Annotated in this window: 56 protein-coding genes and 2 tRNA genes (2 of these 58 only partly in view); 32 read left to right on the forward strand and 26 right to left on the reverse strand. The window is 66.9% G+C overall.

What is annotated here, in order from left to right:
- Positions 1-1,089 carry the 3' portion of a neutral zinc metallopeptidase gene (locus ACLJRL_RS30885; protein ID WP_410659910.1) on the forward strand. The gene continues 384 nt to the left of window position 1, outside the view, so 1,089 of the gene's 1,473 nt are visible here — the last part of the coding sequence; its start codon lies beyond the left edge, outside the window; the stop codon is at positions 1,087-1,089.
- Positions 1,090-1,380: 291 nt separating this feature from the next.
- Here the strand turns inward: ACLJRL_RS30885 and ACLJRL_RS30890 are convergent, their stop codons facing one another.
- Positions 1,381-2,358: a tetratricopeptide repeat protein gene (locus tag ACLJRL_RS30890; RefSeq protein WP_410659849.1), complete on the reverse strand. Its 978-nt coding sequence runs from the start codon at positions 2,356-2,358 to the stop codon at positions 1,381-1,383.
- 99 nt (positions 2,359-2,457) lie between these two features.
- Here ACLJRL_RS30890 and ACLJRL_RS30895 point away from each other — a divergent pair, with 99 nt between their 5' ends.
- Positions 2,458-2,874, forward strand: a complete 417-nt coding sequence (locus ACLJRL_RS30895; RefSeq protein ID WP_410659850.1) for a hypothetical protein — start codon at positions 2,458-2,460, stop codon at positions 2,872-2,874.
- A 12-nt stretch (positions 2,875-2,886) separates the two neighbouring features.
- Here the strand turns inward: ACLJRL_RS30895 and ACLJRL_RS30900 are convergent, their stop codons facing one another.
- Positions 2,887-3,189, reverse strand: coding sequence for an MTH1187 family thiamine-binding protein (locus ACLJRL_RS30900; protein ID WP_410659851.1), 303 nt, complete (start codon positions 3,187-3,189; stop codon positions 2,887-2,889).
- Positions 3,190-3,275: 86 nt separating this feature from the next.
- Here ACLJRL_RS30900 and ACLJRL_RS30905 point away from each other — a divergent pair, with 86 nt between their 5' ends.
- Positions 3,276-3,776 (forward strand): MarR family winged helix-turn-helix transcriptional regulator, encoded by a 501-nt coding sequence (locus ACLJRL_RS30905; RefSeq protein WP_410659852.1) that lies wholly within the window; start codon positions 3,276-3,278, stop codon positions 3,774-3,776.
- A 64-nt stretch (positions 3,777-3,840) separates the two neighbouring features.
- Here the strand turns inward: ACLJRL_RS30905 and ACLJRL_RS30910 are convergent, their stop codons facing one another.
- Both ACLJRL_RS30910 and ACLJRL_RS30915 read right to left on the reverse strand, forming a co-directional pair.
- A complete protein-coding gene (locus ACLJRL_RS30910; RefSeq protein WP_410659853.1) occupies positions 3,841-4,206 on the reverse strand; it encodes a DUF3817 domain-containing protein in 366 nt (121 codons plus the stop codon).
- Between the two features lie 202 nt (positions 4,207-4,408).
- Positions 4,409-6,796: a GH92 family glycosyl hydrolase gene (locus tag ACLJRL_RS30915; RefSeq protein WP_410659854.1), complete on the reverse strand. Its 2,388-nt coding sequence runs from the start codon at positions 6,794-6,796 to the stop codon at positions 4,409-4,411.
- 281 nt (positions 6,797-7,077) lie between these two features.
- Between ACLJRL_RS30915 and ACLJRL_RS30920 the strand changes: the two genes are divergently transcribed.
- From ACLJRL_RS30920 to ACLJRL_RS30940, 5 genes are read left to right on the forward strand one after another with little or no spacing between them, the layout of a single operon-like run.
- Positions 7,078-8,064 carry a LacI family DNA-binding transcriptional regulator gene (locus ACLJRL_RS30920; RefSeq protein WP_410659855.1) on the forward strand — a complete coding sequence of 329 codons (987 nt, stop codon included), beginning with the start codon at positions 7,078-7,080 and terminating at the stop codon, positions 8,062-8,064.
- Entirely contained in the window at positions 8,061-9,119 is a 1,059-nt protein-coding gene (locus ACLJRL_RS30925) for a class I mannose-6-phosphate isomerase (protein WP_410659856.1), read from the forward strand. Before ACLJRL_RS30920 ends, ACLJRL_RS30925 begins: the two co-directional genes overlap by 4 nt.
- Positions 9,116-9,880, forward strand: coding sequence for an ATP-binding cassette domain-containing protein (locus ACLJRL_RS30930; RefSeq protein WP_410659857.1), 765 nt, complete (start codon positions 9,116-9,118; stop codon positions 9,878-9,880). The genes ACLJRL_RS30925 and ACLJRL_RS30930 overlap by 4 nt, the downstream gene beginning before the upstream one ends.
- Positions 9,877-10,938 (forward strand): ABC transporter permease, encoded by a 1,062-nt coding sequence (locus tag ACLJRL_RS30935; RefSeq protein ID WP_410659858.1) that lies wholly within the window; start codon positions 9,877-9,879, stop codon positions 10,936-10,938. Before ACLJRL_RS30930 ends, ACLJRL_RS30935 begins: the two co-directional genes overlap by 4 nt.
- A gap of 31 nt (positions 10,939-10,969) precedes the next feature.
- A complete protein-coding gene (locus tag ACLJRL_RS30940; RefSeq protein ID WP_410659859.1) occupies positions 10,970-11,959 on the forward strand; it encodes a substrate-binding domain-containing protein in 990 nt (329 codons plus the stop codon).
- Positions 11,960-12,028: 69 nt separating this feature from the next.
- Here ACLJRL_RS30940 and ACLJRL_RS30945 read toward each other — a convergent pair whose 3' ends face one another.
- Complete coding sequence (locus ACLJRL_RS30945; RefSeq protein WP_410659860.1) at positions 12,029-12,523, reverse strand: hypothetical protein; 495 nt, start codon at positions 12,521-12,523, stop codon at positions 12,029-12,031.
- Positions 12,524-12,585: 62 nt separating this feature from the next.
- Here ACLJRL_RS30945 and ACLJRL_RS30950 point away from each other — a divergent pair, with 62 nt between their 5' ends.
- From ACLJRL_RS30950 to ACLJRL_RS30975, 6 genes are all read left to right on the forward strand, one after another.
- Positions 12,586-13,632: a sensor histidine kinase gene (locus ACLJRL_RS30950; RefSeq protein ID WP_410659861.1), complete on the forward strand. Its 1,047-nt coding sequence runs from the start codon at positions 12,586-12,588 to the stop codon at positions 13,630-13,632.
- The gene (locus ACLJRL_RS30955; RefSeq protein ID WP_410659862.1) at positions 13,629-14,402 is read left to right on the forward strand and encodes a LytR/AlgR family response regulator transcription factor; all 774 of its coding nucleotides are present in this window, start codon (positions 13,629-13,631) and stop codon (positions 14,400-14,402) included. Before ACLJRL_RS30950 ends, ACLJRL_RS30955 begins: the two co-directional genes overlap by 4 nt.
- On the forward strand, positions 14,399-14,749 hold the full coding sequence (locus ACLJRL_RS30960) for a hypothetical protein (RefSeq protein ID WP_410659863.1): 351 nt from the start codon (positions 14,399-14,401) through the stop codon (positions 14,747-14,749). The genes ACLJRL_RS30955 and ACLJRL_RS30960 overlap by 4 nt, the downstream gene beginning before the upstream one ends.
- Complete coding sequence (locus tag ACLJRL_RS30965; RefSeq protein ID WP_410659864.1) at positions 14,746-16,485, forward strand: cation acetate symporter; 1,740 nt, start codon at positions 14,746-14,748, stop codon at positions 16,483-16,485. Before ACLJRL_RS30960 ends, ACLJRL_RS30965 begins: the two co-directional genes overlap by 4 nt.
- A 145-nt stretch (positions 16,486-16,630) precedes the next feature.
- Positions 16,631-16,972 carry a DUF485 domain-containing protein gene (locus ACLJRL_RS30970; RefSeq protein WP_181777764.1) on the forward strand — a complete coding sequence of 114 codons (342 nt, stop codon included), beginning with the start codon at positions 16,631-16,633 and terminating at the stop codon, positions 16,970-16,972.
- Positions 16,969-18,597, forward strand: a complete 1,629-nt coding sequence (locus ACLJRL_RS30975; RefSeq protein WP_410659865.1) for a cation acetate symporter — start codon at positions 16,969-16,971, stop codon at positions 18,595-18,597. Before ACLJRL_RS30970 ends, ACLJRL_RS30975 begins: the two co-directional genes overlap by 4 nt.
- Before the next feature lie 66 nt (positions 18,598-18,663).
- Here ACLJRL_RS30975 and ACLJRL_RS30980 read toward each other — a convergent pair whose 3' ends face one another.
- Together ACLJRL_RS30980 and ACLJRL_RS30985 are read right to left on the reverse strand one after the other, a co-directional pair.
- Complete coding sequence (locus ACLJRL_RS30980; protein WP_410659866.1) at positions 18,664-19,407, reverse strand: isocitrate lyase/phosphoenolpyruvate mutase family protein; 744 nt, start codon at positions 19,405-19,407, stop codon at positions 18,664-18,666.
- Positions 19,404-19,868 carry a carboxymuconolactone decarboxylase family protein gene (locus tag ACLJRL_RS30985; RefSeq protein WP_410659867.1) on the reverse strand — a complete coding sequence of 155 codons (465 nt, stop codon included), beginning with the start codon at positions 19,866-19,868 and terminating at the stop codon, positions 19,404-19,406. Before ACLJRL_RS30985 ends, ACLJRL_RS30980 begins: the two co-directional genes overlap by 4 nt.
- 46 nt (positions 19,869-19,914) lie before the next feature.
- Here ACLJRL_RS30985 and ACLJRL_RS30990 point away from each other — a divergent pair, with 46 nt between their 5' ends.
- Entirely contained in the window at positions 19,915-21,294 is a 1,380-nt protein-coding gene (locus tag ACLJRL_RS30990) for a PLP-dependent aminotransferase family protein (protein ID WP_410659868.1), read from the forward strand.
- 84 nt (positions 21,295-21,378) lie between these two features.
- On the opposite strand, the gene ACLJRL_RS30995 is transcribed toward ACLJRL_RS30990, so the two are convergent.
- On the reverse strand, positions 21,379-22,059 hold the full coding sequence (locus tag ACLJRL_RS30995; RefSeq protein WP_410659911.1) for a peptidylprolyl isomerase: 681 nt from the start codon (positions 22,057-22,059) through the stop codon (positions 21,379-21,381).
- A gap of 146 nt (positions 22,060-22,205) precedes the next feature.
- Between ACLJRL_RS30995 and ACLJRL_RS31000 the strand changes: the two genes are divergently transcribed.
- Together ACLJRL_RS31000 and ACLJRL_RS31005 are read left to right on the forward strand one after the other, a co-directional pair.
- On the forward strand, positions 22,206-22,793 hold the full coding sequence (locus ACLJRL_RS31000; RefSeq protein WP_410659869.1) for a hypothetical protein: 588 nt from the start codon (positions 22,206-22,208) through the stop codon (positions 22,791-22,793).
- Positions 22,794-22,924: 131 nt separating this feature from the next.
- On the forward strand, positions 22,925-23,278 hold the full coding sequence (locus ACLJRL_RS31005; RefSeq protein WP_410659870.1) for a beta/gamma crystallin domain-containing protein: 354 nt from the start codon (positions 22,925-22,927) through the stop codon (positions 23,276-23,278).
- Between the two features lie 46 nt (positions 23,279-23,324).
- Here the strand turns inward: ACLJRL_RS31005 and meaB are convergent, their stop codons facing one another.
- Complete coding sequence (meaB, locus tag ACLJRL_RS31010) at positions 23,325-24,293, reverse strand: methylmalonyl Co-A mutase-associated GTPase MeaB (RefSeq protein ID WP_410659871.1); 969 nt, start codon at positions 24,291-24,293, stop codon at positions 23,325-23,327.
- A 4-nt stretch (positions 24,294-24,297) separates the two neighbouring features.
- A complete protein-coding gene (locus ACLJRL_RS31015) occupies positions 24,298-25,479 on the reverse strand; it encodes an acetyl-CoA C-acetyltransferase (RefSeq protein ID WP_410659872.1) in 1,182 nt (393 codons plus the stop codon).
- A gap of 132 nt (positions 25,480-25,611) precedes the next feature.
- Here ACLJRL_RS31015 and mce point away from each other — a divergent pair, with 132 nt between their 5' ends.
- Entirely contained in the window at positions 25,612-26,061 is a 450-nt protein-coding gene (gene mce, locus ACLJRL_RS31020; RefSeq protein ID WP_410659873.1) for a methylmalonyl-CoA epimerase, read from the forward strand.
- On the opposite strand, the gene ACLJRL_RS31025 is transcribed toward mce, so the two are convergent.
- Together ACLJRL_RS31025 and ACLJRL_RS31030 are read right to left on the reverse strand one after the other, a co-directional pair.
- Entirely contained in the window at positions 26,055-26,618 is a 564-nt protein-coding gene (locus ACLJRL_RS31025) for a TetR/AcrR family transcriptional regulator (RefSeq protein WP_410659874.1), read from the reverse strand. The two genes, mce and ACLJRL_RS31025, sit on opposite strands and share 7 nt — an antisense overlap.
- A gap of 16 nt (positions 26,619-26,634) precedes the next feature.
- Positions 26,635-27,003, reverse strand: coding sequence for an SPW repeat protein (locus tag ACLJRL_RS31030; RefSeq protein WP_410659875.1), 369 nt, complete (start codon positions 27,001-27,003; stop codon positions 26,635-26,637).
- 204 nt (positions 27,004-27,207) lie between these two features.
- On the opposite strand from ACLJRL_RS31030, the gene ccrA reads away from it, so the two are divergent.
- The 4 genes from ccrA to ACLJRL_RS31050 all read left to right on the forward strand — a co-directional run bounded on the left by ccrA (position 27,208) and on the right by ACLJRL_RS31050 (position 31,493).
- Positions 27,208-28,548, forward strand: coding sequence for a crotonyl-CoA carboxylase/reductase (gene ccrA / locus ACLJRL_RS31035; RefSeq protein ID WP_410659876.1), 1,341 nt, complete (start codon positions 27,208-27,210; stop codon positions 28,546-28,548).
- A gap of 104 nt (positions 28,549-28,652) precedes the next feature.
- On the forward strand, positions 28,653-29,762 hold the full coding sequence (locus ACLJRL_RS31040; RefSeq protein WP_410659912.1) for a chromosome segregation protein: 1,110 nt from the start codon (positions 28,653-28,655) through the stop codon (positions 29,760-29,762).
- A 106-nt stretch (positions 29,763-29,868) separates the two neighbouring features.
- Complete coding sequence (locus ACLJRL_RS31045; protein WP_410659877.1) at positions 29,869-30,318, forward strand: universal stress protein; 450 nt, start codon at positions 29,869-29,871, stop codon at positions 30,316-30,318.
- The gene (locus ACLJRL_RS31050) at positions 30,318-31,493 is read left to right on the forward strand and encodes an adenylate cyclase regulatory domain-containing protein (protein WP_410659878.1); all 1,176 of its coding nucleotides are present in this window, start codon (positions 30,318-30,320) and stop codon (positions 31,491-31,493) included. Before ACLJRL_RS31045 ends, ACLJRL_RS31050 begins: the two co-directional genes overlap by 1 nt.
- A 47-nt stretch (positions 31,494-31,540) precedes the next feature.
- Here the strand turns inward: ACLJRL_RS31050 and ACLJRL_RS31055 are convergent, their stop codons facing one another.
- The 3 genes from ACLJRL_RS31055 to ACLJRL_RS31065 are packed head-to-tail and all read right to left on the reverse strand — an operon-like array spanning position 31,541 to position 34,516.
- Positions 31,541-32,773 (reverse strand): aldehyde dehydrogenase family protein, encoded by a 1,233-nt coding sequence (locus tag ACLJRL_RS31055; protein ID WP_410659879.1) that lies wholly within the window; start codon positions 32,771-32,773, stop codon positions 31,541-31,543.
- A gap of 52 nt (positions 32,774-32,825) precedes the next feature.
- Positions 32,826-33,539, reverse strand: a complete 714-nt coding sequence (locus tag ACLJRL_RS31060) for a M50 family metallopeptidase (protein ID WP_410659880.1) — start codon at positions 33,537-33,539, stop codon at positions 32,826-32,828.
- 35 nt (positions 33,540-33,574) lie between these two features.
- Complete coding sequence (locus tag ACLJRL_RS31065; protein WP_410659881.1) at positions 33,575-34,516, reverse strand: DNA-3-methyladenine glycosylase family protein; 942 nt, start codon at positions 34,514-34,516, stop codon at positions 33,575-33,577.
- Between the two features lie 138 nt (positions 34,517-34,654).
- Here ACLJRL_RS31065 and ACLJRL_RS31070 point away from each other — a divergent pair, with 138 nt between their 5' ends.
- The 3 genes from ACLJRL_RS31070 to ACLJRL_RS31080 all read left to right on the forward strand — a co-directional run bounded on the left by ACLJRL_RS31070 (position 34,655) and on the right by ACLJRL_RS31080 (position 37,777).
- Complete coding sequence (locus tag ACLJRL_RS31070) at positions 34,655-35,425, forward strand: class I SAM-dependent methyltransferase (protein ID WP_410659882.1); 771 nt, start codon at positions 34,655-34,657, stop codon at positions 35,423-35,425.
- Positions 35,422-36,750 (forward strand): M20 family metallopeptidase, encoded by a 1,329-nt coding sequence (locus ACLJRL_RS31075; protein WP_410659883.1) that lies wholly within the window; start codon positions 35,422-35,424, stop codon positions 36,748-36,750. The genes ACLJRL_RS31070 and ACLJRL_RS31075 overlap by 4 nt, the downstream gene beginning before the upstream one ends.
- A 79-nt stretch (positions 36,751-36,829) precedes the next feature.
- Entirely contained in the window at positions 36,830-37,777 is a 948-nt protein-coding gene (locus ACLJRL_RS31080; protein WP_410659884.1) for a S1C family serine protease, read from the forward strand.
- Positions 37,778-37,835: 58 nt separating this feature from the next.
- Here ACLJRL_RS31080 and ACLJRL_RS31085 read toward each other — a convergent pair whose 3' ends face one another.
- Positions 37,836-38,213 carry a DUF3224 domain-containing protein gene (locus ACLJRL_RS31085; protein WP_410659885.1) on the reverse strand — a complete coding sequence of 126 codons (378 nt, stop codon included), beginning with the start codon at positions 38,211-38,213 and terminating at the stop codon, positions 37,836-37,838.
- 47 nt (positions 38,214-38,260) lie between these two features.
- Positions 38,261-39,799, reverse strand: a complete 1,539-nt coding sequence (locus ACLJRL_RS31090; RefSeq protein WP_410659886.1) for a helicase HerA-like domain-containing protein — start codon at positions 39,797-39,799, stop codon at positions 38,261-38,263.
- 114 nt (positions 39,800-39,913) lie between these two features.
- On the opposite strand from ACLJRL_RS31090, the gene orn reads away from it, so the two are divergent.
- Together orn and ACLJRL_RS31100 are read left to right on the forward strand one after the other, a co-directional pair.
- Positions 39,914-40,522 (forward strand): oligoribonuclease, encoded by a 609-nt coding sequence (orn, locus tag ACLJRL_RS31095; RefSeq protein WP_410659887.1) that lies wholly within the window; start codon positions 39,914-39,916, stop codon positions 40,520-40,522.
- A 78-nt stretch (positions 40,523-40,600) separates the two neighbouring features.
- Positions 40,601-40,676 (forward strand) — tRNA-His (locus ACLJRL_RS31100).
- 260 nt (positions 40,677-40,936) lie between these two features.
- On the opposite strand, the gene ACLJRL_RS31105 is transcribed toward ACLJRL_RS31100, so the two are convergent.
- Positions 40,937-42,157: a L,D-transpeptidase gene (locus ACLJRL_RS31105; RefSeq protein ID WP_410659888.1), complete on the reverse strand. Its 1,221-nt coding sequence runs from the start codon at positions 42,155-42,157 to the stop codon at positions 40,937-40,939.
- A gap of 205 nt (positions 42,158-42,362) precedes the next feature.
- Here ACLJRL_RS31105 and ACLJRL_RS31110 point away from each other — a divergent pair.
- Positions 42,363-42,435: transfer RNA gene (locus ACLJRL_RS31110), tRNA-Lys, on the forward strand.
- Positions 42,436-42,475: 40 nt separating this feature from the next.
- Here ACLJRL_RS31110 and ACLJRL_RS31115 read toward each other — a convergent pair.
- Positions 42,476-43,636, reverse strand: a complete 1,161-nt coding sequence (locus tag ACLJRL_RS31115) for a tyrosine-type recombinase/integrase (protein ID WP_410659889.1) — start codon at positions 43,634-43,636, stop codon at positions 42,476-42,478.
- A gap of 464 nt (positions 43,637-44,100) precedes the next feature.
- On the opposite strand from ACLJRL_RS31115, the gene ACLJRL_RS31120 reads away from it, so the two are divergent.
- The 3 genes from ACLJRL_RS31120 (at position 44,101) to ACLJRL_RS31130 (ending at position 47,699) form a co-directional block, all read left to right on the forward strand.
- The gene (locus ACLJRL_RS31120; RefSeq protein ID WP_410659890.1) at positions 44,101-44,763 is read left to right on the forward strand and encodes a hypothetical protein; all 663 of its coding nucleotides are present in this window, start codon (positions 44,101-44,103) and stop codon (positions 44,761-44,763) included.
- Between the two features lie 562 nt (positions 44,764-45,325).
- On the forward strand, positions 45,326-46,597 hold the full coding sequence (locus tag ACLJRL_RS31125; RefSeq protein WP_410659891.1) for a DUF4041 domain-containing protein: 1,272 nt from the start codon (positions 45,326-45,328) through the stop codon (positions 46,595-46,597).
- A gap of 49 nt (positions 46,598-46,646) precedes the next feature.
- Positions 46,647-47,699 carry a DUF4917 family protein gene (locus tag ACLJRL_RS31130; RefSeq protein ID WP_410659913.1) on the forward strand — a complete coding sequence of 351 codons (1,053 nt, stop codon included), beginning with the start codon at positions 46,647-46,649 and terminating at the stop codon, positions 47,697-47,699.
- 550 nt (positions 47,700-48,249) lie between these two features.
- On the opposite strand, the gene ACLJRL_RS31135 is transcribed toward ACLJRL_RS31130, so the two are convergent.
- The 7 genes from ACLJRL_RS31135 to ACLJRL_RS31165 all read right to left on the reverse strand — a co-directional run bounded on the left by ACLJRL_RS31135 (position 48,250) and on the right by ACLJRL_RS31165 (position 55,350).
- Positions 48,250-48,816, reverse strand: coding sequence for a hypothetical protein (locus ACLJRL_RS31135; protein WP_410659892.1), 567 nt, complete (start codon positions 48,814-48,816; stop codon positions 48,250-48,252).
- Positions 48,817-48,902: 86 nt separating this feature from the next.
- A complete protein-coding gene (locus ACLJRL_RS31140) occupies positions 48,903-50,891 on the reverse strand; it encodes a hypothetical protein (protein ID WP_410659893.1) in 1,989 nt (662 codons plus the stop codon).
- Positions 50,888-51,754, reverse strand: a complete 867-nt coding sequence (locus tag ACLJRL_RS31145) for a hypothetical protein (protein ID WP_410659894.1) — start codon at positions 51,752-51,754, stop codon at positions 50,888-50,890. Before ACLJRL_RS31145 ends, ACLJRL_RS31140 begins: the two co-directional genes overlap by 4 nt.
- Positions 51,755-51,954: 200 nt before the next feature.
- Positions 51,955-52,653: an NUDIX hydrolase gene (locus ACLJRL_RS31150; protein ID WP_410659895.1), complete on the reverse strand. Its 699-nt coding sequence runs from the start codon at positions 52,651-52,653 to the stop codon at positions 51,955-51,957.
- 245 nt (positions 52,654-52,898) lie between these two features.
- A complete protein-coding gene (locus ACLJRL_RS31155) occupies positions 52,899-53,453 on the reverse strand; it encodes a hypothetical protein (protein ID WP_410659896.1) in 555 nt (184 codons plus the stop codon).
- Between the two features lie 356 nt (positions 53,454-53,809).
- Positions 53,810-54,973 (reverse strand): HigA family addiction module antitoxin, encoded by a 1,164-nt coding sequence (locus ACLJRL_RS31160; protein WP_410659897.1) that lies wholly within the window; start codon positions 54,971-54,973, stop codon positions 53,810-53,812.
- Entirely contained in the window at positions 54,970-55,350 is a 381-nt protein-coding gene (locus ACLJRL_RS31165; protein WP_410659898.1) for a hypothetical protein, read from the reverse strand. Before ACLJRL_RS31165 ends, ACLJRL_RS31160 begins: the two co-directional genes overlap by 4 nt.
- Before the next feature lie 171 nt (positions 55,351-55,521).
- Between ACLJRL_RS31165 and ACLJRL_RS31170 the strand changes: the two genes are divergently transcribed.
- On the forward strand, positions 55,522-55,966 hold the start of the coding sequence (locus ACLJRL_RS31170; RefSeq protein ID WP_410659899.1) for a CBASS oligonucleotide cyclase. 554 nt of this gene lie beyond the right edge of the window; 445 of the gene's 999 nt are visible here — the first part of the coding sequence; it begins with the start codon at positions 55,522-55,524; its stop codon lies beyond the right edge, outside the window.

Below are 55,966 nucleotides of genomic sequence, written 5' to 3' on the forward strand. Positions count from 1 at the left end.
GGCAGCGTCAAGAAGCTCGTCAACGCGTTCTACTGCCCGCCGGGTGACCTGGTGGCGTGGGACCGCGGCGTGCTGCTGCCGATGCTGCGCGAGCGGTTCGGGAAGATGGCCGGCGCCGTCGTGCTGGCGCACGAACTCGGCCACGCCGTCCAGTACCGGCTCGGCGACAAGGCCAACATCAAGAAGAACACCCCGTCGATCGTCAAGGAGCAGCAGGCCGACTGCTTCGCCGGCGGCTACTTCCGCTGGGTCGCCGAGGACAAGAGCAAGTTCTACCGGGTGTCCACCTCGGAGGGCCTGAACCAGGTCATGGCGTCGCTGTTCCTGATCCGCGACCAGGCCGGCACCAGCGCGACGAAGCAGGGCGCGCACGGCACCGCGTTCGACCGCACGTACGCGTTCCAGGTCGGGTTCGAAAAGGGCCCCAAGGAATGCTCGACGATGAACGAAGAAAACATCAAGGCGCGGATCACCGAGCGCCCGTTCGACAAGGGTGACAAGGGCAAGGGCGACGAGAAGCTCGACGCCGAGATCATCGGGATCCTGAAGAAGAGCCTCGACGAGGCCTTCAAGGGCGCCGGCGTCCCCGGCCCCGAGATCACCGAGGACGGCAACGGCAGCTGCTCCGGCGGCCCCAGCACCCCGCCCGCGTCGTACTGCCCGTCGAACAACACGGTCAGCATCGACATGACCAAGCTGCGCGAACTGGCCCAGCCGGTCGACCAGCAGGCGGAATGGGAAAGCGGGCACAGCGAGGGCAAGGGCGACTTCGCCGCGTTCTCGGAAATCGCGTCCCGCTACGCGATGGGCATCCAGAAGGGTGTCGGCGCGTCGATCGACAACGCCAACGCGGGTCTGCGCACCGCCTGCCTGGTGGGCGCGTGGGCGAAGGCCAGCTCGGTGCCCGGCGCGACGCTGCGGCTCTCGGCCGGTGACCTCGACGAGGCCATCTCCGACCTGCTGAGCCCGGAAAGCCTCGTCTCGGCCGACGTCAACGGCAAGCGCGTCGACAACGGTTTCGAGCGGATCGAGGCACTGCGGAAGGGCTACCTGGAGAGCTCCGCGGTCTGCTCGACGCAGTACGGCTGATCGGTCCGGTCACGGCTCCCTGAAGTGCTATGAACGGCCCGTTACTTGCAAATTTTGCAAGTAACGGGCCGTTCATAGCGTCCAGGGGTTGCGGTGACGTGGCTGCACTCGGGACCGAGCGCTCGCGGCCTGGCCCAAGTGTCATGAAAGGGTCTTTCAGGACGAAAAGTGTCTTGAAAGACCCTTTCATGACACTTGGCCGACTCGGCAGACGTGGGGCTGCGGCGCCGTGAAGGCCCCCTTCATTGCGTCTAGCGCAGTGAAGGGGGCCTTCACGTACTTCGCCGAACCTCAGTACAGGGCGCTCGCCAGGTTCCGGCGAGCCTTCATGACGCGCTCGTCCGCCGGGTCGAAAAGCGCGAAGAGCGCCACCAGGTGCTCGCGGACCTTGTTGCGGTCGTCGCCCGCGGTGCGGCGTACGGCGTCGATCAACCGCGCGAAGCCCGCTTCGGCCTCTTGCCCGGCGACCTCGAGGTCGGCCGCAGCTAGCTGGGCGTCGAGGTCGGCCGGGTCGGCGTCGGCCTTCGCGATCGCGTCCGGGCCGGCGGCCTCGGCGCGCGCGGTGAACTTGACCTGCGCGAGCGCGGTCTTGGCGTCCTCGTTCGCCGGCTCGACGTCGAGAATGCGCTCGTAGGCCGCCTGCGCCGCGTCGAAGTCACCGCGTTCGAAGGCTTCCTCGGCCTCGACGAACCGCAGGTCCTCGGGTACCTCGACCCCGCCGCCGTTCTGCTCGGCGGCTTGGATACCGGGCAGCTTGTCCCGCAGCGCGTCCAGCAGGGAGCCGAGCCACTTGCGGATCTCCGGTTCGGGCAGCGCGCCCGAGAACGCGTCGACCGGCTGGCCGCCGCCGATGGCGATGACCGTCGGGATCGACTGCGCGCCGAAGAGCTGCGCGATCCGCGGGTTGGCGTCGACGTCGACCTTCGCGAGCACCCAGGCGCCACCGGACTCGGCGGCGAGGCGCTCCAGCACCGGGCTGAGCTGCTTACAGGGGCCGCACCATTCGGCCCACAGGTCGACGACCACCAGCTGCTGCATGGATCGCTCGACGACCTCGGTCTGGAAGGTGGCTTCGGTGACCTCGATCACCGCGCCGCCCGCGACCGGTGCCGGGCCGGGCTCGGCACCGTCCACCGGGGGCCGAGGAGGCGCCGGGGGCTGCTTCTGGGTCGCTTCGGCACGTGCCTTGAGCGCGGAAAGGTCGACCGCGCCGGAAAGCGCGGCGGACAGGGCCGCCGACTTCGCTGCTGATCCGCCTGGGTGTGTCACGGTTCCATCCTGGCACGCATCCTCACGCGATTCACCGCAGGTGCCCCCGGCTGCCCGCTTGGCAGGACGGACCGGTTCCGGCAGGCTCACTTCAAGGAGGTGATCGACATTCCGACACGCAGGACGGCCACCGTGGCCGTCGCGATCGCCATCGCCGTCGTTTGGGTGAGTGTCATCACCGTCCTGATCGCCCATCAGCCCGATCCCGGTGTCGGCAGCCCCGGCCAGCTCCGGGAGGACCTCGCCACCGCGCTCAACCGGCACGACGTCGACGCCCTCTCCGAACTGATCGACTACCCGCCCGCGTCGGCGGACGAGTTCGCGAGGTCCTACATCGAGACGCTGACGGGCCGCGGCGCCCACGACGTCACGGTGAGATTCGCCCCCGACGACGTCGCCCCGACCTCGGCGACCGTCAGCGGGAAGCTGGCCGACGGCAACGCTTTCAGCTACCAGGTGGCCGTCTCGGTCAAGGACCGGCTGTGGATGGTCTCGTTCACGCCGCCGCTGCCCTGACCGAGCGCCGGGCTACTCGCGGTCCAAATGCTTCTCGACGCGCTCCACCTTCGCGGTCAGCTGCCCTTCGTAACCAGGCCGGATGTCGGCCTTGAGCACCAGGCCGACCCGTGACGAACCCTCCCCGGCGGCCTCGACGGCGCGCTTGACGACGTCCATGACGTCGTCCCAGGAGCCCTCGATGTTGGTGAACATGGCGTTGGTCGAATTCGGCAGGCCCGAATCCCGCACCACCTTCACCGCGCGGGCGACGGCCTCGCTGACCCCACCGTCCTCTTCGGCCGCGGACGGGCTGACACTGAAGGCCACGATCATCTTTTCTCCTCGTTCAGACACTTTTCCCACGCATAACACCCGGTCCTGCGGGACGACACGGGTACCCGCTGGTAACTTCGAACGCCATGAGCCGTCCGTTGCCGTTCGACCCGATCGCCCGCGCGGCGCAGCTGTGGGAGACCCGTATCGGGCCTTCCTCCACCATGGCCGCGGTGACCGGGATCATGCGCGTGCAACAGATCATCCAGTCCGCCGTGGACGGAGCGCTGAAGCCGCACGGGCTGACCTTCGCCCGGTACGAGGCGCTGGTCCTGCTGACCTTCGCGCGCGCGTCCCACCTGCCGATGCGCGTGATGGGCGAGCGGTTGCAGCTGCACCCGACGAGCGTCACCAACATCGTCGACAGGCTGGAGAAGGACGGCCTGGTCAAGCGCGTCCCGCATCCGACCGACCGCCGGACCACCTTGGTCGAGATCACCGACGAGGGCCGCGCACGGCGCGAGCAGGCCACCAAGGCGGTCACCGACATCAACTTCGGGATGACCGGGCTCACCGGGAAGCAGACCGAGCAGCTGACCGACCTGCTGACCAAGGTCCGCAAGGCCACCGGCGACTTCACCGAATAGCGCGTGAAGGCCCCCTTCCCTCGGCTCAGCCGAGGGAAGGGGGCCTTCACGCGCTAACGAAAGATCAGGCGGCGGCGGGTTCCGGGGTCCTGGCGAACAGGCCGACCCCGCCGTGCGACAGCCGCTGCGGGCCGTCGAGCTTGCCGTTGCGCAGCGCCCAGGACTCGAACCACCAGGTGAACAGCGGCGGGAGGCTGGAGAGCAGCGCGAGGATCAGGGTCTTCGGGCGCCAGCCCAGAGACTTCGCCACGGACAGAGAGACCAGCACGTAGAGGACGAACACGACACCGTGCACCATGCCGAGGACGGGAACACCGCCATCGCCGACACCGGCGACGCGCTTCAGGAACATCCCGACCAGGAGCCCGGCCCAAGAGAGGGCTTCGGCTACTGCGGCCACGCGGAATACTAGAGCGGCCTTGCTGGACACTTCTCCTCCTGTGGGGTCTCACCACTACTTGTGTCTACATGACTACGTCCGACGAGCACTGTCCAAGGCGGACTCGCCAGGGACGTCAACAGCGCTGTCGGACGTGATAAGACCAGTGTGATGCGTGACGGCGCTCACCGGAACACCGGGGGCCGTGATGCTCCTCACGACCCCCGGCACGAATCGGTCTAAACCACTCGGATCACCCGGCGCACGGGGACTTCGGCGCTCCTTCGGGCCCGGTCGCCCACGTGGCCTCGGCCGCGTTCTCGGTGAGCCGGAAGTCCAAAGTGGTCCCCCGCGTCAACTGTTCCAACCCGACGTAAGCCCGCTGCGAACCGGATCCCAGTCCTTGGACGTACTGGAGTTTCGACGCGTCGGCGCCGTCGGCCTTGATCGTGATGTCGCGGCCGTTCTCCAGGTGCACCACCGATTTCTCGAACCGCGGCGCGTTGAGCACGAACTGCCCGGTGCCCGGCACCGCCGGATACAGGCCCAGCGCGCTGAAGACGTACCAGGCCGACATCGTTCCGAGGTCGTCGTTCCCGGTGACACCGTTGGGCGCGTTGGTGAACAGCGTATGCGCGGCGCGCACCACGGCCGACGTCTTCCACGGCTGCCCGGTCAGCGTGTACATCCAGGGCGAGTGCAGATCCGGCTCGTTGTTCGGGTTATAGCGGAACTGGTTGTAGTAGTTGTACGGGCCGACGACCCATTCCTCACGGACGGTCTTCGCCGGATCCTTCACCAGATCCCCGTAGGCGAAGAAGTCGTCGAGCCGCTTGCCCACGTTCTCCTTGCCGCCCATCCGGTCGGTCAGACCGGGGACGTCCTGCTGGGTCAGCCACTGGTACTGCCACGACGTGCCCTCGTGGAACCCGTCCTGGCTCTGCGGGTTGAACGGCTTGCCCACCGGGCTGAACCACTCGCCGCCGTCGACCTTGGGCCGGTAGAAACCGGTGAAGCCGCGGTCGGACACCGTCGGATCCCATAGGGTGCGATAGCTGCGCCCCTTGTCGGACAACGCCTTCGCGTCCGCGGTCTTACCCAGGCCGGCGGCCATGATGGACAGTGAGCAGTCGGCGAGCGCGTACTCCAGCGTGGCCGACGCGCCGTGATTCGGGTCGGTGTCCTGCCCCTTCTTCGGGAAGTCCGTGTCGTACTGGACGAAGCCATCCTTCTGGTAGCTCGCGTTGCCTGAACGCCCTTGGAACGGTGACGACGCGGGCGGGATCTCGCGCGAGTTCTGCAGAAGTGCCTGGTAGGCCTTGTACTCCTGACCGGATAACGCACCGAAGCGCCACAGGTCGACCAGGAACGGCGTGACCGGGTCGCCGGTCATCGTGTTCGTCTCCTGGTTCGCGTACGCCCAGCGCGGCAGCCAGCCACCTTGATCGTGGATGGCGAGCACGGATTTCGCGACGTCCTTCGCCCGCGCCGGCCGCAACAGGGCGAGCAACTGGTTCTGCGTGCGATAGGTGTCCCACAACGAGAAGAACTCGTAGTAGGTCCAGCCCAGCGCGCGATGGATCTTGTCGTCGAACCCGCGATAGCGGCCGTCGGCGTCGTTACCGGTCAGCGGCTGCAGCAGTGCATGGTAGAGCGAGGTGTAGAACACCGTGCGGTCGTCCTTGGCCCCGCCCTTGATGTCCACTGAGGACAGTTCCTTGCGCCAGGCGCGCTGTGCGCCGTCGCGGACCGCGTCGAAGGAACGGCTCTTTTCGGACGCCAGGTTGAGCCGGGCGCCGAAAGCGTCCACATGGGAGATCGCCGTGGTCGCGGTGACCTGACCCTCGCCGAAGGTCAACCAAGCGCCGCGCAGACCCACGCCACCGGCGGACTCCTTCGAGCCCGGGGTGCCGCCGGTCGGCGACCAGGTGCCGAAGGATTTGAACGGCTTGTCGAATGTCGTGGTGAACCAGGTCTTGTACGGCTTCCCGCCGCAGAACGCCTGCGACTCCACCATTCCTTCGACCGTCCGGTCCCCGACGACGCGAACCTGGCTCGCCGTCACGGGCTCCTTGTCGTTGGCCTGCCCGACGTTGACGAAAACGTTCGCGTCGCCGGATTTGGCGAAGGTGTACCGCTCGACGCCGGTGCGCGTGGTCGCGGTGGTCTCCGCGTCGACGCCGCCGTAGCCGGTGAGCCGCACCTTGTAGTAGCCGGGTTTCCCGACCTCGCCCTCGTGCGTGTACGGCGAGGCGTACCGCTTGTGGTCGAACGTTTCGGGCTTGGTCGTGTCGAACGCCGCGCCGGGACCGACCGCGCCGGTGGTGGGCAGCGAGGACACGAGTCCGCCCTGCTCCCAGCAGCCCGCGCCGGACAGGAAGAAATGCCCGAAGCCGCGAATCGAGGTGTCGTCGTAGCGATATCCGGCGTAGTGCGACGAAATCGGGCTGACCTGAGTCATCCCGAACGGAGCCGAAGCGCCGGGGAAGGTGTTCCCGTCGTCCTTGGTGCCGATGAAGGTGTTGACCGCGTCCACCGGATCGCCGCCGGACGCGGCCTCCGCGACGGGCATGACCAGCCCGGCCGGAACGATGAGCGCGGTGAGCAACCCGGCGACGCGGGTCGAAGTTCGTGCAGGCATGAGAAAGGCCGCCTCCTGACAACGTTGTCGCTGCCTGCTCACCTTCGACAAGAACCGACCGGTTGGTCAAGAGGTCCGCCAAACCCTGTCCGATTCCGGACAGGGTGCTCGCGAAGATCGACTTCGAGTCCGCTCGTAACGGTTCGACCTCGGAAGACAAGGCTGGATCGAATCGGGCATTGACATCACCGCGCCGCTCGCGTTCAATTCCCGCCACTATGACAACGTTGTCTTCCAGCGGTCCGGACAGCGGCCACCGAACCACCAGCCGGCGGGCCACGATGAGTGACGTGGCCCGGCTCGCGGGCGTGAGCATCAAGACCGTCTCGCGGGTAGTGAACGACGAGCCCGCCGTCCATCCGGACACGGCGGAGCGCGTCATGGCGGCCATCGAGCAGCTCGGTTTCCGGCGCAATCTCGGCGCGAGGAATCTCCGGCGCGGCTCGACGACCGGGACGATCGGCCTGATCGTCGAAGATGTCGGGAACCCCTTCTATTCGGAGCTCAACCGGGCCGTCGAACGCATCGCGACCTCGTTCGGCCGCCAGGTGCTGACCGGCTCGTCCGAGGAGAACTCCGACCGCGAACGCGAACTGGTCCTCGAATTCTGTTCCCGCCGCGTCGACGGCATCCTCGTCGTCCCGGCCGGGATGCAGCACGGCTACCTGGTGCCGGAGATGCGCGCCGGCACGCCCGTGGTGTTCCTCGACCGGCCGGCCGGCGACATCGTGGCCGACACGGTGCTGGTCGACAACATCGGCGGCACCATCGAAGCGGTCACCCAGCTCGCGAAACACGGCCACCGCCGGATCGCGTTCCTCGCCGACAGCCCGGACATCTTCACCGCGGGCGAGCGCCTGCGCGGATTCCGGGAAGGCTGTGTCCGCAACGGGATCCCCTACGACGAGAGCCTCGTCGTGATGCGGACGCCGACGGCCGAAAGCGTCGGTGACGCCGTGCGACGGCTGCTCGCCGGGCCGAACCCGGCCACCGCCGTCATCGCCGGGAACAACCGGGTCGCGGTGCACCTGCTGCGCGCGCTGGCGCACGCCGAACGGCGGCCCGCGATGATCAGCTTCGACGACTTCGAACTGGCGGATCTGCTGGATCCGCCGGTCTCCGTGATCGCCCACGACGTGAGCGCCCTCGGCCGGGCGGCGGCGGAACTGCTGTTCGCCCGTGTCCAAGGAGACCAATCCGCACCCAGAAAGGTAGTTCTGCCCGTGCATCTCGTAGCCCGCGGTTCCGGGGAGGTCGCCCCTTCATGAGCGGCCACCTCGAACCGATCCGCCTGCCGGCGAACCAGCCGCCGCAGTTCTACCGCGGCGGCGACGCCATCGCCGCGTTGCGGGGCGCAACTTCCTCCGAGTCCAAGTTCGGTCCGGAGGACTGGGTCGGCTCGGCCACCACGATGTTCGGCCAGGAGACCAACGGCCTGACCAAGCTCCCCGACGGGGGCTGGCTGCGCGACGCCGTCCGCGAGAACCCGGGCGGCTGGCTCGGCGCCAAGCACGTCGAGGCGCTCGGCGATTCGACCGGCCTCCTGGTGAAACTGCTCGACGCGGGCCAGCGCCTGCCGGTGCACTTCCACCCGTCGGATTCCTTCGCACGGCGGCACTTCGACTCGCATTTCGGCAAGACCGAGGCGTGGATCGTGGTCGGCACCTACGGCGACGACCCCCGTGTCTACCCGGGCTTCAAGGAGACCGTCGACAAAACGACGGTCAACGAATGGGCTCGCAGCCAGGACGCGCCCGCCATGCTCGAAGCGCTGAACAGTGTCGCGGTCACCCCCGGCGACACGGTCTACATCCCGGCGGGCCTGCCCCACGCGATCGGCGAGGGCGTGTTCGTCGTCGAACTCCAGCAGCCGACCGACTTCTCCCTGACCCTGGAATGGCGTGACTTCCTGGGAGACCCGGAGAAGGCGCATCTCGGGATCGGCTTCGAAACCGCCATCGAAACACTGGACACGTCGGGCTGGGACGAAGAACGGCTCGGCTCGATCGTCAAGCGCACCGCGGGCGACAGCGCGTCCACTGTGGACCTGCTCGCCGACGGCAGTGACGCGTTCTTCCGCGCCGACCAGCTGCGTCCCGCGGTTTCCGGTGGGACGACAACGTTGTCACTCGATCCGTCGTTCGCGGTGCTGGTCGTCATGGACGGTTCGGGCACGCTCCGCACCGAACACGGCGGCGAGTACGCCCTGAGCAAGGGCGAGACCTTCGTGATCCCGCACGACGCCGGTCAGTCCACTGTGGAGGGCGACGTCACGGTCATCCGCTGCCGTCCGCCGGCACCGGACAAGAGGGAGCGGTCATGAGCGAACTCCTGCTCGACGCACAGAACCTGGTCAAACGCTACGGTTCGGTGGAGGCGCTGCGAGGCGCGTCGTTCCAGGCGCGCGCCGGCGAGGTCACCTCGCTGATCGGCGATAACGGCGCCGGCAAGTCCACTTTGGTCAAATGCCTCTCCGGCGCGGAGCAGCCCACCTCGGGCAAGATCCTGCTCGACGGCGAAGAGACCCACCTCGATTCCCCCACCACCGCCCGGCGGATGGGGATCGAGACGGTGTACCAGGATCTCGCGGTCGCGCCGGAACTCGACCCGGCCGCGAACCTGTTCCTGGGCCGGGAAATCCACCGCAAGGGGATCCTCGGCAAGCTCGGCATGCTCGACAAGGCGGAGATGCGCCGCCAGGCCGTGGAGGAGTTCCAGCGGCTCGGCGTGACCCTGCAGAGCACCGACGTCCCGATCGGCTCGCTTTCGGGCGGGCAGCGGCAGAGCGTCGCCGTCGCGCGGTCGGTCGTCTGGGCCTCGAAGGTCGTGTTCATGGACGAGCCGACCGCCGCGCTCGGTGTCGTCCAGCGCGAACGCGTGCTCGACGTGATCAAGAAGGTGCGGGACAAGGGCATCGCGGTCGTGCTGATCAGCCACAACATGCCCGAGGTGCTGTCGGTCTCCGACCGCATCGAGGTGCTGCGGCTCGGTAAGCGCGTCGCCCGGTTCGACGGCGCCGGAACGAAACTGGAAGACCTGGTCGCGGCGATGACCGGGGCATTAGTACAAGAGGAGGCGGTGTGACCGTGTCCACACCGACGAAGAACGACCCCGAGATCCAGACCTCTGTGGACGGTGGCTTCGGCAAACGATCGCTGGGCCAGCGCCTGATCGGGGCCAACACCTTCTGGATCGCGCTGGTGCTGCTGGCGCTGATCATCGTCTTCACCGCGATCGCCCCCGCCGAATTCGCGACGGTGTTCACCTTCCAGACCCTGCTCATCGAGACCTCGGTGCTGCTGGTGCTCTCGGTCGGTATGACGTTCGTGATCATCACCTCCGGCATCGACCTCTCGGTCGGCTCCGTGCTGATCTTCGCGGGCATGGTGGCCGGTAAGACGATGGAGGCGCTGAGCCCGGACGGCGACGCGACCAAGGCCGGCTGGAGCGTTATTCTTGTCGGCCTGCTCGCTGCCGTCGTCGCGGGCACGATCTGGGGCCTCATCAACGGTTTCCTGATCGCGGTGGCCAACATCCCGCCGCTGATCGTCACGCTCGGCACGATGGGTGCCGCGCTCGGCGCCGCGTACCTGCTGAACAACGGGTCCGACGTGCGCAGCGTGCCGATCGAGCTCAACAAGACGCTCGGCTACGGCACCTCCTTCGGCGGTGTGCCGAACCTGGTGCTGGTGGCCGTGGTGATCACGCTGATCGGCGCCTGGCTGTTGCACACCACCAAGTTCGGCCGCTATACCTTCGCCGTCGGTTCCAACGCCGAGGGCGCGCGCCGCGCCGGTATCGGGGTGACCGCGCACCTGCTCAAGGTCTATACGCTCACCGGTTTCCTCGCCGGTGTCGCCGGGTTCCTCTCGCTGGCGTACTACGCGTCGACGACGATTTCGGCGCACACCACCGACAACCTGAACGCCATCGCCGCCACGGTGATGGGCGGCACGAGCCTCTTCGGCGGTGTCGGTTCGGTACTGGGCACGGTGATCGGCGTGTTCATCCCGGCCGTGCTGAAGAAGGGCTTCAACATCACGCAGGTCCAGGACTTCTGGCAGATGATCGCCGTCGGCGCGGTGCTGATCGCCGCGGTCTGGTTCGACCAGCGGCGCCGTCGTCGCCGCAACTCTCGCTGATTCTCCCTACGCACAAAGAGGTGCTACTCCCATGAAGAAGACCCTTCTCGTCACCGGCGCCGTCCTGTCCGCCGCCGCCCTGCTGACCGCCTGCGGCGGCGGCACGGTCGGGGAAGCGCCGTCGGGCGACTCCGGTAACAAGGCCAACAGCAAGAAGCTGTCGCTGATCCCAGGTGTGCAGGCCGAGCCGTTCTACATCTCGATGCAGTGCGGTGCCGAGGCCGAGGCCAAGAAGGCCGGCTACGAGATCACCACGCAGGCGCCGCAGAAGTTCGACGCGGCCCTGCAGACCCAGCTGGTCAACGCGCTGGGCTCCAACCCGCCGGCGGCGCTGCTGATCGCGCCGACCGACGCGCAGGCGATGCTCGCGCCGATCCAGCAGGTCAAGAACCGCGGCGCGAAGATCGTCGAGGTCGACACCGCGCTGAAGGACACCGGCGTGGCGGAGTCGTCGATCTCCTCGGACAACGCCGAGGGCGGCAAGCTGGCCGCGAAGACGTTGGCGGAACTGGCCGCCGGCAAGACCGGTTCGGTGCTGGTGCTCGACACCATCGCGGGTACCTCGACCACGAATGCCCGCGCGAAGGGCTTCGAGGAAGAGCTGAAGAACTACCCGAACCTGAAGTCGGCGGGTGTGCAGTTCACCCAGAACGAGCCGGACCAGGCCGCGTCCAAGGTGACCGCCGCGCTGTCGTCGACCCCGGACCTCGTCGGCATCTTCGCGACGAACCTCAACACCGGTGAAGGCGCCGCGACCGGCCTCCGGAACGCGGGCAAGGTCGGCGCGGTCAACCTGGTCGGCTTCGACGCTTCGCCGTCGGAGATCGAGGGCCTGAAGAAGGGCGAGTACCAGGGTCTCATCGCGCAGGACCCGGCCGCCATCGGGCAGCAGGGTGTGCAGCAGGCCATCGCGGCGCTGGAGGGCAAGCCGGTCACCCGCAACCTGACCGCGTCGCTGCACTCCATCACCAAGGCGAACATGGACGCGAACGCCCAGTACTTCTACAAGCAGAGCTGCTGACCCGCTCCCCCTAGCTCGCCGAGCGAGTGAGGGCCACCCTCAGAGACTCTGAGTCTCTGAGGGTGGCCCTCACGCACCACGGTCGAAGCGTTCCAGAGCCGCGTAGAGGTCGGTGGCACTGCCGAGGTGCCCCAGCGCGTACGCATACCCGTCACCCTCTCGCAGGAATTCCGGCCCGGAAGCGGCAGTCCACTCGAGCCGGTAGAACCACCAGTGCATCCACCGGCCCACCCGCCGCTTCTCCCGCGCCACCCGCAGCCGCGTCACCTCGGCCCACCGGACCTCGAACGCGACGTCCCGGGCGGTCACCGCGAACCCCGTGGAAGACACGGTCAGCGACGCGGCCGAACGCCGCAGCCCGAGCAGGACCAGCCCCGCGAAAGCCAGGCTGAGCAGGCCGAACAGCACTCCGTACATCGCCTGCGACCCGGTCTGCCTCGCCAGTCCGGCGAGCGACACGGCGATCATCGCGACGCCACCCCCGCCGACGACCACGAACCCCACGACGGCGAGCCGTCGCATCACGACGTCCAGGCGCAGCACCATAGCGTCCCCAGTGACCATGCCCGGAGCGTAACGCCGACGTTAGGATCCAGTCCTCAACGTCGGAGGGAGGTCGGAGGCAGATGACCACCCGCCTGCCCTGGCGCCCGGCGACGGACGCGGATCCGGTGCCGGTGCTCGCCGCCGCCCAGCGCGTCTCCGACGATCTGATGGACGGCCTCGCCGGCCCGCGCACCCGCCACGCCACCCACGGCCTCCGCCGGCTGTTCGGGGTCCCGGGGCTCGGGTTGAGCGATCTCTCCAGCTCCCTGACCTGGTCCGGCCGTCGCGCGGCCGACGCCGTCGTCGCGTCCGCGCTCGACGAGGTCCTCCACTCCGAGACGCCGGTGTCCGAACCTGGGCTGCTGGCGCTGCCGCTGCACGTCCACGATGAACTGTCCGGCGTGCTGCTCGTCGCGGGCGGCACCGGCGCCATCGCCCGCCAGGCCGTCGACCTCGTGGTGCACGCGCTCGAACGCGGACGCCTGGAGGCGTCGGCCGAGCAGGCCGCGGAGGCGGAACTGCGCGCGCTGCGGGCCGAGATCTCTCCGCACTTCGTCTACAACGCGCTCACCGTGATCTCGTCGCTGGTCCGCTCCGACCCCGACCGAGCCCGCGACCTGATGCTCGATTTCGCCGACTACACGCGCTACAGCCTCGCCCGGCACGGCGAGTACACGATGGTCGCCGAGGAGTTCCGCGCCATCGAGACCTACTTGGCGCTGCAGCGTGCGGTGCTCGGCGACCGGCTGCGGGTACAGGTGCGGGTGGCGCCGGAGGTACTGGCCGTCGCGGTGCCCTATCTCGTGCTGGAACCGTTGGTGGAGAACGCGATCCGCCACGGGATCGAACCACGCACGGAGGCGGGCTTCATCCAGGTGCAGGGAATGGCGGAAGGGAACGACTGCGTGATCAGCGTCGAGGACGACGGGCTCGGCATGGACCCCGCACGGGCGGCGGCGATCCTGGCCGGGCGCGGCGACGACGGCGGCGTCGGGCTGGCCAATGTGGACAAAAGGCTGCGCAGCGTCTACGGGCCTTGGTACGGCCTCACGGTGGAGACCGAAATCGGCGCGGGCACCCGGGTCGTGGTGCGCGTGCCCCGCTTCCAGCCGGGGGTCCTGCCGTGACGAACGGGCTACGCGTGCTGGCGGTCGACGACGTCCCGCCCGCCCTCGACGAACTGTGCAGCCTGCTGCGCGAGGCACCGGAAGTCGCCGAGGCCGTCGCGGCGGGTGACGCGCTCAACGCGCTGAAGATGTTGCAGGGCAGTCATTTCGACGCCGTCTTCCTCGACATCTCGATGCCCGGGCTCGACGGGCTCGAACTCGCCACGCTGCTGGCGCGGCTCAACGAACCGCCGGTGATCGTGTTCGTGACCGCGCACGACGGGCACGCCGTGACCGCCTACGGTATCGGCGCGGTCGACTACCTGCTCAAACCCGTCCGTGCGGAACGGCTCTCCGCCGCACTGTCCAAAGTGGTCCGGATGGTCGGGAACCAGGCCGACGAGGCGAAGCCCGCACCGGACGCGATGTCCGCGCTGCCGGTGGAATCGGGCGGGCGCACCCGCTACGTCCGGCGCGACGACGTCCAGTTCGTCGAAGCCCACGGCGACTATGTCCGGCTGCACACGAAAGCCGGGGTCCACGTCACGCGGATGCCCCTGTCCCGGCTCGAAGAATATTGGGAGGGAACGGGCTTCACCCGCGTGCACCGAGGGTTCCTGGTCGCCGTCGACGCGGTGCTGGAACTGCGCAGCGACACCACGGGCGGCCTGCTCGCGCATACCGAGGCGGGCGACGTCCCGGTGAGCCGCCGTCACGCGCGCGACCTGCGCGACAGGCTGCTGGCCGCCGCCCAACGCGGCGAACTGGGCCGGCCGGGGAGCCGCGCGTGAGCCGCGTCAAACGGGTCGCCGTCACCAGCCCGCAGACCCGGCTCGCGCATTCGCGGCGCCGGTCGCGCGGGCGCTGGCGCGTGCCCCGGCTGGCGGCGAACGACGCCGAACGCGCGGACATGCTCTATCGCTCCCAACGCCGTCGCGGGATTCCCGCACTGGCCGGGATGTTCGGGCTGGTCTTCGGTCTCCCGGTGGTGTTCGCGCTCTTCCCCGGGCTGGATTCGGTGCGGCTGCTGGGAATCCCGGTGTCCTGGCTGATGATCGCGATCCTGCCGTACCCGGCGATGGCGCTGCTGTCGTGGTGGCAGTTGCGGCGAGCGGAAAGGATCGAGGACGACCGATGAACGCTGTCACCGCGTTCGCGGTGGCCCCCGTCGTGCTGGTCACCTTGCTGATCGGGTTGCGCGGCGTCGCGGCCATGCGCACGACGTCCGACTTCCTCGTGGCCTCGCGGCGGATCTCCCCGCTGGTCAACTCCGCCGCGGTCTCCGGTGAGTACCTGTCCGCGGCGTCGTTCCTGGGTGTCGCCGGGCTGGTGGTGAAGGACGGGATCGGCGCGCTCTGGTACCCGGTCGGCTTCACCGCGGGCTATATCGCGATGCTGGTGCTCGTCGCGGCGCCGATGCGGCGCTCCGGCGCGCTCACCGTCCCGGACTTCGCCGAAGCCCGGCTCGCCTCCCCCGGCCTGCGACGCCTCGCCGCCGTGGTCGTCCTGGTGATCGGAACCCTTTACCTGGTACCGCAATTCCGTACCGCGGGGCTCGTCCTCACCGCGGTGGGCGGGACTCCGTACTGGGTCGGCGTCGTCATCGCGGGCACCGCGGTCAGCGCGACACTGGCCCTCGGCGGGATGCGCGCGGCCACGTACGTCCAGGCATTCCAGTTCGTGCTGAAACTCCTGTTGTTCCTCATTCCCGCGATCTGGCTGGTCTCCCAGGTGACCCCCGAGGAACGGTCGGATTCGGTGCATCCGGTGGAGTTCACCCACTTCGCGCGCGACACCCGACTGTCCTTCGAGATCGATGTGACACTGACCCTGCGCGAGCCGACCACTTTGCTCACCCCGGAAAAGCACGTCGTACCGCCGGGAGAACTGATCGCCCGCAGCGGTCAGGTGCTGGAATTCGCCGAGGGCACACCGGTTCCCGCCGTCCGGGGCGGCGCCCCGCTGGGCGGCCCGGACTGGCAGCGACCCCTGCTCGATCTCGGCGATCACGGCTATCCACTGCTCGGCACCTGGGCGATCCTGATCGCGACCATGCTCGGCACCATGGGGCTGCCGCACGTCCTGATGCGCTTCCACACCAGCCCGGACGGCCGCGCCGCGCGCCGGACGGCGGCGATCACGGTCGCCCTGCTCGGCGTTTTCTATTTGTTCCCAGGGGTTTACGGAGTACTCGGGCGGGTGCTGGTGCCTGAGCTGTACGTCTCCGGCGCGACGGACACCGTCGTCGTCGCGTTGCCGGCGCAGGTCGACGACGGCTGGGCCGGCTCGCTGTTCACGGGACTGCTCACGGCGGGCGCGTTCGCCGCCTTCCTGGCGACGTCGCTCGGCCTGCTGCTGGTGATCTCCGGCGCGATCGCGCACGACCTGATGCCCGGCGGCCTCCGACGGCTGCGCTGGTCGGTGCTCGGCGCCGCGGCGGTGATGGTCCTGCTGGCGCTGCCTTCGGCGAGATTGGACGCCGGGGTGCTCGTCACCTGGGGCTTCACCGTGGCCGCGTCGACGTTCTGCCCGTTGCTGGTTCTCGGGATCTGGTGGAACCGGCTCACCGCGGCGGGGGCGATCAGCGGTGTCCTCACCGGACTCGTCGCGTCATCGGGCTCGATCCTCGTCGCCCTGTTCGGCCCGGCACTGACCGGGCTGCCCGCCATCCTGGTGTCCCAGCCCGCCCCGTGGTCGGTTCCACTGGCATTCGGCGTAATGTTCGTGGTTTCCTTACGGGGCAGGCCTCCTTCTTGGTCAACGGCCGCCATGTTGCGGCTGCATCTGGACGATCACACGGCTCAGACCCCTTCGTCGTGGTCCGAGCACCGTTCGTCGACCGTTCGTCGTCTCGGCAGGCGTTTGAACCGCTGAAGGTTCCGGTCTCCCACCCCTCTCCCTAACGTGGCGCGGAACACATTCGCGGCGTGGCGAAGGGAGAACGATGTGCGTTCGAGTACATCTGAACTTTCCCGGGGCCCCGGCCGCTGTCGTACTCGTGGACAGCAAGGAGACCACCATGAGCACTGAAACGGACGTGTCCGGGCCGTCTGAAACGGACTGGGACAAAGCCCATGACAGCCCCGAGTTCAAGGAGCTGCGCTCTCGGCTGCGCCGTTTCGTGTTCCCCGTCTCGGCTCTCTTCCTCGTCTGGTACCTGCTTTACGTGCTGCTCGCCGACTACGCGCACGGCTTCATGAGCACGAAGCTGGTCGGCAACATCAACGTCGGGCTCGTCTTCGGGCTGCTGCAGTTCGTTTCGACCTTCGTGATCACCGGGCTGTATGTCCGCTACGCGAACAAGAAACTCGACCCCATCGCGGAGAAGATCCGCACGGACATCGAGAGTGAGACCAAATGACGCTCGCCGCCGGAGTCGAGGGAAGCAACCCCGCGCTCAACATCACCATCTTCGGCCTCTTCGTGGTGGTCACGCTGTTCGTCGTGTTCCGGGCCAGCCGGAACACGAAGACGGCGTCGGACTACTACGCCGCGGGCCGCGCTTTCACCGGTCCGCAGAACGGCGTCGCCATCGCGGGTGACTACCTCTCCGCCGCGTCGTTCCTCGGGATCGCGGGCGCCATCGCCATCTACGGCTACGACGGTTTCCTTTACTCCATCGGATTCCTGGTGGCGTGGCTCGTCGCCCTGCTGCTGGTCGCGGAACTGCTGCGCAACACCGGCAAGTTCACCATGGGCGACGTGCTGGCCTTCCGGATGAAGCAGCGGCCGGTGCGGGCCGCGGCGGCGACGTCCACCCTGGCCGTTTCGTTCTTCTACCTGCTGGCGCAGATGGCGGGTGCCGGTGGTCTCGTCGCGCTGCTGCTCGGGATCGAAAGCAAGACCGGGCAGGCCTTCATCATCGTGATCGTCGGCATCATCATGATCGCCTACGTGCTCATCGGTGGCATGAAGGGCACCACGTGGGTGCAGATCATCAAGGCGGCACTGCTGATCGTCGGTGCGCTGGCGATGACGGTGTGGGTACTCGCGATGTACGGCTTCAACCTTTCCGCGCTGCTGCAGGGTGCCGTGGACAAGGCGGGTGCGGCCGGGCAAGCCCTGCTCGGGCCGGGCAACCAGTACGGCAAGACCGGCACCACCAAGCTCGACTTCCTCTCCCTCGGCATCGCGCTGGTGCTGGGCACCGCGGGCCTGCCGCACGTGCTGATGCGGTTCTACACGGTGCCGACGGCGAAGGAAGCGCGTCGTTCGGTGGTGTGGGCGATCGCCCTGATCGGTGTCTTCTATCTGTTCACGCTGGTGCTCGGCTACGGCGCGGGCGCGCTCGTCGGCGCGGACAAGATCAAGGCCGCCCCGGGCGGCGTGAACTCGGCGGCGCCGCTGCTGGCACTGGAACTCGGCGGGCCGATCCTCCTCGGCCTGATCGCGGCGATCGCCTTCGCGACGATCCTCGCGGTGGTCGCGGGGCTCACCATCACCGCGTCGGCGTCGTTCGCGCACGACGTCTACGCCAACGTGATCAAGAAGGGCAAGGCGTCACCGGATTCGGAGGTGAAGGTCGCCCGGATCACCGCGCTGGTGATCGGCGCGGTCGCGATCCTCGGCGGCATCCTGGCCAACGGGCAGAACATCGCGTTCCTGGTGGCACTCGCGTTCGCGGTGGCGGCGTCGGCGAACCTGCCGACCCTCCTCTACTCGCTGTTCTGGAAGCGGTTCAACACCCAGGGCGCGCTGTGGAGCATCTACGGCGGTCTCGCGGTCTGTGTGCTGCTGATCGTCTTCTCGCCGGCCGTCTCGGGTAAGCCCGTCGACGCGAAGACCGGCAAGAGCGCTTCGATGATCCAAGGCGTCGACTTCCACTGGTTCCCGCTCGACAACCCCGGCCTGGTCTCGATCCCGGTCGCGTTCTTCCTCGGCTGGCTCGGCACCGTGCTGTCGAAGGAGCACAACCAGAAGAAGTACGCCGAGATGGAGGTCCGCTCCCTCACCGGTGCGGGCGCCGAGAAGGCGACCTCCCACTAGTCGCCGAGACGGTGCGGCCGGGCATCCGAACGCCCCCCGGCCGCACCGTCCCGGTTTCCATTTTCCTCAGTACGGCAGCTTCCCCGCTGCCAGCCCGGCCAGTTTCGCCTCGATATCGTCGCGCACCGACTTCCACAGCCCGGTGCCCAGCGAGATCCGCGCCACCCCCAGTGCGGCGAGCGCGGAGAGATCGTGGCCGCCGGGCAGCGGAGCGACGTTGACCGCGCCGGGAGCGACGGCCTTCACATAGTCGCCCAGCACGTCCTGCGACTTCACCATGATCGGGTAGACGCAGTCCGCCCCCGCCTCGAGATACGCCTTGCCCCGCGCGACGGCGTCTTCGAGTACGGCCCACTGATCGGTGGCGCCGAGGAAAACGTCGACACGGGCGTTGATCACCAGCGCGTCCCCGGCGGCCTTCCGCAACTCCGCGACCCGTTCCGCCTGCGCTTCCAGCGGCCGGAGCCCGCCGGCGACGTGGTCGGTGTCCTCGTAGTTGCAGCCGACGGCTCCCGCCTCGGCCAGCCTCTCGGCGAGTTCCCCCGCTTCGAGCCCGTAGCCGGCCTCGACGTCGACGGTCACCGGCACCGAAACGGCCCGCGCGATCCTCGCGGCCGCCGCGAACATCTCGTCGGCGGGCGCGTTTTCCCCGTCGTCGTAACCGAGCACCTTGGCGATGGCGAAGGAACTCGTTGCCACGACGGGGAATCCGGCCGCCTCCACGAGACGCGCACTGTCGGCGTCCCACGCGTTCGGCAGGAGGAGCGGCGTTCCCGCGACGTGCAGTTCCCGCAATCGGGCGGCGGTCATTCGGCGCGCTCGGGCAGCGGCGCGTGGCTGGTCACGCACATCCGGTTCCAGCTGTTGATCGCGATGGCCTCCCACACGACGGCGCGGTACTGCTCCTCGGTGAAGACGCGGGTGGCCTCTTCGTAGACGTCGTCCGGGAGGTCCTGCACGGTGGCCAGGTTCGTGATCGCCTCGGTGAGCGCGAGCGCGGCGCGCTCCTGCTCGGTGAAGAGCTCGGTCTCGCGCCAGCCCTGCAGCACGAACAGCCGTCGCGGCGACTCGCCCATCTGCAGCGCGTCGTGAGAGTGCATGTCGAGGCAGAACGCGCAGTGGTTGATCTGCGAAGAACGCATCTTCACCAGTTCGAGGATCTTCTGGTCGACGCCGGCGTTGGCGGCGGCCTTCTCGACTTCGGCCTGCAGCTTCGCCATGGCCTGGTAGATCTCGGGCACTCGCTTGCCCACGTGGATTCGCTCGGTCATGCCACTGAATTTAGCGGCAACTGGCCCACGAGTATGGTCCAGTCACATGGCAGAATCATGGTCCAGTTCGGGGATGGACGTCCACCTGGACTGGCGTCCCGAAAGCGGCCGGACCGGCCTCGCCGCGGCGATCCGCGCGGCCATCCGGGAAGGACGCTGGCAGGCGGGCGCCGCGGTGCCCTCGACCAGGGCGTTGGCGCAGGATCTCGGCGTCGCGCGCGGCACGGTCACCCGCGTCTACGCCGACCTCGCCGCCGAGGGCTACCTGCGGACAGCGCAGGGAGCGCCGACCCGGGTCGCGACCGCGGGCGCGCTGCCCGCGTCACCGCCCCGGCCCGTCCCCCGTGATCCGGCGCCGCGCTGGGACCTGCGCCCCGGCAGGCCGAACCTTGCGGCGTTCCCCCGGTCCGCCTGGCTCGCGGCGATCCGGCGGGCACTGCACAAGGCGCCGATGACGGCGTTCGACTACACCGCCGAGTCGGGCGCGGCGGAACTGCGCGAGACGCTCGCCGCGTACCTGTCCAGGAGCCGGGGCGTCGTCGCCGACCCCGAACGCATCCTGGTGTGCTCCGGGTTCTCGCACGCGATGGCGATCCTGGCGCGGGTCCTGCACGCGCGCGGCGCCGAAGAGATCGCGTTCGAGAACCCGTCGCTGCACATCTACCGGGACATCGCCGCGGCGAACGGGTCCCGCGTGGTCGGCGTGCCGGTCGACGGCCACGGCATCGAAGTGTCCGCTTTGGACAGTCCGGCGGTGGTGGTCACGCCGGCGCACCAGTACCCGCTGGGCGTCACCCTCGTGCCGCACCGACGCGCGGAACTGACCCGCTGGGCGGCGGAAACCGGCGCCGTCGTCATCGAGGACGACTACGACGGCGAGTTCCGGTTCGACCACCAGCAGGTCGGCGCGCTGCAGGCACTCGCACCCGAGCGGGTCGTGTACGTGGGGACGACGAGCAAGACACTCGCGCCGTCACTGCGTCTGGGCTGGATGGTGCTGCCGCGGTTCCTGGTCGAACCGGTGCGCGCGGAGATGTACGCGAGCGGCGCCCGGCCCGCGTTGCTGGACCAGCTCGCGCTGGCCGAACTGATCGACTCGGGCGCCTACGACCAGCACATTCGCCGTTGCCGCGCCGAATACCGGTCCCGGCGTGACAGGCTGCTGGCCGCGTTGCCGGATTTCGTGCGGCACCAAGGGATCTCGGCCGGGCTGCATCTGGTGCTCCAGTTCCCGGGCGAGGTCCCCGGCGAGATGGAGGTGATGGCCGCCTGCCGCCGTCGCGCTATCGGGCTCGAAGGGCTCAGCCGCTACTGGATCGGTGAGCCGCAGAGCGAAGGCGTCATCATCGGGTACGGCGCCGCCGCGAAGCACGCCTTCAGCGGCACGGTGCAGGCGCTGCGCGAAGCCATCTTCGAGGTCACCTGACCCCCGCGTTTCGTCCTCTAGTCGCGGTAGTTCGTTGTGCGAACCACCGCGACTAGAGGACGAAACGCCGGAGGGAGGAGGGGGTCAGCAGTACCAGGGGCGTGCGCGGAGGATGTCGGTGCGCAAGACCGGGGCGCCGTCGACCGGGGCGGGGTCATCGGGGGTGGGCTTGATGCCGCCGGCGGCGACGTCGTCGAGCGTCTCGAGGCCGTCAGCGCCCACGGTGCCGAAGATCGTGTAGTTCGGCCGCAGCGCGGAATTGCCGTACACCAGGAAGAACTGGCTGCCGTTCGTCGCCGGGCCCGCGTTGGCCATCGCGAGGACGCCGCGTTCGTACACCTTCCGCTCACCGGTCGGGTCGGTCGGCGCGGGCGGCAGGTTCGTGGGCAGTTCGTCCTTGTACTTGTAGCCGGGCCCGCCCTCGCCGGTGCCGCTCGGGTCGCCGCACTGCAGCACCTTGAGCGTCGGGTACGAGGTCAGGCGGTGGCAGGTCGTGCGGTCGTAGAACCGGTGCACAGCCAGATGCAGGAAACTCTGCACCGTGCACGGCGCTTTCGCCCGGTCGAGGGTCAGATCGATCGCGCCCTGACCGGTCTTCAGCTTCACCGGCACCTTGCCGTGACTCGGCGTGCGGCGGGGGTCCGGCGGCAGCGGGACCGGCCGCGCGGCCGGCTCGTCCGGTGTCTCCGTGTACTGGCACGGCCCCTTCGTGACCTTGGGCGGAGCGGCTTCCGCCGACGCCGTCCCGGTCCCGGCCGCGAGCATCAGCCCGGCGCCTAACACAGCCACAAAGACTTTCGCGATCCTCTGCACGGTTCCTGCCTCCCAGCCGTGGACAAGAAAGAGAGCATAGGGTGAATCCCCACGATTTCCACAGGTCCGTAAGTAGGTCCGCGACTAGGGTCGGATCCGTGGAGATCGCCGAACGACACCAGTGGCAGCTGAACGCGCTGACCTTCCTCTACGCGTACACCCAGTACATCCTGGTGCACGAGAGGGTCATGGCGGGCCTTCCGCCGGACAGGCCTGCCGAGCTCGACCAGCCGCGCATCCTCAAGCTCGCCAAGGTCGTCGACGACATGATCCTGGACTTCCGCAAGGAGGACGGCCTGAACGACACCGAACGGCGCCGGGTCGTCCGCATCTCCCGGGAGCTCAAACCGCACGTCCAAGAGAAGTGGCCCCGCGGGGACGCGGACCTGACCTCCTGGATCGCCTCGGCCGCGGCGCATTTCTACTGCGAGGAGCACGTCAACAACGGCTACGTGCGGATGGGCCGCGTCTTCGACCAGGACATGGCCGACAGGTTCCTGGAGCGCGTCGAGTTCTGCCGGGGGCAGACCGTCACCATCACGAAGTACGCCAACAAGGTCGCCGCCGGCGATGTGCTGACCGTGGGCGAGAGCAACCAGCTGGAAGTCTGGAAAGAGGACGCCATCGCCCATCTGGACAATCTGGACAGCGACTTCGGCGACATCAAGATGTACGTGGACTTCTAGGTACGAACGGTCAATCCGGCTGCCCCGATGTACCCGCGAACTGTTCGGGAAATTGACAGCGCGCGACTTTCGGCGAGATCCTCGTCTGACAAGACGCACACTCCTTTCGAAATTCCACTAAAGGAGAATCTGTGATCTCGAGCAAGAAGAAGGCCCGTCGGATCGTGGCGGCGGCGGCCGCCGCTGCCGCCGTGTTCACCCTGGCGGTGCCGACCGGGACGTCGTTCGCCATCGACCGCATTCCCTGCAAAGACGGGGAGAACTTCTTGAAGATCTGGTCACATCTCGGCGGAGGGACCAGCGTCGACTGCTACGCCAACCGTGGGAGGATCAGCTTCGGGGGCTGGTGGATCGACAGGATCTCCACCGGCAACAATGACCTGGTCTACTACGACAGCAATGGTTCCGACGTGAGAATCAACCGGTGGACCGATATCAGCTTCCCGAATCGGCCGCCGAAGGTCAGAGTCATCGAGATTCTCTGACTAAAGACTCGTGAGTGGTAATGACGGTTAGAACCGTCATTACCACTCACGAGTCCCGCAGGTCCGAAATCAGTTCTTCGGCCGCGGCGAACGGGTCGAGTTTCCGCGCGACCACGCGTTCGGCCAATTCGGTGAGCCGGTCTCCGTGCCGGAGATCGACGATCTCCGCACGCAGCTTCTGGACGGCGATCGCCTCGACCTCGTCCCGCGCCCGCGCGGCTCGACGTCGGGGCAGTTCGTCGCGCTTGACCAGCCAGTCGTGGTGTTCGGCCAGGGCGCGGACGACGTCGTCGACGCCCTCACCGCGCGAGGCCACCGTTCGCACGATCGGCTGACGCCAGCTCGGGCCGCGGATCTCTCGGCGCACCAACGAAATCATCTGCTTAAGATCGTGGATGGTCGCGTCCGCGCCTTCGCGGTCGGCCTTGTTCACCACGAACACGTCCGCGATCTCCAGCACCCCGGCCTTCGCCGCCTGGATCCCGTCGCCCATACCGGGCGCGAGCAGGACCACCGTGGTGTCGGCCAGTTTCACGACATCCACTTCGGACTGCCCGACCCCGACGGTCTCGATCAGCACGACGTCGAACCCGGCGGCGTCGAGGACGCGGACCGCCTGCGGGGTCGCCCACGACAGGCCGCCGAGATGCCCGCGGGTGGCCATCGACCGGATGAACACCCCGGGATCGGTGGCGTGCTCGGTCATCCGGATCCGGTCCCCGAGCAGCGCGCCGCCGGAGAACGGCGACGACGGGTCGATCGCCAGCACGCCGACCCTCGATCCCTCCGCCCGCAGCGCGGTGAGCAGCGAAGACGTGGATGTCGACTTGCCGACACCGGGCGGTCCGGTCAGCCCGATGACACGCGCGTTGCCGGTATGCGGCGTCAGCTTCGCCGCGACCTCGGGCAACTGTGGATGGGCGTCCTCGACCAGCGACAGCAACCGGGCGATCGCGCGGGGGACGCCGTCCCGCGCGCGACCGACCAGTTCGTCGATATCCAGCTGTACCGGCAAGGGCTTACGGGACGCGGAGGAGCAGCGCGTCGCCCTGACCGCCGCCACCGCAGAGCGCGGCGGCACCGAGGCCACCACCTCGACGGCGGAGCTCGTGGATCAGGTGCACGGCCAGCCGCGCCCCGGAAGCGCCGATCGGGTGACCGAGCGCGATGGCTCCGCCGTCGACGTTGACCTTGTCGATGTCCACGCCGAGCTTGTCGCTGGAGACCAGGCCGACGGCGGCGAATGCTTCGTTGATCTCGATGAGGTCGAGCGCGTCCGCGGTCAGCTTCTCCTTGGCCAGCGCGGCCAGGATCGCGTTCGACGGCTGCTCGTGCAGGCTCGCGTCCGGGCCGGAGACCACGCCGTGCGCGCCGATCTCGGCGAGCGCGGTGAGCCCGAGTTCCTCGGCCTTCGCCTTGCTGGCCACGATGACCGCGGCCGCGCCGTCGGAGATCTGCGACGCCGAACCGGCGGTGATGGTGCCGTCGGAGGCGAAGGCGGGACGCAGCTTCGCGAGGCTCGCGGCGGTGGTGTCCGCGCGAACGCCCTCGTCCTGGGAGAAGACGACCGGGTCGCCCTTGCGCTGCGGGACCGACACCGGCGCGATCTCGGCGTCGAAGCGGCCCTCCGCGATGGCGGCGGCGGCACGTTGGTGCGAGCGTGCGGAGAACTCGTCCTGCTGCTCGCGCGTGAGGCCGTAGCGGCTGTTGTACTTCTCCGTCGACGAACCCATCGCGACCTGGTCGAAGGCGCAGAACAGGCCGTCGTAGGCCATGTGGTCGACCAGCGTGGTGTCGCCGTATTTGAAGCCCGCGCGGGATTTCGGCAGCAGGTGCGGCGCCTGGGTCATCGACTCCTGGCCACCCGCGACGATCAGGTCGAACTCACCCGCGCGGATGAGCTGGTCGGCGAGCGCGATGGCGTCGAGACCGGAGAGGCAGACCTTGTTGATGGTCAACGCCGGGACGGTCATCGGGATGCCACCGGCCACCGCGGCCTGGCGGGCCGGGATCTGGCCGGCGCCGGCGGTGAGCACCTGGCCCATGATCGTGTACTGGACCGCGTCCGGCGAGACACCGGCCTGTTCCAGTGCCGCCTTGATCGCGAATCCACCGAGTTGCGCACCCGAGAAATCCTTCAAGGAACCGAGCAATCGCCCGATCGGTGTACGGGCGGCACCCAGGATCACGGAACCGGACACGGCGTCCTCCAAGCATCGGCGCATGGGCATAAGGCGGTCTTCGCGACCATACCCGGGGCACGACCTTCTTGATGGAGCCAGTGTGAGGCGGCGCACGCCGGTTCGCCCGCCCGCGCACTTATCCTGCTCTGCATGAACCAGGCGCTGAAACCGTTCGTGACGGCCATCGACCACGTCGGCATCGCGGTCCCCGACCTCGACGCCGCGATCGCCTTCCACGCCGAGCATTTCGGTTTGGAGGTGGCGCACGAGGAGGTCAACGAGGAGCAGGGCGTCCGCGAGGCGATGCTGCGCGCGCCGGGCACCGCGGGCACCGAGACCGCGATCCAGCTTCTCGCGCCGCTGCGCGACGATTCCGCGATCGGCAAGTTCCTCGCGAAGAGCGGCCCCGGGCTGCAGCAGCTGGCGTACCGAGTGTCCGATGTGGACGCGGCCGCGGCGGCGCTGCGGGCGCAGGGACTCCGGATGCTGTACGACGAGGCGAAGCGCGGCACGTCCGACAGCCGGGTGAACTTCGTGCACCCCAAGGACGCCGGTGGCGTACTCGTCGAATTGGTCGAGCCTGCGAAAAACGGTCACTGACGCCGAGTCAGGGCCTCCGCGATGAAAGCTACTTCGCGATCGATCTCGGCGGGGTCCCCGTCCTCGCTGTGCCGTGCTGTCGCGTGCCGGTGGCTGACCGCCCGCGCGAGCAGCCCGGACGCCGAATCGACGTCGGCGATCGCGAGTTTGCCGCCGGTCGCGGCGACGATCACCGCCTTCACCTGACGGACCAGTTGCTGGAACCGTTCTGCCAGCGCGTCGCGGACAGCGCGGTGCGTGTCGGCCTCGCGCCACAACAGGTGCGACAACGCCAAGGACCGGTTGAACCGCCTGTCGAGTTCTCCGACGAGCCCGCGCAAGCTGCCCGCGAGGTCACCGGGGACCACCACGACGGCCGGTTCGATCCGGGCGTCCGGTAGTTCGGCGACCAGCGCGGTCAGCAGGTCCGACTTACGCCGGAAGTAGTAGTGCACCAGGCCTTTGGGCACGCCGGCCCGCGTGGCGATCCGGGACGTGGGGGTGGCGTCGAATCCGGACTCGGCGAAGAGCGCCTCCGCTGCTCGCAGGATGCGCTGCTTCGCCGAATCCTCTTTCACGCCGTCTCCCGTCGGCTCAGTGCTGCCCTGCCATCTTGTGCGTCGCCTGGGCGATCGGCATCGCGGCCGCCCCGGCCACCACGGTCAGGACGCCACCGATCCAGGCCGTCCAGGACGCGCCCATGAAGTCGGCGTATCCCATCACCCAGGGCGAAACGAACAGCAGCGCGCCCAGCACGATCTGGACGCCCTCGCCGTAGACCATGCCAGGCATCGCAAGCGACGCGAGGCCGTCGAGGGCGATCAGTGCGCCGAGGATGACGAGCGTCCACATGGCGGTGCTGTCGGTGGTCATCCAGAGGGGTGAAACCGCGACGACGACACCGATGGCCACCTCCGCCCAGTCATGGGGACGGGTCCAAGGGCGCGTCGTGGGTTCATTCATGCGTGCTCACCTCCGAATATCGGCGAAACCTGCAGGTCGGAGAGATCTCCACGGTCGATCGTCCGCTTGATTGGCCGGCCGGTCAAGACCGGGCGATAACACTTCGGGATGTGTACGTGCTCCACGTCTCGTAGAGTTGTGGTCTTGGGTTACCCGTGAGTAATTTGAGTCGCCAACGCCGTCCCCCCATTCGCGGAGGTTTCGATGACGCAGCTCGGCGAGATCAAGCAGGCCATTCTGAACGATGACCTCGGTGCCATCGCGTCGCTCGACGTGCCGGAGAGCTATCGCGGAGTGACCGTGCACGCCGACGAGGCCGGCATGTTCGAAGGCCTCGAAAGCCGCGACAAGGATCCCCGCAAGTCGCTGCACGTGGACGAGGTCCCGACACCGGAACTGGGCCCCGGCGAGGCGCTGGTCGCGGTCATGGCGAGCGCGATCAACTACAACACCGTCTGGACCTCGATCTTCGAGCCGGTCTCGACCTTCAAGTTCCTGGAGCGCTACGGGCGGATCTCACCGCTGTCGAAGCGCCATGACCTGCCCTACCACGTCGTCGGCTCGGATCTGTCCGGCGTCGTCCTGCGCACCGGCGCCGGCGTCCACAACTGGAAGCCGGGCGACGAGGTCGTCGCGCACTGCCTCAACGTGGAACTCGAAGGCCCGGACGGGCACAACGACACGATGCTCGACACCGAGCAGCGCATCTGGGGCTTCGAAACGAACTTCGGCGGGCTCGCCGAGGTCGCGCTGGTCAAGGCGAACCAGCTGATGCCGAAACCGGCCCACCTCACCTGGGAGGAGTCCGCCTCCCCCGGTCTGGTGAACTCGACGGCCTACCGGCAGCTGGTCTCGCGCAACGGCGCCGACATGAAGCAGGGCGACGTCGTGCTGATCTGGGGCGCCTCGGGCGGTCTCGGCTCCTACGCGACGCAGTACGCGCTCAACGGCGGCGCGATCCCCGTGTGCGTGGTCTCCAGCCCCGAAAAAGCGGAGATCTGCCGGAAGCTGGGCGCCGAGCTGATCATCGACCGCAACGCCGAGGGCTACAAGTTCTGGAAGGACGAGAACAACCAGGACCCGAAGGAATGGCAGCGGTTCGGCAAGAAGATCCGCGAGCTGACCGGCGGCGAGGACCCGGACATCGTCTTCGAGCACCCGGGCCGGGAGACCTTCGGCGCCTCGGTCTACGCGGCGCGCAAGGGCGGCACGATCGTCACGTGCGCCTCGACGTCCGGGTTCATGCACCAGTACGACAACCGGTATCTCTGGATGAACCTGAAGCGGATCATCGGCAGCCACTTCGCGAACTACCGCGAATCGTGGGAGGCGAACCGGCTGATCTCGAAAGGTCTGATCCACCCGACGCTCTCCAAGGTGTACTCGCTCGAGGACACCGGACAGGCCGCGCTGGACGTCCACCGCAACGCCCACCAGGGCAAGGTCGGCGTGCTCACCCTTGCGCCGGAAGAAGGTCTGGGTGTCCGGAACCACGAACTGCGCGCGAAACACCTCGACGCGATCAACGCGTTCAGGAACGTTTAGCGCGCCAGAACGCGCTTTCGCCGCGCGTTCCGTGGGTGCTCACCCTTCCGTGACTCCAGCTCGACTACGGTAGAAGGATGAGCCTTGGCGAGGAACGGGAGCTAGTGCCGCTGGGAGCCGGCTTCGACGTGGCGAAGCGCGGTTACAGCCGTGCGCAGGTCGACGAACATCTCGAACGGCTGGATGCCGATCTCAAGATGCTCACCGCCGATCGCGATGCCGCCATCGGGCAGTCGGGCGACCTGGCACGGCAGCTGGAGATCGCGCGCGGCGAGATCGCGGACCTGCGCGGCCAGGTGGACAGGCTGGCCCAGCCGCCGACGAGCGTCGAAGGCCTTTCCGAGCGCCTGCAGCGGATGTTGCGGCTCGCGCAGGACGAAGCCGCGGACACCAAAGCGCGCGCCGAGGCCGAAGCCGGCCACATCCGCGCGAAGGCGGAGACCGACGCGAGCGCCATGCGCGCCCGCTACGAGCAGCTGCTCAACGAGCTCGACCTCCGGCGCAAGGAGATGGAGGCCGAGCACCGCGGTGTGCTCGAAACCGCCCGCGCCGAGGCCAAGGACATCACCGACAAGGCGAAGGCCGAACGCGACAAGCTCGACGCCGAATCGCAGCAGCGCCGCACCCAGGTCGAAGAGGACTTCGAGATCGCGATGGCCTCGCGGCGCACCGAGGCCATGCACGCGCTGGCCGAGCAGGAGGCCGCGAGCAAGACCGAAGCCGCCCGCCGGGTCCGCGAGGCCACCGAGGACGCGGCCACCATCCGCGCCAAGGTGCTCGAAGAGGAGACGGCGGCCAAGTCCGACATCGATCGCCGTCAGCGGGAATCGGTCGCCGACGCCAACAAGCGCAAACAGGACTCGATCACCGAGGCCAACGCCCGGCTCGCCGAGGCCGCCGACGAGGCACGCCGCCGCGTCCGGCAGGCCACCGAGGAGTCGAACCGGCGGATCACCCAGGCCACCGAACGGGTCGAATCGCTGCGCAAGGTGCGCTCCAGCCTCGCCGAGCAGGTCCGCACCGCGCGGACCGCGCTCGCCGAAGCGACGCACGTGCTCGGCGACGAACCGCACGTCCCGGCGGATCTGAAGGCCAAGCCGTCCCCGGACTCGGAGGCCACGGTGCAGCTCCGGACGGCCGATGTGCCGAAGGCCACATCAGGAGCGAAGCCTTCACCTCGACCTGCGGCAGCGCAGAAACCGACTGGCGAGTAACCTTCTCCTCCGACCCCGCTCACGACGGCCTGCGGGCCGGTCGTCGAGCGGTTATCGTCGCTGCTCGCGCGCGTGTGCGGGCTGAGGAGATCGGTGGAGGTTGCGGATGGCTGCATATCGGACCGTGGTCGTGGGCACGGACGGATCGGATTCCTCGTTCGCGGCGGTAGACCGCGCCGCGAGCGTCGCCGGGGACTCCGGAGCGACCCTGGTCATCGTGTGCGCCTACTACCCCGCCAACAAGGGCGATGTGGAGAAGGCACAGGACGCCCTCGGTGACGAGGCGTACCAGGTCGTGGGCTCGGCCCCGGCCGAGGACACCCTGCTGTCCGCCCGTGACCGGGCCGCCAAGGCCGGCGCGAAGGACATCGAGACCTCGGCACTGGTCGGCGACCCCGTCGACGCGCTGCGCAAGGTCGTCGCCGACCGCTCCGCGGACCTGCTGGTGGTCGGCAACCGCGGGCTGAACACGCTCGCCGGCCGCATCCTGGGCTCCGTGCCGTCCGAGGTCGCGCGGAAGTCCGGGGTCGACGTACTCATCGTCCACACCACCTAATGGCCGATCCCGGCGAGGTCTCGCCCGATGCGCTGCAGCAGCGTCTCGAACGGATCCTGCTCGGCGGCCGACGCAAGTACACCCGGCTCGAAGTCGCGGAGAAGGCCGGCGTTCCCGAAGACCGCTCCCGGCGGCTTTGGCGGGCGCTGGGCTTCGCGACGGTCGAGGACGACGAGGTCGTCTTCACCGACGCCGACATCGAGGCCATCCGCACGGCCGACCAGCTGATGAACTCGGGCCTGATCGACCCGAGCATCGAGCTGGCGGTGACGCGCGCGCTGGGCCAGCACCTTTCGCGGCTCGCGGAATGGCAGGTCCACATGCTGTGGGCGATGATCACCGAGAACAAGGACATCGGCACCAGCGAACGCCAGATCGCGCGGCTCGTCGACAGGCTGCTGCCCGAACTCGAGAAGGTGCAGAACTTCGTCTGGCGGCGGCATCTCGCGGCCTACGCCGGACGGGCGTTCGCGGCCCCGGACGAAGACCTCGAAGCCAGGACCGAGGTCGTCGGGTTCGTCGACATGGTCGGCTACACCCGGCTGACCAGGCAGGTCGGCGAGGACGAGCTGAGCGCCATCCTCGACCGGTTCGAATCGGTCGCCACCGAAGTGGTCGCCGAGCACCGCGGGCGGATCGTGAAAATGATCGGCGACGAGGTGCTGTTCGTCGCCGACTCCGCCGTCGACGGCGCCGAGATCGCCCTGGCGTTGTCCGAGCGCGCCGACACCGACGACACCCTGCCCGCCGTGCGCGCCGGTCTGGCCTCGGGCCGCATCCTCAGCCGTTTCGGCGACGTCTACGGCTCTGTCGTGAACGTCGCCGCCCGCCTCACCTCGGTCGCCCGGCCCGGCACGATCCTGGTCGACAAGGAACTCGCCCTCGAACTCGCCGACGAGGCCGCGTACGAGGTGCGGACCCGGCGGCCGGTGTCGGTGCGGGGTTACAACCGGCTTCGTCCCTCTTCGCTGCGGCGAGCACGGGACCGGCCTTCCGGCATGTTCGCGTCTTCGCAGCAGCTGGCCGCCGAGATGCTGGGGCTGGCTCCTGGGGTCGCGTCGACGCCTGCCGCCGTGTCTGTGTCGGCTGAGGTGGAGGACGCCGTCGAAGAGGTCATCGAGGACGCTACGGCCGATTCGCTGCCTCCACGGCCCAAGCGGCGCCGACGTCGCTGACCCCAGCACGCCCGCGATTAGTCCTCTAAGTGCGGGCGTGCTCGGGGTCAGGCGGGCAGGACGGCGTACTGGCGCACGTACAGGTCGGTGTAGGTCACCGGACCGCGCGGGCCGGGGACCTTGTCCAGGTTGATGCCGGTCTCGGGGACGGCGAGGAGCTTGAAGCCGTCCAGCAGGCGCGTCGGGGCGTTCCAGAAGACTCCGGTGCCGGTGTAGGCGTCGAAGAACGCGTCGGCGGCGTCGCTGGATTCGGTGGCGATGCCGGCGGCCAGTCCCGAGGTCTGCTCGTTGGCGATCTCCGCCGCTTCGGCCAGGCTGGTGACCTTCGCGACCGTGACGGTGGCTTCGCGATCGGAGTCGAGCGCCCATTCGTAGCCGATGGCGTGCTCGTGCGGCGCGAGCGACGCGGTGACACCGCGTTCGGCCAGTGCGCCGGCGATTCCGGGCCAGACCCGGTCGTGGGCGTCCTCGTGGATCAGCAGCAGGTTCAGCCGGTTGCAGACGCCGAGCCGATCAAGGCTGTTGAAGACCAGGTCGCGCACCTTGTCGGTGTCGGACGCATCGTCGATGTAGAGCACTCCGCCGCCGTCGGCGTGGGCCAGCGTGCGGACGCCGTGGACGGCCGCCTCGGTGGCCAGCGCACGGGTGCTGTCGCCACTGCCGCGCAGGATCACCAGCGGCACCAGCGCGGGGAACCGCACCAGTGCGGAGGCGGCCTCACGCTCGGCGCGCGGCACCAGCTGGATGACGTCCGGGTCGATGCCCGCCTCGGCGAGCGCGGGGGCGATCACGGTCTCGCGCAGGCGCTGGGCCGAGCCGAGCGCGGCCGAGCCCGTGCGGAGAACCCCGCCGTTGCGCGACTTCACCAGCTGCGAAGCGACGTCGACGGTGACGTTCGGGCGCGCCTCGTAGTTCGCGCCGATCACGCCGACCGGGCGGCGGCGTTCGACCAGCCGCAGTCCACCGTCCAAAGTGGACACGTCGACGGAGCGCTCCTGGTGCGGCGCACCGGCCAGCAGGCGAAGCTGTTCGGCCATGCCGGTCAGCCGCTCGGGGGTGATCGTGAGCCTGTCGAGCAGACCCGCGCTCATCCCGTCCTCGCGCGCCTTGGCGATATCCGCCTGGTTGGCTTCGAGCACCGCGTCGGCGTGTTCGACCAGCTTGCCCGCCATGGCGTTCAGCGCGGCGTCGATGGCTTCCGCGGACGCGGCGGCCAGCGACGGCGCGGCCCGTTTCGCCGATCGAGCGCATTCCTCGACGGCCTTGGCGACCTCGTCCATCTCCGGCTCCTTCCGCGCGGAATCGAGCCATCAGTCTGCCGTACCGCCCCGGTCAGCCGACGGTCGGCTCCAGCAGCCACAACCCGCCCGCGAAGAGACAGCTCACCGTCAGCACGGCCATCACCAGCACCCACAGCACCGCGGGCACGCCGGTGAGCCTGCCGAGCTGATCGGCGTCGGAATCCCTGGCCCCGCCGCGGCGCCGTTTGATCTGCAGCTCGATCACCGGCCGGACGCCGCCGAACAGCAGGAACCAGGTCAGCAGGTAGACGAAGATCGCCTGGAACCACGACGGCGCCACCAGCGCCACCAGGCCGAGCACCACCGAGCTGGTGACCACCGCGAACACGCCGTAGGTGTTGCGCACCATCACCAGCACGCCCAGCAGCATCAGCGCCATCACGATCAGCACGACGGTGATCAGGTCCGACGACAGCAGACCGGCGAACACCAGCCCGAGCACGGCGGCGGCCGGGTACCCGGCCAGCGCGGTGAACGCCATGCCCGGCCCCTCGGGCTTGCCGCGGGACACCGTGACGCCGGACGTGTCCGAGTGCAGTTTGATCCCTTGCAAGCGTCGGCCGACCAGCACCGCCGCGAGGGCGTGACCGGCCTCGTGGACGAGCGTGACCAGGTTGCGGGCGATCCGCCACGGCCTGCCTGACAGCACGACGAGCAGCGCCAGACCACCGGTGACCAGGGTGATCGTGCCGGGCGGGGTGGACTGGGCGATGTCGGAAACCGTGTCCGCGGGAGACGAGCTCACGTGTCCAGCTCACCACAAGCCGGATCCGGCCGGTGTCAGGCGGTGGCGGAACCTCCGATCTCCCGCATGCGAAACTCCCGGTCGTTGCGCAGGGCGAAGGCCACCCAGCTGCGGTACGGCCGCCACGCGACGGCCAGTTCCTCCAGCTCGTCCGGAGGGGCCAGCGGCAGGTCGTAGGCCGTTCTCATCGCGTCCTGCAGCCGTGGCTCGTCACTGGGGAAGACGTCCGGATGCCCGGCACCCCGGATCAGGATCAGCTGCGCCGAGAACGGGCCGATCCCCGGCAGCCGCTGCAACCACCGAAGCGCCTCCGGAACCGGCATGGCTCGCAGGTAACCGGCGTCGAGCAGGCCGTCCTTGGCGGCATTGGCCACCGAGCGCAGCCGCTCGACCTTCACCTCCGGCACGCCGGGCCGGACCTCGATCCCGGCCAAGGCGTCCGGCCCCGGGAACGACCTGACGATTCGCCCGCCGACGTCCACCGGCCTGCCGAGTTCCTCGGCGAACCGCTGTTTCGTCCCGGCGGCCTGCGCCATGGACGTCCGATTGCTCAGGATCGCCCAGCAAGCAGCTTCGTACGGCGAAGAGAACAAGACCGGCCGTAGTCCGGGGAAGTCCTGTTGCAGCCGGCGCACCACGGGGTCCGCGTGGCCGACGCGGGCGAAACCGACCCCGTCGACGTCCACGGAGAGGATCCGCCGCACCTGGGCGGCGACCTCGACGGCGAGCCCTTCCCCGGCGAAGACCTCGACTTCGATGGAGCCGGGCGATCTCTGTCTTACGGCCGCACCGACGTGTTCCCATCCTGCCTCCGCTGGGAAGGCGAGCCGCAGCGTGCCGGGTTCGGCGGCGGCGTCCGCGCGGCACGCGGGCGGGAACCCGGTCAGGAACCGGATGGACTGGTCGAGGTCGAACGGTCCGCGCACCGGGATGCGCAGGGTGGTCGAGGCGGCGTGCTGCAGGGTCGAGCCGGTCATTTTCGTGCTCCTTCGGCTGGGGAACGGCGACTCCACGGACGTTAGAGACGGGTACCGACAGTTTCGGAGCACAACGCGGGAAATGTCGCGAACGGTCCTTTCATGGCAGATTCTCGGGTGAGGCGAAGGGAGCCAACGATGCCGAACAACCGCGAACGTCTCGAAAGCCTGCTTCGACCGGGCACCGCCCCTGGCGAGTCCGGCGCGGGTTTTCTCGACCTGCTGGGCGAAATCCCGCAGGCGGGGCCGCCGACCGGACTCGCGCAACGGCTGATGCGTACCTCCGCCGTCCCGATGATCTACGAGCGCTATTGGCGCCCGACGCTGGGCAGGGTCGCGAAAGGACTCAACGGCCCGAGCATGGCGGACGAGGTCCGCATCGCGGTCGAAGCGCTCGGGCTGCGGCCCGGACAGGTCGTGCTGGACGTCGCCTGCGGAACCGGCCGGTTCACCCGCGCGTTCGGTGAGGCCGTCGGCCCGGACGGGCTGTCGATCGGGCTCGACGGTTCGGTCACCATGCTGGACAAGGCGCTCGCCGCCCCTTCCCCGGCTTCCGTGACGTACCTGCGCGCCGACGCCGTCGACCTGCCGCTCGGTGAATCCACTGTGGACGCCGTCTGCTGCTTCGCCGCGCTGCACATGTTCGCCGACCCGGACGCGGCGCTGGACTCGTTCGCGCGCGCGCTGAAACCCGGCGGCTCGGTCGTCATGCTGACCAGCGCCCGGCACGGCGATCAGCCGAGGAAACTCGCCGACACCGTCCTCGGCAGGCTGAGCGGCCAGCGGATGTTCGACCGCGGCGAGGTCGCGACGAAGCTGACCCGGCGCGGATTCGATCAAGTGGAGGAGCGCTACTCCGGCGTCACGCAAATCGTCACGGGAGAGCTACCGGTTAACATCCGGCCATGATCCGCTCTGAGCACGCTTCGCCGATTCCCCCCGACGACAGCTACCTCCGCTCGCTGGTCGAAGCGACCGCGGACGCCGTCGCCGCGGCCGAGCCCCTCGGCTCGCCGCATGACGGCGCGGATTCCGCCACGAAGGAAGCCGTCAAGGCCGAGATCCGTGCCCTGTCTGCGGAATTGGTCGAGCTGAGCCAAGATCTGCACGCTCACCCCGAAGAGGGTTTCGCCGAGCACCGCTCGGTCCGCGCGCTGGGCGATCTGCTCCGGCGGCACGGGCACGACGTGACGATCGGCGCGGGCGGGCTGGACACCGCGCTGGTCGCGACCACTCCCGGGAGTGGTCCGCATATCGCGGTCCTCTCCGAATACGACGCGCTCCCCGGGCTCGGCCACGGCTGCGGCCACAACGTCATCTGCACCACGGGCGCGGGCGGTTTCCTCGGCGCGGCGGCGGTCGCCGAACGGCTCGGCGGACGGGTCTCGCTGATCGGCACCCCGGCCGAAGAAGGCGGTGGCGGCAAGGAAACCCTGGCCCGCGCGGGAGTCTTCGACGACGTCGACGCCGTGGTCATGCTGCACCCGTTCAGCCACGACATCGCGATGCACCCGTTCCTCGGCAGGCGCCAGCTGGAAATGGTGTTCCACGGTGTCGGGGCGCACGCGTCGGCCCAGCCGTTCATGGGCCGCAACGCGCTCGACGCCGCCGTCGCCGCGTACCAGGGTGTCGCCGCGCTTCGGCAGCATCTGCCGTCCAGCGACCGCGCGCACGGCGTCTTCACCGACGGCGGCGCGCGGCCGAACGTCGTGCCCGAGCGCGCCGCACTGCTGTTCTACCTGCGGTCCGCGCAGCCGGACACGCTGCGCGATCTCGCCGAGCGGGTTTCGGCGATCGCCCGCGGCGCGGCGGAGATGACCGGCTGCGGCGTCGAACTGCACTGGGACGGCCAGCCCGCGTACCTGCCGATCCGGTTCAACACCACGCTCGCCGGGCGCTGGTCGGTGCACCAGGTCGAGGCCGGGCGCAAACCGCTGCCGCCGGGGATCGTGCCCGAGTTCCTCACCGGCTCGACCGACCTCGGCAACCTCTCCTACCGGATGCCGGCGATCCACCCGATGCTCGCCATCGCCGGACCGACGACCGCCTTGCACACCAAGGAGTTCGCGGCCGCGGCCGGTTCACCGGACGGCGATCGCGCGGTCGTCGACGGCGCGCTGGGCCTGGCGATGACCGCCGTCGACTACCTGGCGGACGCGGAACTCCGCGCGGCGGTGCACGAGGAGTTCGAGGCGTCGGGCGGCGCGATGGACGTTCCCCGGTTCTTCGACTGAGTTTCTCAGGTAATTCTTCTCAGGGAAGCACAGGGGTTTTCCACAGCCGGTTCACAAGTACGGGTACGAATCTGGTGCCATGACCGAGAACGAGAGTCGGCCCGGCCCCGCCTCCCCCGGTGGGCACCAGCCGCCGCACCAGCAGACCTACGGCTATACCCCTTGGCAGGCCGCGCCGAATCCGCTCTTCACCCCGCAGCCTCCCCCCGCTCCGCGCAAGAAGGGCGGCCGTATCGCCGTCCTCGTCAGCGCGACGGCGCTCGGTGCCGCGCTCGTCGGCGGAGTCGGTGGAGCGGCGCTCGTCGGGCTCGACTCGGCGTCGTCGTCCGGCACGGGTTCCTCCGCGGTCGCCAACGGGCAACTGGTCGGGAACAACACCTCGGGTGACGTCAGCGGGGTCGCCGCGAAGGTGACGCCGAGCGTCGTCCAGGTGAACGTGTCCACCTCACAAGGCCAAGCGGTCGGCTCCGGCGTCATCCTGACGGCGGACGGGCGCATCCTCACCAACGCCCACGTCGTCGCCGACGCCGAAGGCGACGTCACCGTCACCCTTTCGAACGGCAAGCAGTACAAGGCGAGCGTGGTCGGTTCGGACACGAAGGCCGACATCGCCGTCCTCCAGGCAAAGGACGCGAGCGGTCTGACGCCGGCTTCGCTGGGCGACTCCAGCAAACTCGTGGCCGGCCAGCAGGTCGTCGCGATCGGCTCGCCCGGCGGGCTGCAGAACACCGTGACCACCGGGATCGTGAGTGCGCTGAACCGCAAGCTCGACGAACTGAGCGGCGGCCAGGACAAGCGTTCGCCGTACAGCCGGACCACGAACGAAGCAGGCCCGAGCTACACCGCGATCCAGACCGACGCCCCGATCAACCAGGGCAACTCGGGCGGGGCGCTGGTGGACGCGCAGGGGAACGTCATCGGCATCAACTCGGCGCTGTACAACCCGGCCTCCACCGGCAGCATCGGCATCGGCTTCGCGATCCCGATCAACGATGCCAAGAAGATCGTCGACCAGATCGTCGGCTGAAGTCCGTGAAGGACTCCTTCACTACCTTCAGGGTAGGGAAGGAGTCCTTCACGGACTTTCAGAGTTCGTAGGTGAGGCTGAAGGTGTGGTTGCCCTTGTCGTCCTGGGTGATCAGGGCGGTACCGGTGATGCCGGACAGTTCACCGTGACCGGAGCCCGGCAAGACGATCAGGTGATGGCCGTTCTCCCCCGCCGAGTGATGCAGGACGAAGCCGCCCTTACGCCCATCGACTGATACCGACAGCCGCTCGAAGGCGACGTACGCGGACGACGTCTTGTTCACCGCCGTGAGCATCTCGACCGTGCTGGCGCCTTCGACGCCGCCGATGAAGGTCTTGTTCAGCCGTACCCGAGAGAACTCGGTGTCTTCGGCCTTCTCGGTGGATTGCGGATCCCAGCCGTCCACGGTGAACGACGCTGTCGCGGTGTTGGTCATGGCGCCGAGTCTGCCGGAGATACCTGACAGAACACGTCAGGTATTCGTCACCGCCTCCGGTTTCCGAACAACCCGCGCGTGATCTCCCGTCCGAGCGCGCTCGCCGCCGAGCGCAGGAACGACTTCACCGCCGGGTTCTTCATGGCCTGCTCGACCATCCCCGGGCCTTCCTTCTCCTGCTGCGGGGCAGGTGCGGGCGCTTCGGCCGCAGGCGGCGGCGCCTCCCCCGCGGGCGGCGCGGCCACCTTCGCGGCGAGCTTCTCGTAGGCCGACTCGCGATCGATCGTCTCGGAGTACTTCGCGTGCAGATCCGAAGCCGTCGTCGCGGCCGAGATCGCCTCGGCCCCGATCGACCCCATCTTCGACCGCGGGGCTTTCAAGCGAGTCCACGCGACCGGCGTCGGCGCGCCTCGCTCGGACAGCACGGTGACGATCGCTTCGCCGATGCCGAGCGACGTCAGCGCGGTGTCCAGTTCGTAGTGCTTCGTCTTCGGGTACGTCTTGACCGTCTTCGTCAGCGCCGCCTGATCCTCGGGTGTGAACGCGCGCAACGCGTGCTGCACCCGCGCGCCCAGCTGTGAAAGGACGTTGTTCGGGATGTCCGTCGGCAGCTGCGTGCAGAAGAACACGCCGACACCCTTCGACCGGATCAGCTTCACCGTCTGCTCGATGCGGTCCAGGAACGCCTTCGACGCGTCGGCGAAGAGGAGGTGTGCCTCGTCAAAGAAGAAGACGAGCTTCGGCTTGTCGAGGTCGCCCTCCTCCGGCAGTTCCTCGAACAGCTCGGCCAGCAGCCACATCAGGAACGTCGAGAACAACGCGGGCTTCGACTGGAGGTTGTCCAGCTCCAGCAGGGTCACCATGGCCTTGCCGTCGACCTGGCGCATCAGATCGTGCACGTCCAGCTCGGGCTCGCCGAAGAAGTCCTCTCCGCCCTGAGCCTCCAGATTGGACAGCGCCCGCAGGATCACCCCGGCCGTCGCCGCCGAGACGCCGCCGATGCCCTTCAGGTCCGCCTTGCCCTCGTCGCTGGTGAGGTGCGTGATGACCGAACGGAGGTCCTTCGTGTCCAGCAGGGCCAGCCCGCGCTGATCGGCCCAGTGGAAGATCAGGCCGAGCGTGGATTCCTGGGTTTCGTTCAGCCCCAGCACCTTCGACAGCAGGATCGGGCCGAAACTCGTGATCGTCGCGCGGATCGGCGAGCCCTTGCCGCCGGTGCCCAGCGACAGGAACTGCACCGGGAAGGCGGCCGGCGCCCACTCGTCGCCCAGCTCCTCCGCACGTTCGGCGATCTTGTCGTTGCTCTCGCCCTGCGCCGCGAGGCCCGACAGGTCACCCTTCACATCCGCCAGCACCACCGGCACGCCGGCGGCCGACAGCTGTTCGGCGATCAGCTGCAACGTCTTCGTCTTGCCCGTACCGGTCGCGCCCGCGACCAGCCCATGCCGGTTCAACGTCGCCAACGGCAGGCGCACCGCCGCGCCGGCCTCGGCCTTGCCGTCGATCACGACGGCGCCCAGCTCGACCGCCGCCCCTTCGCTCACGTAACCCTGCGCGATCTCCTGGGCTGGACCTTGTTCGGCCACTGTCGCTCCCTGGTCTGTGATACGGCTCACCTGAGGATGCATACGCTGCCAGTAACGCGCCGAACACGCACCTCGCGCGCGCCCTGAATCCCCGGGTCGGGTTAGGGTTCCGGGGTGAACGACCGCCTAGTCTGGATCGACTGCGAGATGACGGGGCTCGACCTCGGCAAGGACGCGTTGATCGAAATCGCCGCACTGGTCACCGACGCCGAGCTGAACGTTCTCGGCGAAGGGGTCGACATCGTCATCCACACCGACGACGAAACCCTCGAAGGAATGCCGGAGGTCGTCCGCGACATGCACGCCCGGTCCGGCCTCACCGAAGAGGTCCGGCGCTCGACGGTGACCCTCGAAGAAGCGGAACAGCGCGTCCTCGAGTACATCCGCGAGCACGTCCCCGAGGCCAACGTCGCGCCGCTCGCGGGCAACTCCATCGCCACCGACCGCGGTTTCATCACCCGCGACATGGCCGCCCTCGACGGACACCTCCACTACCGCATGGTCGACGTCTCCTCGGTGAAGGAACTCGTCCGCCGCTGGTACCCGCGTATCTACTACGCCAAGCCGGAAAAGGGCCTCGCCCACCGCGCGCTCGCGGACATCAAGGAATCCATCGGCGAACTCGACTACTACCGTCGCGCCGCCTTCGTCCCGCAGCCCGGACCGACCTCCGAACAGGCCAAGGCCGTGGCCGCTGAAGTGCAGGAACGCCACCACGGGTAACCCATTGCGAGCGCCGGAAACGGGCACGCTAATATAGTGCGGCCGAGGTGATGGGGAAGCTTCCCGAGCCCGGCGATGGTGGGCGTAGCTCAGTTGGTAGAGCACCTGGTTGTGGTCCAGGAGGTCGCGGGTTCGAAACCCGTCGCTCACCCCACCACCCCAGTTTGGGCAGGGCCTCAGGGCCCTTTCTCAAGCTGGGGTTTCGCTTTTTCGGGGCCGGGGTCCCAAGCCGACGCCAGCAAGGCCTCGGTTCAGGCGGTCGTCTGCGTTGGCGCGTGAAGGCCCCCTTCCCTCGGCTCAGCGAAGGAAACTCGACCTTCACCGGGCCCACCGACGGAAAGCCGTGAGGGGTCCCCTTAGGACGGAAGCCGTCCTAAGGGGACCCCTCATGTCAGCTGAGCGGGGTGCCGCGGGTCAGTTGCGGTCGCCGCCGGTTTTCCAGTCGTCCCAGGACATCTGCCACACCGACCAGCCGTCGGTCGGCTCCAGCACCTGGGGCCCCGAGTTGGCGACCGTGATGATGTCGCCCTTCTTCGAAGTGTCCATGAGCCACTTCGCGTTGTCCGTCGACAGGTTGATGCAGCCGTGGCTCACGTTCCGCTTGCCCTGCGAGCCCACCGACCACGGCGCCGAGTGGTAGAAGATGCCGCTGTTCGACATCCGCACCGCGTACTTCACGAACGTCCGGTAGCCCGACTTGCTGTCCGACGGGACGCCGTAGGTGCTCGAGTCCATCGTGTACCCGGTGTGCTCGCTCATCACCGTGTAGGTCCCGGCGGGCGTGCTGCTCGACGGCTTGCCCATCGAGATCGGCATCTGCTTGACCTCTTGGTCGTTCACCACGACCTTCATCTGGTGCGTGCCACCGTCGGCGGTCGCGACCAGTTTGTCGCCGACGACGACGTTGGCCGGCTTGTCCTCGCGGCCGAAGGTGTTGTTGCCGAGGTTCTTGCCGTAGATCGCGGCGTTGACCGAGATCTTGGTGCCCGTCTTGAAGTACTCCTTCGGACGCCACATCACGGTCTTCTCACCGAACCAGTGGAACGCGCCCTCGGCCTGCGGCTCGGTGACGATCTTGAGCGCCTTCTCCGTCGCCGCCTTGTCCGGCACGTTGCCGGTGAAGCTGAAGATCAGCGGGAGGCCGACGCCGACCGTCTCGCCTTCGACCAGGTTGATCGAGACACCGATCTGGCGGCCGGGCTTCGCCGTGGAGAACGTCGACGTCGCGGTGACCGGCTTCCCGTCCGTGCCGGTCGCGGCCGCGGTCACGGTGTAGGTCTTGCCGAAGCCGAGCGGCTCCGCCGACTCCCAGCCCGAACCGTCTTCCTTCGGCTTGCCCGCGACGACCTTGCCGTCGGCACCGGTCAGTTTGACCTCGCCGACCTTGCCGTCGGCGACCGCGATGGACACCGGCTCGCCGGGCGCCACGTTCGCCGCGCCCTGCGCGGGAGTCACCGTCAGCGCGGCCGGTTTCGGGGCCGGAGCCGCCGAACTGCTCGGCTGCGTGCCCCCGGGACCACCACCCGGATTCGGCGATTCACTCGACGGTGTACTGCTGCACGCCGCCAGTGTGAACCCGGCCACCACAGCAACCAGCACAACCCGCGACCGCCCCGTCGCTCCCCAGACCCTCATGCACACCGCCCGTTTCGCGTGGTACCAAACCCCAACGTCTGGCTATAGTCTGCCTGACCGGCCGGAACGCCTGCGGCCGGATGGCCCAATAGGTCCCGGTGAGCTTCGTCGCGGCCCGAGGGGACCCCCCTGAAACGGGCCCCGACAACCCTGTGTTAACGTTTTCCACGTCGCCGAGGGCAACCAAAGCGGCGGAAACAAGCAAGCGCCATTAGCTCAATTGGCAGAGCAGCTGGCTCTTAACCAGCGGGTTCGGGGTTCGAGTCCCTGATGGCGCACAGTAAGAAATCAAAGCCCACCAACGATTTTCCCCTCACTTCAGGGATGCCGTTGGTGGGCTTTGTTGGTGTGTGAGCCCAAGGTGGGGCCACCGTGAGCCCGTTCGAGTGCCTCTCCTCGATAGATGAGGCGCGGACCTCGGCCGCTGCCCTGACTTCGTTGTTGTCGACTGCGAGTGGCGCGCGACCTGCAGATCTTCTGACCCCGTTCGTAGCCGGCGCGACGAATAAGGCTCGCGGTCGCTTCGGCGCTGGCACGAGCGAGCGACGGGAGCACGCTGGTGTAGGTGTCGGCCGTCAGGACGATACTGGCGTGGCCCAGCAGCGCTTGCACCGTCTTCAGGTCGTTCCCCGCGGCCAGCGACAGCGTGGCTGCACCGTGCCGGAGGTCGTGGAACCGTACCGGCGGCAGTCCAGACTTGGTGACAAGCCGACTGAACGCGTGCGACACGTAACTCGGACTCCAGTGCTGCCCATTGTCATGCGCGAAAACCCAGCCATCCGGAGCTCCTCCGCCCGTCTGGAGCTGAGAGGCACGCAGCCGAGTCAGTAGAGCTATCGTGCTTCGGTCCAGGGACACCGTGCGGCCACTGGCCGTGGTCTTGGGCAGGCACACCACCGCTTGGCCGTCTCGCTCTTGAATCTGATGAGTCACCGTCAAGGTCGCCTCGTTCAAATCGAGGTCGCACCAGCGCAGGCCAAGGGCCTCGCCACGCCGCAGCCCGGTCAAGGCCGCGACGTGGAACAAGGGATGCAGCGGGTGCTGCCCGGTGAACTGGAGAAACGCCGCGGTCTGTTCAGCCGTCCACACTGCCAGCGGTGGACGTTCCCCGGTCGCCCGCCACACCGCCACCCGCGCCTCCGTCCACACCACCGGACGCGGCCGCTGCGGCGAGGGCAATTCCACCCACCGCGCTGGATTGCTCGTGATCAACCCACGCCGGATGGCCCCGTTCAACGCAGCACGCAGCACCTCCCGCATCCGCTGCACCGTCGCCGCCGACAACGGCCGTGCCCGCGTCGCATTCGCGCGCAGCAGACCGGTGAACATCGTCTGCACCCGCCCGATCATCAGCTCCGCCAGCACCACGTTGCCCAGGCGAGGCTTCAAGTAGTCACGAACGAGCTGGGTGTAGATCGTCCGAGTCGCCGGACGGATCGTGTGACGAGTCGCCAGCCAGATGTCCAGCCACTGCCCCACCGTTACCAGACTCAGATCAGGATCAACATCCTCGCCCCGCCAATACCGCCGAGCCTGTGTAGCCGCCGCCCGTGAGGTGAATCCGCCGCGCCGCAGCCTGCACCGCCCACCATCCCTGCGCCCTGGCAACTCCACCGTGAAATACCAGCTACCGTGCCCCCGCACCGCCAGCTGCGGACACCGAGGACCACACCGACGTCCTGTCTCCTGGTCGACACACCCACACCGCTTCCACACACCACGCTCACCCACGACTCCCTGACGCTGATCGATTCCGTCAGACCAGGATGCGCTCATCTTGAGCCGATGGCGAAATCCGAGTAGTAACGTCCTATGGCTGCACTCCACAGTGATCCAGACCTAGCGCAGCAACTACTTGCTCAGCTTGAGTGGGTCGAACTGCACCTGAAAAACCATGCGAACCTCGTCGGCGGCGGCGAAACCGATCCCGGAACAAGTGATTGGTGGGCCAGCGCGACCGTACGCGTCCTGCCGGACGAGGACGAAGCCGACGGCATCAACCCCTGGCACGAAATCGAAGGCACGGCACTCTCGACGAAACGACTCGACGAGGAAGCTCTCGACGTCACGATATTCGAAGCCAACGGGTTAACCCTCGACCTCCAGCACGTCAAAACATCCACGTCGCACTCGATGCCCGTAGCGAGGACTACGCAAGATTCATCCCCCTCTTCGGCGGCCGCGATCAATTCGGTTTCGTCACACTCCGGGATGACCTCGAAGATGAGGTCGAGTCGCTCGGCAGCCACGTCGTCATCCTCGATCGAGTACAGCTCGCGCCGGCCTGGCGCGGCCTCGGCGGAGTCGGACGGCTACTCACCGCCCGCCTGCTCCGCTGGGTCTGCGCCGACCCGCGCCTCGTCGCTGTACTGCCGTTCCCCATCGACCTCGACCGCGCCCTGCTCGAAGACGACTCGGCCTTCGAACCAGCACTCGAAAAAGTACGCCGCACCTGGGCAGCACTCGGATTCCAACCCGCCATCGAACAGCTGTGGATCATGGATCCCGCCATCGGAACACATCACAACGCCGTCACCCAAATCGAACAGTCCCTCGGACTCAGTAACGAACTGGGTAAAGAGGCGCATCACCCGCCCGGGATGTAGCGGCCTGCCGCGCTGGTTGGTGAACAACGAACACCTGCCAGTTCGATCGCAGGCGAACGGCGCCTTGCAAGAGGCCACGGCGGCGATGCCGCATACCTCCGTTGCCTTCATCGCGTAAGACGCGGTTGCTAACGTCCGCGCATTTGCCGACGAGAGTTGCAGCTTCCACACACAACCGGGCCAGACCGTGTAACACACTCTCACGAAACCGCGACTTCTGCGGTGATCAGGAACAGCGGAGGGTAGTGGTATGGGGTATAGGTTCAATCCGCCACCGAACTGGCCGCCAGTCCCCTCCGGATGGGCGCCTCCGCCCGGCTGGCAGCCACCCGCCGACTGGCCCGCACCGCCGAAATTCTGGCAGCTGTGGACACTTGATCCCGAGCCACGGTCTCAAACGGCGCCCGTCCAAGCAGGACCCGGTCTCGCAGCATCGAGCAAGCCTGGATTGTTCGGCTCCCGAAAACGGGTTCGGGAACTCGAAGCCGAACTCAGCACGGAGACCGCTAAGTTTCAACAAGCGGCATCCCAAGTTCGCGAACTCGGTACACACAACGCTACGTTGAGCGCGAAACTGGCGGATCTCAAAGCCAAGTACGCCGAGCTCAGGGGCAAGGACGCGCTGGAGGCAGAGCGAGAACTCCAGCAGGTGCGCCAGACTGCGGCCGAGCTTGAGCACCAAGCACAGAAACAACGAGACGCCCAGGCACAGAGCCATAAGGACGCCGATGCACAGCTGGCCGCGATCCGACGACAGACCGACGAAGCGGCCATCAAGCTCAAGTCACTGCACGGCCAAATCGTCGAGACTGAAGAGATCACGCTGCTCCAGGAGGCCGGAATCTACGAGTTCCGGCACCGGCTGGCCGACGCCGTTGCCTACAAGGCTGCCCTGCAGCGTCTCAAGGATTCCATCAAGATCTCCGCAAAGAACAACCATGCGATCACCGCGACCACAGACTGGACCGTGAACGGTTCCACCGTCGAAGGCCAGCGCATGGTCAGAGACTTTTCCAAGCTCATGCTGCGCGCCTACAACGCCGAAGCGGACAACTGCGTGAGATCCATGCGCCCCTACCGACTTGACTCGGCCAAAGACCGTCTGACCAAGACCCGTGAAGTCATCTCTCGTCTCGGCAAAACCATGAAGATCAACATCTCTCCCAGTTATCACAAGCTGCGCCTCGAAGAACTCGAGCTCACTGCCGACCACCTCGCGAAGGTCGAAGAAGACAAGGAGCGCATCCGAGCTGAACGGGAGCGGCAACGGGATGAACAGCAGGCTCAACGAGAGTTCGAACGCGAGAAAGCCAGGCTGACCAAAGAAGAGGCACACTGGCAGAACGCCCTGCAGAAGTGGGCCACATCTGGCGACGAGCAGCAGGCCGCGGCTGCACGGGCAAAGCTGGACGAGATCGGTGACGCAATCAGAGGGGTTGAGGAGCGCGAAGCGAACATCCGCACTGGGTGGGTCTACGTGATCTCCAATGTTGGATCGTTCGGCGACAGTGTCGTTAAGGTCGGATTGACCCGGCGGCTCGATCCGCTCGAACGCGTTCGTGAACTCGGCGACGCCTCGGTTCCGTTCAGGTTCGACGTCCACGCCAAGATTTTCGACGCCGACGCTGTGAGCCTGGAAACGCGGCTACACCAGCACCTTGCCGACCGGCGCGTCAATCGGGTCAACCTCCGGCGCGAGTTCTTCTACGCCACTCCAGCCGAGATTCTCACGATCCTCGAAGACATGGGACTGAAGGACAACCTCCTGGACTACGTCGAGGAGCCGGAAGCACAGGAATGGCGTTCCAGCCAGCAGTTGGCCCGCGACACATAAGCCCGAATACTCTCGGTAGACACGGATTCGAGGTGGACCAGTGGACGTCATGGACTACGACGAGGCCATCGCCTGGCTGAGCGAAACGACGAACTCCAAGGGCAGAGCGTTGCCCACTCGACTGATACTGGGAAACGGGTTCAGCATCGCGTTCGACCCCGCCAGATTCTCATACTCGGCTTTGCGATCCCAGGCTGAGAGCCAAGGCATGCTCAGCCTCACCGCCCAGCACCTTTTCCATAAGTTGGACACTCAGGACTTCGAGATCGTCATCAAGACGCTCGAGGACGCCGCTATTGGGCTCTACGCACTCGATGCCACGAAGTACTCGGCGGAAGCCGCGATACTTAGCGAGGAAGCCTCGAAACTCAAGGACGCACTGGCACACATCCTCGCGGCTCTTCACCCTGAGCGACCGTACGAGATCGACGACGAGGCATATCTACGTGTCCGCAGGTTCCTAGACCAGTTCGATGGGATCTACACTGCGAACTACGATCTCCTGCTCTACTGGACTCTTATGCAGGACTTCCCCGAGGCAAACCTGAAGCCAAGACAAGCGGACGACGGCTTTCGGGATTCTGGGCAAGCTCTCGACTATGTTGTATGGAACCATCTGGACCCCCACTCGCAGTCCGTATTTTATCTCCACGGGGCCCTTCACTTGTACCGCAGCGAGGACGGCTTGAAGAAGCTGACGTGGCGCCGGACCAACGAACCGCTAATCGACCAGATCCGCGGCCAGCTCGAAGCGGACTCATTCCCCCTATACGTGGCAGAAGGGACGAGCAGCGAGAAGCTGACCCGTATCGGCACCAGTGATTACCTCGGTCGCGCACTTCGGTCGCTCGCAGCGATCAGTGGCGGCTTGCTGTCGTATGGGATTTCGTTCAGCAAGAACGACGCACACATCATGGATGCCATCGTCTACTCGAAGATCACCCGACTGGCCGTATCCCTCTTCGGCGACGTCAACTCGTCGTCGAACGAAGCGACGATTAAGGCCGTACAGGACATGCAATCACGCCGAGCGACATCGTACGCGAAGGTCGGCTTGGAGACAGCCTTTTTCGACGCACAGTCCGTCCGGCTGTGGGACTGAGCCCAACCTCTGGAAAGCATGAGTTGCAGCCAGACGTTAATTTTGACGTGGGAGTCAGGGCTACCACGAAGAGGCAGATTAGATAGGTGAGAGCCGGGGCGCAACACCGGCGACTGACTCAACTGCCGTAGTTGATCGCGGCCAGCGGCCAAGGTGGCGACCGCCTCTGATAGTAACACTGAGGACACCCCACGACCAGACAAAAGGGTCTTGTCCGGCATTACTCGACACCGTCCGACACGCCAGGTGCCGCTCTTAACCAGCGGGTTCGGGGTTCGAGTCCCTGATGGCGCACAGTTCCGATACGAAGCCCACCAACGGTTTTATCGCTGATTTCCAGGCGGCGTTGGTGGGCTTTGATCATAGCTGTGACCGGCGGGGTCGAATGAGGCCGTACCCGGTGAACCTCACCATGCGAGACCTGCCGTCGCCGTCGAAATCCAGACTGCCGACGAGAGTTATGGCTGAAGGTACAGGTCGAAACCCGGATTCGACCAGGTCGGGAAGGTCTCGAGGTAAGCGGACACACAGAGCATAGCTATGAAGCCCCCTACGCCCTGGTCGACAGATCAGCGGCGACGATGACACGTGCTGCAAACCCCAAGGTGACCAGGGCCTCAGCGATCGATACGACGAGCAGGTCTGCCCGCACGCCGTCGGCCGTCCAGTAGAGCACGACCGACAACAAGGCCGGGACCGCGAACATCAGCAGGTCCACTGCCAGCTGCATGGACTTGTCGAGACGTCTCAGTGGATCGCAGCGGTGGACAGACTCCCAGGTGAGCACTTGTTCCGAACGATGGGTTAACACCTCGAGCGAGGGTGCCAGGTGCCGCCCCAGATACCTGCCGATTGCCGAGATCTTCTGGTCGTTGACGAAGTATGTCCAGCCCAGGACCACACACACCAACGGCAGAAGCAGGAGCAGGTAAGGGCGCCCGGCCGCTTGGACAACCAAGGCCAGTGTCGCCGCCAGCGCGGCCAGTGCGGCATACATCAGCCGGTCTCGCAGCACGATCCGTGATGTCTGCTCTGCTTTAAGAGCTTCGTACTCTGCCAACAGGACAGCTCTGGACGAGTCGTCCGGCACGGAGTCATCGAGTCGAGTTTCGCTCATCAGCTTGTCTTCACTCCTTCGGTGTCGATCCAAGGCATCCGTCGGGCCCCCAGACACATATGCCCAGGAGCCAGGCCAGGCCCCAGTCACTCCGCCCAGTTCCGCGACCACATGGTCCGGCGGTCGTTCTCGAACTCGATCCAGCCACGTCCCTTGTGAGCCACGGCTTCCAGTATCGGAAGCGCCGCGTCCATCCCGGAGGTCGCCGCGGCGAGTTGGTTCAGCTCCACCTCGCCATCCTCCGGGTCACTTTCGACGTCGACGCGATCACTGACCGCGAGGATCTCCATTCCGTCCAGCAGACGCAGTCGAAAATCACGATTACGCACCTTGCGTTCAGGCTCTGCAGGACGCTTGATCGTCTTCTCCTGGACCGTGAGCGATGCGGACGCGATGCGGTCGTAGCCAAAAACGTTCCAAGCCTCGTTCTTGACCTCTCCGGTGATGAAGTCGAGATATACACGCGAAGCCCGGACCCCATGCCGGGTCAGCAAGATGACCATGACCTGGTACGCGTCGTACCGGGGCGGGCCATGCGGCACCACCCCGCGTCGGGTGTAGGGGGCTCGCCCGTTGAGGACGACATGCGAGATGAGGTCCCGTTCGGCGATATCGCCACCGCGCAACGCCTCTGCCTTGATGTAGGCCTTGTCCAGGGCAAGCCAGCGGGCTATTTCGCTGTCGTTCGGGCGATCGGCCAGCTCGGCTCGCCATCGCTCGTACTCGACCATTTCTTGTTCGAACAGCGCATCCGCGTCAGCCGACAGAAACCGAGTCGCCCTGCGGGCAGCGCAGAATTCGATCACCGCGAGCATCACGAACCAGCCCCCCGCCGCGATCGGCACGACCTGCCAACGCTGAGCGACGCCCAGCAGGCACAGCCCCATCACGGTCAGCACGACGCCGGCGATCTGCCGGTTACGGGCGCCGCTCCCGGCAGCGGGTTCCGGCTGAAGCTGCGAGTCAAGGCCCGGCCATTGCTCAGCGACTTGTCGCGCATGCCAGTCGAAAAGCCACTTCAACCGCTTGACGGTCTGACCGTAGTCCTGGTCGTACCTGAGCCAGTCGTTGAACCTCCGCCGCAGATACCAGCGGCGTCCGGCCGCGTACTCGGGCCAGTCCGGGGCATTCGGCGGGCACGCGTCGCGAAAGCACCGGTCGACGAGCTTGTCAACCTGGCTCGGCTCGGCCGGTTCGTCCGCGGGTCGCGCAGCGTCACTCCGAGAGGTGGCGTGCAGCGCGTGTCCGGTGTGCTCAATGCCGTAACGGATCGTCACGGCACCGCCGACGATCAGTAGGACCAACCCGCACCAGAAAAGGAAGCTCACCGGCCCGAAGAACAGTCCACCCAAGGACAGCACCGCGACCGTGCCTCCGATGAACACCGGTCGGCGATCGTCGATGTCCGTTGTGGACGTCCGGGTTCGATACTTGACAGGTTTCGCCGGGTCGGGTTCGAAGAATTTCCAGGCCCTCGCTTTGCGATTCCCCGCGAAGCGCTCGGTACTGACCTGGTGTTTGCGCTCTGCATCGAGCTGTCGGTCCAGGGCACCGGTGAACAACATCGACAGATGCCGGCTGATCTCGTCCTGCCGATCGGCCGGTAGGTCACCAAAAGCATTCACGGCGTTGAAGGACTGGTCGCCGATAACAGACCTGACCAGCTCGACGAGACTGCGGATAACGCGGTGCGCCCGGGACCATTCGTCTTCCGGCAGTGAGGCACAGAGCTTTCCCACGTCGTGGATTCTTCTGGCGAGGTCCGCGGTGAGATCTCCGAAGCTGCGCTCGCTGAGCACGGCGAGCACGTAGTAGTAGATGCGGTCGGTCGACTGATGACCGTTGAAGACGAGCTCCCCGAACAGTTCTTCGGCACGGCGCGGAAGCCCGCCCGTGAGATACGCAAGTGCGACATCGTGCTTGCGCTCGGCGGAGTCCTCGTCGGAGACGGTGTAGATAGTCGCGTCGTGGAAGACGCTCTCTACATTCTGCACGCCGATCTGCTGGCCGACCTGAGCGTTGCCGGAAGCGACATTCTCGTTCTCGATGCTCTCGACGATCGTGTCCCCGCTCATCGGAATCCCCGGAAGGAGCCGAAGTTGACGCCGTTCTGCTGCCCTACCCGGGCGTTGTCCCGCGCGATGTTCTTGTTGCGAATGGTGGGGACCGGAGACGGCGGTGGCTCATTGCCTCCGGCAGCATCATCATCGGGTTCGAGGGCGGTGATCAGCGCGATCGCGAACGCCGCCGCGTTGCGAGCCGCGAGCAACTGTCCACCTTCGCGGTCCGCCGTGGCCTTGCAACCGTCTGCGAAATCGCTGATACCGCGCACCGCCACAGCGCGGACCTGGTCGCCAAGATGAGCCGCGTGCGCGAAACCGGAGCTCTCCATATCGACGGCTACGGCGTCGTTGTACGACTTGTGCAGCCTCTGGGCCAGTTCGGAGCGGCGGGAGTTGAGGACGACGTCGCCCACCGCGACGGCTTCGAAGTGAACCGCTGGAGCGCCGCCCTCCACCTGGTCAGGCAGGAACGAGTGCCAAGCGTCGCCACGCGGCAACCTCCGCGCCTCTTGGTCGAGACGGTGCGAGACAGACCAAGCAGAGGGGCGCACCAGGAATTCGTCATCCTCGCTGCGACCGCCCTGATAGGAATAGATCTTGGTGGCCACGACTACGTCGCCGATCATGAGCCAGTCACGCAGCCCTCCCGCGACGCCGACGAACACCATGGCCGCAGGCGTGAACTCGGCATTGGCACGTTCGGTGAGCGCTGCAGCGGTCGTGGTGCCCGCGCCGGTCTCCACCACCGCGACGCGGTGTCCCGGATGACCCACGACTGTTCCGACATCGAACACTGTGCCTGACCTGTGACGATGCGGGCGCACGTCCACAAGGTGCTCCAGCACGGCCGCATGTTCCACTGGCAGCGCAGTCATGATCACATTCACTGGCTCTCACTCCAACACGGTCAGGGTGATTCAGGAACGGACCCCCACAAGGCGTCCGACGAGATCGACGTGGCCTGACACCCGCGCCGGGCCGAGGTCTCACCACCACGCTTATTGTCAGAGTGACACGAACCGACGCGTAGAACAAGCCCTAAACAGAGCCAATAGTCATACTGACAAAAACCGCTTCACGCTCCGAAACGCGACCGCATCATCGGAGGAACCAGCTCAGCCGCCTCGCCCGCGCGATAGAGGGCAGCGGGCCTGCCAGTGAGAGAAGGCCGCTTGCCGCCGGTGGGCACGACAAAGCCATCAGCATCGGTGACTTTGCGGTGGAAGTTCGGCTTGTCCAGCACGACGCCCCATACAGCCTCGTAGACCTCGCGCATGTCTGCGATGGTGAACTCAGGGCCACAGAAGGCCGTGGCGATGGTGCTGAACTGCAGCAACGTACGCGCCAGCTCCACCGCATCGGCCAGGATACGAGCATGGTCGAAGGCCAGCGCTGTGTCAGTGGCTTCGGCGACCGGCATCCAGTGGGCGGCTCGTGCGTCTGACCCGGCGACCGGCACCGGCAGGTTCGGGGCAATAGCGAGGTAAGCGCAAGTTACCACCCGCGGACGTCGGGGATCCCGGTCCGGCGCGGAGTACACGCCCACCTGCTGCAGCTTCAACGCCTCGGCATCGAGACCCGTCTCCTCGGCCAACTCACGCGCCGCGGTCTCCTCCAACGACTCGTCACCGCGCAGGAATCCGCCCGGCAACGCCATGCGGCTCTGGAATGGCTCATTCTTCCGCTCCACGAGCAGGACGCACAGCACACCGCCTCGAATGGTCAGGATGACCAGGTCGGCGGTGAGCGTCACTGTCTGCCGGGCACGGCTCATGCGCGAAGACTACCTACTGGCGTCCCATCCTTCGCCCGGTCGCCGCAGTCAAGCCAGCACCGCCGCCTCAACCGGGGGACGGCAACGTAGTGCCCACTGCGGCCTACCTCCGATAGATGAAGATCGGAGGTGTAGTTCCAGGCGTATCCGGCGGGCCACACTACAACGACCACCAAAGCCGCCCGACCAATGTCGCACCAACCTTCGACGGCACCATCTATCCACTCCATCGAAGGAAGCGAGACTCATCCAGCCCGGGTCGAACGTGCTCGACGAAGGGAGATCGCGCTTCTGGCCCCAAGCAGCCTTGACTTCTTGGCACTCAGCTTGACCCGCATAGCCTCAGACAGCACAAAGCGAGCCTTCACAGCGTGTTGCACCGAGGCCGCCAGCGTGACTACCACGACAGCCACATTGATCGCATCAACGCCTGTCCACAACGCCGACTCCACTTGACTTCGCATAAGGACAATAATGAAGCCCCCAGCGAAGATCATCGCTGATGATTGCCAGGCCAGCCGAAGTTCCGCTCGAACCTCACGCGGAAATTCAAAAGCTATCGCAAAGAGTAAGCGAAACCCACAAACTACCTGCGGGGCAAGCGCAAGAACTACCGAGAACCCAAATAGCCAACTCGCTTCGACTAACGAAATGATGAAAACGAACGCAATCCCGAGCACTGCCAACAGTGCGTCGGTGACGCGCACTAGGAGCCGTAAACGCCGCCACTTTTTCGGCTCGCCCATCCGCTTGTAACGAAACCGTTCTTTCGGACGACGAATCCTTAGCGATCCCCTCATGTAATCATGATGCCACAATCGCAATAAACACCACTGTTCGGGCCACCCTCCTGCCCGACAACCCGATCTCCCAAGCGCTCCGCGGCCTCGGCCTCGACGTCGACAAAGGCGACCACTACGACGAGTTCGACGCGATCGGGCTCAACCGACACCGCGACACCGACAACTGGTTCGACCATTTCGATTGATCACGATCTTCTGCCCAACATCAGCGTCGCGCCCACCGCCGGCCCAGGCCACGGGGTCGAGACGGATACAGCGGCCGTCCGTAGCGTCTCCTTGATCCGGCGCAGCGACGTCTGCCCGATTGGACACTGCCGACAGTGCAGCACAAACCCCACTTGCATCATAATGCATCAATTACTATTAAAACGCACGACGGTTTTCAATTTCCTCGCAAACGACCAGGGCACGATTTTTTCATGCTGAAGACGTCCGACAACAACACTCGGTGCGACACCTACGTCGTCCGCGAAAGTTCTGATTGCCTGCTCCGTGACCGCAGCAGGCAGAGAAAGGAACTTTTGTAACTTTTGTTCAGGAATCAATGAATTCTGAGCAAACTTATCAGCTTCCCTCTCCGACTCGCTCGACGCACCTGGAACCTTGGAGTCTCCATGCAGAAATATCGGCGACGAATCAACCTCGCCATCGTCGCCTGGCTCCTTTCCGTGATCAAGAAAGGTCAATCGCTTGCCGTGCAGCAATACATGTGCCAGCTCATGGAAGAACGAGAACCAAAAAGTATCGTCGGTCTTGAATCGATCACTGAGCCCGATCATCACCTTGTCAGATGCAAGCCAACGTGTCACGCCCGATAAGTGTGTATTCTTCAGCGCTGGAATGAACACGAGGGAAACACCAAGCGAAGCACACAGCCGCGGAAGCTCAACTTGCCAAAGAGCGGGCTGCTGAAGCGTTAGATTCCGCATTTCAGGTATCGACGCAATGAGTCGCTCACGACTAAAGGGTTCGCATTCGATATTGCGCGCTCTAACCTCGCACACCCTGAGCCAGGTGGCGATTGAGTAGCCATCACCTTCGACAAGTTCAGAACGCCGGAAGGCAAGCCGATACTCCCGCCAAGCCTGCTCCGCAACATCAGGCGTGGCGACCCCGAAGAAACTCAGTAGCCGCTGCAGATTGGCCAACGACTGACCAGTATCGCGAAGCACTCCCATTTGCGCGAGGAATGCCAGCGGAAACTTGCCGACCCAACCGATTTCGCCCGCCAGTTTACGCTCGTCCTCGAGAGCACTTTGATGCGTCTGGTAGACCGCTTCCAACTGATTCCAGGTTTCAGCAGAAACTCCGGTCGCGCGTTCGAGCCGCACCGCAATGTCGGGACTCAGGGATACCACACCCTGGACTATCTGGTTGACATGCTTCGTGGACAGGCCGGCGCGGCGGGCAAGATCGGCTTGGCTAACCCGCTGTTCATCGAGTTGCTCTTTCAGGATTTCACCCGGATGCGGCGGCGTCTCGGGACGGTAAGGGTATGAGCCCGCGGGTGATGTCATCGAAGGCTCCCCTTGCGCTCGAGGGATGAATCATCGGAGCGTTGACCTGGACGCGCCAGCCCAACAAGCAGGACGTCTACAACGACCACCGACGTCACAGATGCTTCGTCGAAGAGTTTCACACTGTCGTCGGCACCTTGCACGACCAACTCGACCTCCTGACCGGCCGGGATGAACACGACCGCCCGCTGGGCGACCAACCCCGAGCGCAGTCGTACTGCCGCGAACTCTCGCATCTTGGCGAGATTGACCACTCCATGCAGCTGCCCGAGCCGGAGCCGGATCAGCCGAGCCGATTCCTTACCGTAAGCAGCAACTCGCGCTCGGTCACTGTTGCAGGTGCGTGCCAGCTCCCGGGAGCCGAACTCGACATTCATTCGCCACCACGACCCATTTTGGTTTACCCGATCAGTGCATGCTACCTTCCTCCGTCATCGGCTCGATCTTGTTTACCGATCCGGTGCATGAAATCCAGGGACACGAGCGAAGACCGCTACGCAGTGGCGCATGGGGAGCACCGGCGAAGTGGAACGTGAGGGAGATTCAAAATGTCGAGCGAGACTCATGTGACCCATCCTGTCCTGGGGCGGTTCGCCGAGAGCCGGGTCAACGTCGCGAAGGAGCAAGCAAAGCGGCGCCGCGAGCAGGTGAACCATCTGCGCACACGCCTCGAGGTCCACCTCGCGGCGAACCCGGGCTACGACCTGGTCAAGCTGCGCGCGTCCGGCAGTACCGCCAAGCACACGGCTATCAGCAGGCGGCGTGGCGAGGGATCGGACGCAGACGTCGCCGCGTACCTGCGCTGCGTGGATCCGGAGATCGACGAGGCGAAGCTGCTCGACTGGCTGTGCGAGCGCTGCCAGGAGGTCTACGGCAAGACGAAGGTCGCCGACGATTTCGTAATCTCGCAGCACGCGGTCGGGATCACGCTGCGCAGCTCAGGACTGAAGATCGACGTCGCGCCGGTCCTCTACTCCGGCGAAGCGGACGACA

This window comes from Amycolatopsis sp. lyj-112, assembly GCF_046549055.1.
Classification (GTDB): Bacteria; Actinomycetota; Actinomycetes; order Mycobacteriales; family Pseudonocardiaceae; genus Amycolatopsis.

Bases quoted from the DNA above. Each gene is read 5' to 3' on its own strand.
- ACLJRL_RS31160 (WP_410659897.1), bottom strand. From the start codon at position 54,973: ATGACATCACCCGCGGGCTCATACCCTTACCGTCCCGAGACGCCGCCG.
- ACLJRL_RS30970 (WP_181777764.1), top strand. From the start codon at position 16,631: ATGAGCACTGAAACGGACGTGTCCGGGCCGTCTGAAACGGACTGGGAC.
- ACLJRL_RS31070 (WP_410659882.1), top strand. From the start codon at position 34,655: ATGCCGAACAACCGCGAACGTCTCGAAAGCCTGCTTCGACCGGGCACC.
- ACLJRL_RS30905 (WP_410659852.1), top strand. From the start codon at position 3,276: ATGAGCCGTCCGTTGCCGTTCGACCCGATCGCCCGCGCGGCGCAGCTG.
- ACLJRL_RS30975 (WP_410659865.1), top strand. From the start codon at position 16,969: ATGACGCTCGCCGCCGGAGTCGAGGGAAGCAACCCCGCGCTCAACATC.
- ccrA (WP_410659876.1), top strand. From the start codon at position 27,208: ATGACGCAGCTCGGCGAGATCAAGCAGGCCATTCTGAACGATGACCTC.
- ACLJRL_RS31140 (WP_410659893.1), bottom strand. From the start codon at position 50,891: ATGAGCGGGGACACGATCGTCGAGAGCATCGAGAACGAGAATGTCGCT.
- ACLJRL_RS30965 (WP_410659864.1), top strand. From the start codon at position 14,746: ATGAACGCTGTCACCGCGTTCGCGGTGGCCCCCGTCGTGCTGGTCACC.
- ACLJRL_RS30945 (WP_410659860.1), bottom strand. From the start codon at position 12,523: ATGGTCACTGGGGACGCTATGGTGCTGCGCCTGGACGTCGTGATGCGA.
- ACLJRL_RS30920 (WP_410659855.1), top strand. From the start codon at position 7,078: ATGAGTGACGTGGCCCGGCTCGCGGGCGTGAGCATCAAGACCGTCTCG.
- ACLJRL_RS30990 (WP_410659868.1), top strand. From the start codon at position 19,915: ATGGCAGAATCATGGTCCAGTTCGGGGATGGACGTCCACCTGGACTGG.
- ACLJRL_RS30980 (WP_410659866.1), bottom strand. From the start codon at position 19,407: ATGACCGCCGCCCGATTGCGGGAACTGCACGTCGCGGGAACGCCGCTC.
- ACLJRL_RS31055 (WP_410659879.1), bottom strand. From the start codon at position 32,773: ATGGACGAGGTCGCCAAGGCCGTCGAGGAATGCGCTCGATCGGCGAAA.
- ACLJRL_RS31165 (WP_410659898.1), bottom strand. From the start codon at position 55,350: ATGAATGTCGAGTTCGGCTCCCGGGAGCTGGCACGCACCTGCAACAGT.
- ACLJRL_RS30995 (WP_410659911.1), bottom strand. From the start codon at position 22,059: ATGCTCGCGGCCGGGACCGGGACGGCGTCGGCGGAAGCCGCTCCGCCC.
- ACLJRL_RS30985 (WP_410659867.1), bottom strand. From the start codon at position 19,868: ATGACCGAGCGAATCCACGTGGGCAAGCGAGTGCCCGAGATCTACCAG.
- ACLJRL_RS31150 (WP_410659895.1), bottom strand. From the start codon at position 52,653: ATGAGCCGTGCCCGGCAGACAGTGACGCTCACCGCCGACCTGGTCATC.
- ACLJRL_RS31065 (WP_410659881.1), bottom strand. From the start codon at position 34,516: ATGACCGGCTCGACCCTGCAGCACGCCGCCTCGACCACCCTGCGCATC.
- ACLJRL_RS31085 (WP_410659885.1), bottom strand. From the start codon at position 38,213: ATGACCAACACCGCGACAGCGTCGTTCACCGTGGACGGCTGGGATCCG.
- ACLJRL_RS31130 (WP_410659913.1), top strand. From the start codon at position 46,647: ATGGACTACGACGAGGCCATCGCCTGGCTGAGCGAAACGACGAACTCC.
- ACLJRL_RS30915 (WP_410659854.1), bottom strand. From the start codon at position 6,796: ATGCCTGCACGAACTTCGACCCGCGTCGCCGGGTTGCTCACCGCGCTC.
- ACLJRL_RS30925 (WP_410659856.1), top strand. From the start codon at position 8,061: ATGAGCGGCCACCTCGAACCGATCCGCCTGCCGGCGAACCAGCCGCCG.
- ACLJRL_RS30900 (WP_410659851.1), bottom strand. From the start codon at position 3,189: ATGATCGTGGCCTTCAGTGTCAGCCCGTCCGCGGCCGAAGAGGACGGT.
- ACLJRL_RS31030 (WP_410659875.1), bottom strand. From the start codon at position 27,003: ATGAATGAACCCACGACGCGCCCTTGGACCCGTCCCCATGACTGGGCG.
- ACLJRL_RS31080 (WP_410659884.1), top strand. From the start codon at position 36,830: ATGACCGAGAACGAGAGTCGGCCCGGCCCCGCCTCCCCCGGTGGGCAC.
- ACLJRL_RS30930 (WP_410659857.1), top strand. From the start codon at position 9,116: ATGAGCGAACTCCTGCTCGACGCACAGAACCTGGTCAAACGCTACGGT.
- ACLJRL_RS31135 (WP_410659892.1), bottom strand. From the start codon at position 48,816: ATGAGCGAAACTCGACTCGATGACTCCGTGCCGGACGACTCGTCCAGA.
- ACLJRL_RS31045 (WP_410659877.1), top strand. From the start codon at position 29,869: ATGGCTGCATATCGGACCGTGGTCGTGGGCACGGACGGATCGGATTCC.
- ACLJRL_RS31155 (WP_410659896.1), bottom strand. From the start codon at position 53,453: ATGAGGGGATCGCTAAGGATTCGTCGTCCGAAAGAACGGTTTCGTTAC.
- mce (WP_410659873.1), top strand. From the start codon at position 25,612: ATGAACCAGGCGCTGAAACCGTTCGTGACGGCCATCGACCACGTCGGC.
- ACLJRL_RS31105 (WP_410659888.1), bottom strand. From the start codon at position 42,157: ATGAGGGTCTGGGGAGCGACGGGGCGGTCGCGGGTTGTGCTGGTTGCT.
- ACLJRL_RS31075 (WP_410659883.1), top strand. From the start codon at position 35,422: ATGATCCGCTCTGAGCACGCTTCGCCGATTCCCCCCGACGACAGCTAC.
- ACLJRL_RS30940 (WP_410659859.1), top strand. From the start codon at position 10,970: ATGAAGAAGACCCTTCTCGTCACCGGCGCCGTCCTGTCCGCCGCCGCC.
- ACLJRL_RS31145 (WP_410659894.1), bottom strand. From the start codon at position 51,754: ATGACTGCGCTGCCAGTGGAACATGCGGCCGTGCTGGAGCACCTTGTG.
- ACLJRL_RS31050 (WP_410659878.1), top strand. From the start codon at position 30,318: ATGGCCGATCCCGGCGAGGTCTCGCCCGATGCGCTGCAGCAGCGTCTC.
- ACLJRL_RS30950 (WP_410659861.1), top strand. From the start codon at position 12,586: ATGACCACCCGCCTGCCCTGGCGCCCGGCGACGGACGCGGATCCGGTG.